A 57,671-nucleotide genomic window follows, 5' to 3' on the forward strand; every position below is an offset into this window, starting at 1 on the left:
CTGCGTCAAGGGTGATAGGATCTCCCGAGCAGATCGTGGTAGCTGCCCCCAGGTTTATTACCGGCTTGGGAGTTACTGTAATGGCTCTGGAACCGGAGTTACTGCAACCGTCTTTGGTTACGGTAACCGTATAGGTAGTGTTAACTGTTGGGTTAACTGTAATGGATTGGGTAGTTGCTCCACCGGGGCTCCAGCTATAGGTTGCACCGGCATTGCCAGCGTCAAGGGTGATAGGATCTCCCGAGCAGATCGAAATATCCGGCCCAAGGTTTACCACAGGTCCACCGCCCCCGGTAACAACAATATCCTGTTCATATGTTTGCGAAATGCCGCCGCTGGTAGTTACGGTTAAGCTAACATGTTTTGTACCAGCAGTAGAATAGGTATGCGATAATACCGGGTTATAGCCGCTAACAACAGGAGTTCCATCGCCAAAATCCCAGGCATAATTAGTTATGCTGCCGCTGCAGGGTATAGAGGCATCGGTAAAATCTACCGAAAGCGTACTGCAGAAGCCGGTTTGTGCATAAGTAAACATAGGGTCAACTGCCGGCTTGGCGGTAATAACAATATTATCACTTGCCGTGCAGCCGTTTTTGGTAACGGTTACCCAATAGCTGCCTGCACCTAAGGCAATTACCGTTTTGCCTGTCATGGTTGCATATGCGGGGCTATAGGTACTACCCCATTGATAAGTAGCGCCGGCTACTCCTGCATCCAGTGTTAAAGTTCCGCCAGGGCACATGCTTTGATCGGGCCCCAGGTCTACAACGAAAGGCGGATTTACATTTACCGTTACACTGGCCGGTGCGGCATCAACACCACATTTGGTTTTGGTAACGGTATAGGTGGTGTTTACGACCGGACTGGCAACAGGGTTATATACGGAAGTGCTGCTTAAGCCTGTAGCCGGCGTCCATACATAAGTGGCGCCTGGTTCGTAGCCGGCATCGAGCTCTATGCTGCCGCCGAGGCAAATGTTTTTATCCGGACCCAGATCTACAGGAGCGGGGCCGGGTGTTGGATTAGGTAAAGTAATAACTGAATCTTTTATAGCCATATCTCCATTATCATTCATGGCGAGATATGATACAACATGTGGGCCTCCGATAGCAAAACTATGTATAGGATTTTGAGTATCATAAAAGCCATCAACCCAATCATCATCGATTACCCACTCAAAGTAATTTGTCGGATTGAGAGGATCACATGAAAAAGAGCTATCAAAAAACTGTACTTGCACCGTGCCACAGGTATTAAGTATTTCATATCCGAATTGCCCATATACTTTTGTAAGTCCGGTTACTATTATTGTATCTCTTACAATACATGTGCCACTAGTAACTTCCGCCCAGAACGTATTAATACCTGTAGCGGGCGTTAGCCATGCGTATGATGTAGTAGCTGGAGTTTGGCTCCAACTATAAGAATCATAGCCTGATGGCAATGAAAAAAATAATTGCCCCCCTACACAAACAGTCGTATCATTTCCCAGATTAAATACGGGCTTTTCATAAATGGTTATGTAAGAAGGCTTGGTAATTGAATGAGTGCCCCCGCTTTGTGAAGTAACGGTAAGGGAAACTGTAAATGATTTAAAAGGATCTGTTGTTGTATAAGTATGTGTTGGGTTTGCATTAGGCGTGGTAATGATCGTACCATCTCCAAAACTCCAGGTATAGCTTACAATTGGATCGCCGGTATTGAATGTAGAGGTACTCGTAAATTCTACTACCAAAGGCGCGCATCCAGAAGTTACAGAAGCCGAAAAATCCGCTGTTAAAGCGGATGGCTCCCCTGCCGGGGTATTTCCTGCATTTGAATTGACATATATCAATAACAGCAGAGATACAAACAGTATAACTCTCTTCATAGGAATTATTCTTAGTTAATCGAGGATATAGACAACAGGGGTAATAACGTATAATATATTTTTAAATTGTTGCAAACCATGACCTTAAAAAAAAATTCATAGATAGCTTTGCAGGTGTTAACTTGTAGCAATAATTTTTAATTGATTATGAATTGATTTCACAACTTACCATACAGCAAATCCTTTCCAGGATTGATATTATAGATATTGTAGGCAGCTTTGTAAAGCTTAAAAAAAGAGGAACGAACTACCTGGGCCTGTGCCCTTTTCATAATGAAAAAACACCCTCCTTTACTGTTTCGCCTGCCAAGGAAATTTATAAATGTTTCGGCTGCGGCAAAAGTGGCAATACCATCAGCTTTTTGATGGAACATGAGAAATACAGCTATGCAGAAGCATTGCGATGGCTGGCCAACAGGTATAATGTGGAAGTGGAAGAAACAGAGGTAAGTCCGGCTACCCGCGCGTTGCACCAAACAGCGGATAGCCTTTATATCATCAACAATTTTGCACAGCAATTTTTCAGCACCGTTTTGCTTCAGAGCGAAGAAGGACAGGACATCGGACTGAGCTACCTGAAAGAAAGAGGATTCAGCACATCCATTATTGAAAAGTTTCAGCTTGGTTATTGCAGTCAGCAAAGAGATGCATTTGCAAAAGCGGCTTTGGCAGCGCAATATAATGCGGAGTATTTGCAGAAAACAGGACTGGTTGTATTGAGAGACGAGCAACTGGTGGATAATTACCGCGGCCGTATCATTTTTCCGATACATAATCAAACCGGGAAAATTATGGGATTCGGCGCCCGTATTATCGGCAAAAGCGACAGAGCACCCAAATATATCAATACACCTGAGAATGAAATATACATTAAGAGTAAGATACTCTATGGTTCTTATTTCGCAAGGCAGGCAATAGATAAGGCAGATGAGTGCCTGCTGGTTGAAGGTTACACCGATGTAATTTCATTACACCAGGCGGGTATTGAACATGTAGTAGCCAGCGGCGGCACATCGCTGACACCGGATCAGTTGCGGCTGATTAAAAAATATACGGCTAACCTTACCATTATTTATGACGGCGATGCTGCCGGCATAAAAGCCGCGTTAAGAGGACTTGATCTGGCCTTAGAAGAAGGACTGCACGTGCAGTTGGTTTTGCTACCCGGTAATGAGGATCCGGACAGCTATGTAAATAAAACAGGCGGTGAGGCCTTTAAGCAATTTGTTGCAGACAATAAAAAAGATATCGTTCTTTTTCAGTTGGAAGTATCGCTGAAAGATGCGGGGAGCGATTCCAATAAAAAAGCGGCTGTGGTAAACCGTATTGCGGAAACCATATCGCGGCTGAACAAAGCGGAAGATTTTACCAAGCAGCAGGACTATATCAGGCAATGCGCCGGCCTGCTGAAAATTGATGAAACCGGGCTAAATACATTAGTTAATAAATTCATCAGGGAACGGATCACGAAGCAGGAAAATAAAATGGCATCAGACGATGCAAAATTAGCCGCTGAAACCGGGGTACAGGAAACAGCAACCACAGAAGAGGAGGCTTTAACCCTGCTTAATAAAGATGAATTAATTGAGCGGAATATGGCAAGGGCGTTAATTGAGTTTGGCGGGTATGCCTGGGATGAAAAGCGCAAGGTAGCAGATTATTTTTTCGAAGAATTTGAAATCAACGGATTACACGAATTAATAGACAATAAGCAAATGCTTTGGATTATTGAAACCTACCAGTCATGGATCAAAGAAGGCATTGATCCCAGTCCCCAACGTTTCTTATATCATCCGGATATGCAGCTCAGCGCCATAGTAGTGGCCTTAATGGATACCCGCTATGAATTAAGCCCGAACTGGAAGGATCATTATGACGGCCCTTTACTTACGCGCGAAGACCGGTATAAAGAAGAAGTTTCTTCTACTTTAATTTACCTTAAACTCAGGAAAATAAAAAGACTGATAGATGAAAATCAACGCGACCTGGAGAAAACGGTTTCAGCAGAAGAGCAACTTACCTTAATGCAAACGCATCTGCATTTTAAACAGCTTGAAAAAACGCTGACAACAGCATACGAAACCGTCATTTTTAAATAGCCGGATATCCGGCGCTAAGGGTGAAGTTGCCGTTACTTTCCCCCTGCTACATTCGCGGTTCTCCCGGAAGAAGCATAGCGGCTTGTACGGGTTTTATTTTGAACCGGAGTTGATACAGCAGCCGCATTCTCTTTGATGAAGGGAGTGAACTCCTCCACATGTACAGGTTTCTTAAACAGTAAAGCCGTCCACACATGGTCGAGCGTTACCTGGTATTCACTTTCAAAGCCATTTTGATGCAGCATTTTCCAACTGCAGGCCCTGTTCAGATCACTCACAATTTTAGAAGTGGTTTTAGGATAGGCGATCCATAACTTTCCTTCTTCATCCAGTGCAGGTAATACTTCTTTTAATATACCGTTTAACTGCGTTTCGTTAATGGCAAACAGGAGTGCGAAATCTATCCGCCTTGACTTAAGCAGCGGAGTAACATTCTTGGCAAATGCAATTTTGGCAAATTGTTTTTCGATGGAAGAAGGAAGGCCCTGAATCAGTAAATTCTTTTCTTCAGTAAGTTGAAGTTTTTCAAACATAGTCTGCATCATGCTTCAACACAATTTTTAAATGTTGCAAAAAGAGTTGCAAGATAGTAAAATTATGCCGTATGACCAATTTATTATAATAAAGAAATTGCATGAAGAATGCGCTCCCCTTGAATTTTGCAGAAAATATGTCTTGCCGGGTATTATTTTACAGGCTTATAATACTTCATCGCATCCTCTGCATAGCGCTTAACTTTTTCAATACGTGTGGCATCGGAAGGATGGGTGCTTAGAAACTCCGGTGGCTTTTCTCCTCCCCCTATTTTAGACATTCTTTCCCAAAAGGGAACAGCCTCGTTTGGATTATAACCGGCCATTGCGGCAAAAATTAATCCGTATTGGTCTGCCTCTAATTCCTGCTTACGGGAATTGGGTAATAATACTCCGACTTGGGCACCGGGCGCATATACCGTATTAAAAATATTGTTTACAGTGGGGTTACCCGAGGTTAATACACTTCCTACAGTGCCTAATCCTTCAGCAAGAAGCCCCTGGCTCATGCGTTCATTGCCATGCTGTGCTATGGCATGCGCAATTTCATGTCCCATCACCACTGCCAACGCCGCTTCATTTTGTGTAACAGGCAGTATACCCGTATACACTACAACCTTTCCTCCGGGCATACACCAGGCATTTACATCCTTTGAATCTACAAGATTAAACTCCCATTGATACCCCTGCAGGATATCGCCTTTGTTTTCAGCAGTATAATAGTCGGTGATCGCTTTTGCGATGCGGTTCCCTACACGCTTGACCATTTCAGCGTCCTTGCTTACCGTAGTGTTTACAATTTTGTTCTGGGAAAGAAAGGTCTGGTATTCCGTTTTAGCCATAGATTGTAACTCGGCTTCCGGTAATAATTGTAGCTGGTTCCTTCCTGTTATGGCGTTTCGTGTACAGGATACGGTTAAAAACGCCAGTGCGATGAAAAAAAGTGATTTTGAACTCATGTATTTTTGATTGAATCAATATTGTTAGCTGCTAATTCAATTCTTGTACCAAAAATAATTGAATATGTTATTTTGTACGGCAAATGCTTCAGCGCCTCATTTTTCTGCGATCGCGGTATTTTAATATCGGCGCCTTATTTTCGCTTCCCTTTAAAAGCCGGGAAATATTTTTTTGATGCGTAAGCATTACCAGCAAGGCAACAGCCACAGCAAAAATGCGGTAGGCATGGTTATCTACATTAAAAATAACGAGAATGAATACGGGAAAGGCCAAACTGGCCAGGATAGAACTAAGCGATACAAAACGGGTAAGAAATAACACGAGCAAAAAAACGCCTATGCAGCATAAAGCCGTCCAGGGAGAAATACCAAGCACCAGTCCGAAAAGCGTGGCCACTCCTTTGCCTCCCCTGAATTGGGCCCATATGGGATAAATATGTCCCAGAACCGCGCACAGCCCCAGTCCTATCTGAAAATTGGTTCTTGCAAATTCATCAACAACATAGAAAGGCAGCAGGTAGGCCAATTTCACAGCGGCAAAACCTTTAACCATATCTACGATCATTACAACGGTGCCCCATTTATATCCAAGTACCCTGTAGGTATTGGTGGCGCCTGCATTACCGCTTCCGTAATCTCTTATATCTATATTAAAAAAGTATCGGCTTACCCATACAGCCGTAGGGACAGAACCTATCAGGTAAGCTAATATAACCAATGTAAGTTCATTCATCAGATATCAGGTTGAAGTAGGCTGCAAATATATTTATTTTTCACAACTAAAATCTGCTTTAAGCGGCAGCTTCCTTTTTAAACGTTATACAAAGCCAGTTATTTTTTTGCCGTATGCTATCTGTAAAAAATAAAAGGCCGGCGGCTAAAGATTCCACTTTGTTTTTGTCTTCCTGCAATATACCGCTAATTATCAATAAGCCGTTATTATTTAAAGTTCGGTGAAAATCCTGCATATTAGTGAGGATAACGTGAAGGTTGATATTGGCGAGTATCATATCCCATTTTTCTTCGCCGGGAAAATGATCGGCTTTCATGAGCCGGATGCTTCCACATTCGTTTTTTTCAATATTTTCCGATGCATTATTTATACTCCAGTCATCATAGTCTATAGCCAGTATTTCCGCAGCCTTCATCTTATGGGCTAAAATGGCTAATACGCCTGTTCCGGTTCCAAAATCAGCCACTTTTTTTCCCGCACAGTTATATTCACGTAAACTTTCCAGCATTAAGCCGGTAGTGGCATGGTGACCGGTACCGAAGCTCATTTTAGGCGTAATTATAATTTCATATTCAACATTCTTTACAGATGCATGAAAATCAGCTCTTACAGCTACAAAATTATCTATAATTACAGGTTCAAATTCATTTTCCCATATTGCATTCCAGTTCTTATTTTCAATAACCGATTGGGTATATTTTATGTTTCCGGGAACAGGGAACCTGTCAAAAAATGTTTCATAGTATTTTGTTGCAGGAATATATGCTTTTACCAGCCCATCACTTTCCTCAAAGCCTTCTATTTCCGTAGCATCGTGTAAGCAGGCGATCAATATTTCGCCCATTTCCCTGCTTCCTGTCTCAAATATTATTTCAATGTATTTCTCTTCCATCGTTAACAATTAAAAAGCTACCTGTGTGATGCAGGTAGCTTTTATAAATTAGTAATGTAATAAGATCAATTATGGGGAGCGTTAGACTCAGCCGATCCGCGTTCCTGGTCTGCTGCAGGACGGGGCTTGGGAGCAAAATCAGGCTTAGGCATCAGCGCTTTCCTGCTTAATTTAAACTTTCCTGTTTTGTGATCAACGCCTACTAATTTCACTTTTACCACATCGCCTTCCTTCAACACGCCTTCCATCGTCTCCAAACGTTTCCAGCTAATTTCGCTGATGTGTAAAAGGCCCTGTTTACCAGGCAAAAATTCTACAAAGGCCCCAAATTCTTTAATTCCTTTTACTGTGGCTTCGTAAACCTCGCCTACAGAAGGAACCGCAACAATGCCTTTTATCCAGGCAACGGCTTTATCCAATCCTTCCTTAGCCGGAGAGAAAACACTTACTTCCCCTACTGTGCCTACTTCTTCGATATTAATAGTAGTTCCTGTTGTTCTCTGAATTTCCTGTATTACTTTACCCTGGGGCCCGATAACGGCGCCAATAAATTCTTTATCAATGAACAGTTTTTCCATTCGCGGTGCATGCGGTTTCACTTCCTCGCGTGCGGCACTTATGCAATCATACATGGCGTCTAATATGTGCAAACGCCCTTTGCGCGCCTGTTCTAATGCCTCGCGCATCGTATTCATGCTCAGCCCGTCTATCTTAATATCCATTTGTACCCCGCAAATACCTTCCCGGGTTCCGGTAACTTTAAAGTCCATATCACCAAGGTGATCTTCATCGCCCAGGATATCGGTTAAAATAGCATATTTATTATCTGTTCCTCTTGTAATTAATCCCATAGCCACCCCGCTTACATGCTTGGGAAAAGGAACGCCGGCATCCATCAATGCCAGAGAGCCTGCACAAACGGTTGCCATGGAAGAGGAGCCGTTTGATTCCAGGATATCACTCACCACCCTAACCGTGTAGGGATAATCATTTCCTGGCATCATTTGCTTTAATGAACGCAGGGCCAGGTTTCCATGCCCGATTTCCCTTCTGCCGGGGGCACGTAAAAACTTGATTTCGCCGGTTGAGAAAGGAGGAAAATTATAATGTAAAATGAATTTCGAATAATCAGATTTAGCAGCGCTTTCTACCAGCAGTTCATCCAAAGGTGTTCCTAAAGTAACGGTAGTAAGCGATTGTGTTTCGCCCCTGGTAAATAAGGCAGAACCATGGGGTGTTGGCAGAAAGTCGGTTTCCATTGCCAGGGAACGTACCTCATCTAATTTCCTGCCATCCAAACGGGTACGGTCATCAAGGATCATGTTTCTTACCACTTCCCATTGCAGGTCTTCAAAGTATTTGCCGGCCAGTTTTACATCTTCTTCTTCAGGCTCCTCACCAAAACTGGCAACCAGTTCTTCTTTGAGCTTTGCATAAGCATCGCTTCTTTCATGCTTGGCAGAACCTGCTTTAGCAATTTCATAAATTTTATCTTTAGCAAAAGCTTTTACTTTTTCAAGAATAGATTCGTTTTGCACAGGCCTGGGGTAGTCTCTTTTTTGTGTAATCCCTTTTTTATCCCTGAGCTCCTGTTGCGCTTTAATCTGGAGCTTAATGGCTTCGTGGGCCACCTCCAGCGCCTTCACCAGGTCTTCTTCGGTGCATTCTTTGGATTCACCTTCCACCATCATCAGGTTCTTTTCTGTAGCTCCGATCATGAAGTCCATATCAGCTTTAGCCAGTTCGCTACGGGTAGGGTTAACAACATATTCATTATCAATCCTTGCTACCCGCACTTCAGAAATAATTTCTTTAATGGGAATATCAGAAACCGCTAATGCCGCAGACGCAGCCAGGCAGGCTAAAGCGTCCGGCATTACTTCAGTATCACTTGAAACAAGCGTTATAATTACCTGAACCTCACATAAATAGTCATCAGGAAAAAGCGGGCGTAAAGCACGGTCAACCAGGCGGCTGGTGAGCACTTCGTAATCATTCAGCTTGGCTTCGCGCTTAAAAAAGGAACCGGGAATGCGGCCTGCGGAAGAAAATTTTTCCATATAATCCACGCTCAGCGGAAAAAAGCTTTGTCCGGGCTTGGGTTCTTTATTGGCTACTGCAGTAGCCAATATCATACAATTACCCTGGCGTACAACAACGGAGCCATCGGCCTGGCGTGCCAGTTTACCGGTTTCAATAGTTACGGTACGTCCGCCGCCAAGGTCAAATGATACATCAATAGGTTGAGAGAGCATAAAAATGATTTGAATTTAAGACCTGCAATCAGGGGCATCAGGGGGGAGGAATACCGTGGCATTGCAAGCCGTGTAGTTAAATAAAATAATGAGCGATCGTCATAAAACTACTATTCCCAACATGGCCGTTGGGAATAGTTATACTTAACGAATACGTTACTTTCTGAGTCCTAATTTTTCGATCAGCCCGCGATAACCCTGCAAGTTATGCTTACTAAGATAGGTGAGTAAACTTTTTCTTTCTCCCACTAATTGCAACAGGCCCCTGTTGCTGGAAAAATCTTTTTTGTTTTGCTGCAGGTGCTTGGAAATGTGAGCAATGCGTTCTGTTAACAGCGCTATTTGCGCTTCAATAGATCCTGTATTGGTTTCTTTTCCACCAAATTCTGCAAAAATCTTTGTTTTTTTGTCGGCGACTAATGTTGGCATCTCAATTTTTTTTAAACATCCAATGATATCTTCTTCTTATTTGGCCGCAAAGGTAGTAAAAGATCACAAAAACAGGAATTATTCATAGAATTATTTTTCAGCGCAAATGCTTTACATTCAGCCCGTATAATATTACAAAAAGAATTCCGATAAAAGCGATAAAGGACGATGATAGTATAGTAAGGAAGTTTCCGCCACCGAAAGCGATAAAAGGACCTGCAATACCTATTGCCGTACCCAATACATAGCTATAGAATCCCGTTTTCTTTAATCCAAACATCAATATACCGCCTAACAGTGTAAACACCGAAGCAATAATGCTGAATAAAGCGCTTTTCCTGAGGTTTTCCGGCTGAAGCATTTCACTGGTACCGGATAATATCTTTTCGGCAAATTTTGATCCGGCATTATCTTCATCTTCTACCTTTTCCCTCGCGTCCTGCATAGCAGCCTGTGCAATGCCGGAAGTAGCATTAGCGGAAAGATAGCTGGTTATGCCGCTGATTATTCCCCAACTGCTTCCAATAAAGGTAAGAATGCATAAAACAGTAAGAAATACCGGCCTTGGGGGTTTAGCCGCAACAACTGGCTGATCGGGTTGCAAATTTTCCATAGCTAAATATGTTTTAGAGTTACAAGGATAATAAAATATTTTTATATCTGAAAGTGATTTTGATTGTCAAAACCGAAAATACTTTTGATAAACCGTAATTTTCCGGAAAATTTAAATGTTTGGGCAAATTATACAGTTTTGTATTGATGGGATGTGGTGAAATAAGCAGGAGGCATGCTGAACAGATAAAGAAACATGGCATTATCCGGGCGGTTTGTGACACCAACAGGCAAAAAGCAGACGAGGCGGCGGCGCTGTACCAATCAAAAGCATATTACCATATTGAGGATATGCTGCAATCGGAGGATGGAATTGATGTGTCTGTAGTTTGTACCCCAAATGGACTGCATGCCATGCACACCATTGCATCCCTGGAACACGGTATGCATGTGCTTTGCGAAAAGCCGATGGCCATTAGAGTTAAAGATGCCCGGGATATGCTGCAGACTGCCAATGCAAACAACAGAAAATTGTTTGTGGTAAAACAAAACCGGTATAATCCGCCGGTAGCTGAGCTAAAGAAGATCATCCGGGAAAACAGGTTAGGCACGATATCCAGCTTCCAGGTTAATTGCTTCTGGAACAGGCCAAAATCCTATTATCTGAATTCCTGGAGAGGCACCAAAGCATTAGACGGGGGTATCCTGTTTACCCAGTTCAGTCATTTTATTGATTTACTGTACTGGCTGCTGGGTGATGTAAAAAATATCCGTGCTATCGGCCGTAATTACCAGCACGGAGATTGCATTGAGTTTGAAGACACGGGTGTTGTGCAGATGGAAATGCAGAACGGGGCAATCGGATCACTGCATTTTACCATCAACAGCTATCAGTCTAACATGGAAGGATCCATTACCCTGTTCGGGGAAAAGGGAACGATCAAAATCGGGGGACAATACCTAAATACACTGGAATACCAGCGTATTAAGGATTATCCTGTTCAGCCAATACCGCAAAGTAAAGGCGCTAATGAATATGGATTTTATAGCGGAAGCATGAGTAACCACGATAAAGTATATGAAAACCTTTTAAAAAGCCTTGACGGAAAGGCGCATGATGCTGTTATGGCTGAAGACGGAATAAAAACCGTGGAAATAATTGAACAGATTTACGCGGGTATGCGGACTAATATAATATAATTATTCTTGAAAACCATTTATTTCACTGTCACCAATGAGCTGGTTTACGACCAGCGGATGATAAGAATATGCACTACGCTGGCCCGTGAAAATTATAGCATTGTGCTGGTTGGGCGGCGGTACAGAGGAGCCGCGCACCTTCAGCCCCACTCCTTCCGGCAGGTTCGGATCTTTTGCTGGTTTACTAAGGGCAAATTATTCTATATTGAATTTAATACCAGGCTATTGTTTTACCTCTTTTTCAAAAAAATGGATGGGCTTTGTGCCATTGACCTGGATACTATTCTTCCCTGCTGGCTGGTTTCCCGCATAAAAAGAATACCCCGTGTATATGATGCGCATGAACTGTTTTGTGAAATGAAAGAAGTGCGTACGCGGCCGCTTATTTATAGCTTCTGGAAAAGAGTAGAACAATTTGCAGTACCCGGATTCACTTCGGGATATACGGTTAATTTACCTATAGCAAAGGAATTTAAAAGAATGTATGGTGTGAACTATTCCGTTATCAGGAATATTGCGGCTTTGCATAAGCCCGAACAGCAACCGGAAAAAACAAAAACCTTTCTTTTGTACCAGGGAGCGGTTAACGAAGGCAGGAGTTTTGAAACACTTATTCCTGCCATGCAATATATTCATGTGCCCCTGGTGATATGTGGCGATGGCAATTTTATGCCGCAGGTAAAAATACTGGTGAAAAAACATGGGGTGGAAGATAAAGTCATTTTTAAAGGAAGGATTGCCCCCGATGAGTTAAAAAAAATTACACCATTGGCCACCATCGGCATTACCTTATTTGACAGGGAGGGTATGAGCAATTATTATTCTCTTGCCAATCGCTTCTTTGATTATATACATGCGGGCATACCTCAGCTTTGCGCAGATTACCCGGCATACAGGGAAATTAATGAAGAGTTTGAGGTTGGTCTGCTGATAACAGACCTGTCTGCAGAAAATATTGCCAGGCATATCAATACCTTATTAACAGATAGCGCACTGTACGAAAAACTGCGGCAAAACTGCCTGGCGGCAAAGCAGGTATACAACTGGCAAAATGAAGAAAATAAGCTGATTGATTTTTACCGGAACCTATTGCACTAAGATTGGAAAAACATATACATATCGTTTGCTTAGATGTGCCCTATCCGCCCGACTATGGCGGCGTGTTCGACCTGTATTACAAGCTGAAATACCTGCATGAAAACGGTGTGAGCATTCATTTGCATTGTTATGAATACGGAAGGGGCGAACAAAATGCTTTGCTGGAATATTGTAAAACGGTTCAGTATTATAAACGTTCCGGAGGCTGGCGGCAACTGACCGCAGGAATACCGTATATTGTTAGCTCGCGTGCCGATCCGGCATTATTACGCAATCTTTCTAAAGATCATTACCCTGTATTGCTGGAAGGTATACACAGCACTTACCTGTTGTATAAAAATAAGCTGGCAGGAAGAAAAGTGATTTTGCGTTTGCACAATATTGAATTTGAATACTACCGTCAATTATCACACAATACCACTTCATTATTTCATAAAATATATTATACAGCAGAAAGTGCTTTGCTGAAGCGGTATGAAAGAACGATTGCCCGTAAAGCCGGTTTCATTGTTACAGTAACAGAAAAAGATGCCCGAAGATATGCTTTCATATTTGATATAAACAATGCACGCTATCTGCCTGTTTTTACAGCATGGAATACGGTGGCATGCAGGGAAGGAAAAGGATCGTATTGCCTGTACCAGGGTAATTTATCGGTGGGTGAAAACGAGCAGGCGGCATTATGGCTGATTAAAAACGTGTTTTCAGATTTGAAGATACCCTTTATCATTGCCGGTAAAAACCCTTCTCATTCTTTAAAAAAAGAAGTACGGCTTCATACGCATATCAGCGTAGCTGAAAACCCTTCACAGGCAGAAATGCAGCAATTAGTTGAAGATGCGCAGATCAACCTGTTACCTTCCTTTACCACTACGGGAATAAAACTAAAATTTTTACACGCTGTTTTTTGCGGAAGGCATTGTGTTGCAAACACGGCTATGGTGGCAGGAACGGGTATGGAAAATGCCTGCGTAATGGCGGAAGATGATAAGGACTTTAAAGCTGCTATACAAGATTTATATCATCAGCCATTTACAAAAGAAGCGATAGCGTTCCGGCAGGCGTTGCTTGATCAGCATTTTAATAACCGGCGAAATGCCGCGCAGCTAATGGAATGGATATGGGGCCCGGCAGGATTGGCAGACTGATCATCTTCTTCTTATTGTCTTAGAAAAGTAGCTGTTCCATTCACTTTTTGAGTAACCTCATACTCACTATTACCCTGCCTGGTAATAGTTGACTTGTTTACGGCTGATTTTATCACGAGCGTATCACCGGTTATGGTAAACCTGGCGCCTGCCGGATCTGAAGCGCCCGGCAGTTGTTGGCCATTGGTATCCGGGATGTCAAAAATGGGACCGTTGGGGAAATAGAGTGAATCGCTCCCTACCTGCTGGTAATCGCTGCTGGCGCTGCTGGAGGGCAAATCAAAATCAAGCTGTTCTTCCTGCGGCTGCGGATCAACCGGGATGCCTCCCAGATAGGTAATGATTTTAACTTTGGCCGAAATGCTGTACCCCAAATCAGTTGTTTCCATTTTATCGGCGGTAACCGTAAGAAATCCCTTGTTGTTTTGTGTAGTGGCAGCATATGTAGCCACAATCCTTCCAGGGATGCCTCCATAATCAAAGGTGGAGCCCGATTCTACCGCTACACTAAGTTCAAGAAACTTCCAGGTTCCCAGCAATGAAGCCGGGTTGTTGCCTGAATCTTTTTCAAACGATAATTCTTTCTGGCATGAAAAAAGAGTGAATATCAGCAAAAGGACGGATAAAGTAGCAGGGATATTCCGCATAGTATTTTTAATACATTGTATTGCAAATATATATAATAGTAGTAGTTTTTCTCAACTTATGTTACCGTAAGAAGTAAAGCCTGCAGGGCTACATTTTTGAGGTAACGCTGCAGGCTGCACACAAAAAATAAAAAATTAATCTTTCAGGTTGAGGTATTTTTTAACAGCGTTATAGTCGTTCCAGTCAATGCCAGATGCTTTACGGGCGGCAGGCGTACCGCCGGGAATAAGAATATAACGGAATTGAGATATCCCCTGTTCACTTGAGACATTGTAATTAGACGTCAGGATAATTTCATCTTCAGAAAAATATGGGTCAATGAAAATATTCGGGGCTGTTTCTTCTACATCAAACAATATGCTGGCTATCACAGAACAAGGGAGGGAAACAACAAACGGATCATCTTCCGTATTTAGATTCCAATATACTTTTACTGACCCTGAATTTAATATTTCCTTTGATAAGCCCGGGGCAGAAATTATAGCTATTCCATTTTCATCAAAACTTACATCCAGCCACTGTGAATAAATAACATTTGCAGTTCCGGGATCACCTTTAGCACCCGCAGGTCCCTGTGCTCCTGAAGGACCGGCTGCTCCTGCTGGTCCGGCGGGACCTTCGGGCCCTTCTTTGGAGCAGGAGGTAAATAACATGCCTACCGCCATAAATGCAACGGCGGCTATCTGAAATGTCAATTTTTTCATAACGAATTATTTTAGTTTTTAGATGACTAAAAATAATGAATTAATGATTAGCCTTTAGTATAAAACAGCAATTTATCTTTTATACGGGATTGGCATTTAAAAAACGCTTCTATACTTTGCTTACCAGGTTTAATAATTCCACGTTATCCAGGTTTTGGCATCATCTGCACTAACCATGTCATAGGTGGTGGAACTGGTTTGTATAAAATAATACCCCTGCGGTATCAATAACTTTGCAAGTGTTTGCGCTGCAGGCCCCGAAGCAGGATAAGACCCATACAATCCCAGCAGGCTAAATACCGCTCTTCCATCGGCAGTAAACTCCGGGGTATCCGGGGCTGCTCCATACTGTAACTCAAGACCTGTTCCTGCAGCATTTACAAACGCCGGTGCAAACAAATCGTTTCCTGTATCGTATTCGGGCCAATAAATAAGTGAATAAAATCTGCCGAGGGTATTTATTCCAAAAGCGTCATCTACGCCATTTACATGAAAGCCCGCATACGACTCCCAGTATGCTTCATCATTAACTGCGGTTTGCCACCATCTTTGCGGAGCGCTTACATCTGTTTTTAGCGGCTTAATGGCGCCTGCAATAATACCGGTACTATTACCCGACCTAAGGTTAACGCTTTGACTGGCTTCATTCCAGAACACATCCGTAAATTCATTAATAATTTGAGAACCGTTAATTAACGGAGTTTCAAACACTACCCCTCCAACATTGAAATAATAAGCGGTAGAGAACTGCTTTATTGTTCCACCCGAAAGCCATTGCAAAGTGGTGGTTCTTGAAGCGGGGTCAACAAAAATTTCATATTCAACACCGCTAAGCGTAAGCCGCTTAAAATAGTTTTTAATTTTTGTTACATTGGTAAAAGATACCGCATTAGCCCATTCGCCATTTTGCCATTCGTTTAACTCCTGCTGCGATGCTTTTTCCAGCCTGAGTTTCGTGTTGTTCATTTTACCGGTAAGTATAATGCTGTCTGCATATAAAGTGTCTAAGGAAAATTCGAAATCGGAAATCAGTCCGCTTCCATAAGCACCTCCGTTTACTGTAGCGTCGGGATCAGATAAAAGATGCAGGTAGGAATAGGTATCAAAAATCAAGGTGGGCTGCTGCAATGCTTTTAAACGGTAACTGCTTTCCTTCTGGTATTTGGAGGTAATGGTATCAAAATCCGAGAACATGAATACCCGGTTTTCGTTATTAAACCTGAAATAAAAATGGTAAATACCGCCACTGCCCGGTATAACCGTTGCCTTCCAACCGGTTGGCGAGCTCACAAGCGCAGACTGGTAGTCGTTCAATGTTTTATTAATGCGCTCATCGGGCGACTGATCAAAAACCGGTTCGTCTTTACGGCATGCCGTAAGGCAAAGCGTTATTGATAAAATATATAAAGCGATCTTTTTCATCTGTGTATTTTTTTTTCTCTTTAAACCTATTTCACCAGCGCTGTTATGGATGCCCTTGTGCGGGTTTGCAAACTGTAAAAATCAATGTTCCAAACGTCTTTAAAATAATTGACCAGCATCGCTTCCTTCTGCTTCAGTTTGGTTTGTGCCTCTTCGCTGCTAAGATTATTTACCATTATATTAAACCATGCCCTGCCTTCTACCAGCATAATGGCAGCCATTTCTACAAAATCTTCGTCGGGGAAAGACATGGCGTAGGCGGAGATGAATCCCATCTCGTTAGCAGCTTCATCGCTCACATTGTTCCAGTTAGAAGTATAATTGCCCACGGATATTTGTTTGAATTCCTGCGGATACATCACGTTTTGATGCAGGATATGGGCAAATTCGTGCTGAATAGTATGAAACATTTGTTTCACGGTAAAAGAGTCTTCCGGCACATAACCATCCATGCCTTTTATACGAAAATCGTTTAACTGGTACAGCAATATTTTGCGCCCGCCTTCTGCCTGACCCAGCGTAATGGTGCCATCCATATTCCAGCTTGCACTTCCCGCCAGTACAAAAAATTTGGGACAATATTTCTTCATGAACAACGCGTTGGTTTCGGCAACATAATTATCAATCCATACCTGCTTTACCGCACTCAGCACGGGTATTATCTTTTCTTCATCGGGCGGTACGATGATTTTATTGAATTCCATTTCCGACTGGTCCCATTTGTATTTAACCGACACGTTCAATGGCACAGTAAGGTTACTGAGTATCCAGTCGTCAACAGGGCCTTTTACCCAGGTATCGCCCCCCAGCCCCGGGATATCATCTGCGTTTCCCGAAATATTATCTTTCCCGCAGGATAGCATTCCCGCAGTACACAAAAAGGCAACCAGTAGCGTTTGTAAAGATTTCATATTGTGATTTATGAATTTATTATTATTGATCTGCATCATCTATGTCTATCTTGGGTTTAAATCCACTCCTGATAATTCCGCTGATTCGGGTATCTGCAATACTCTTCTCAGGTCATTTTCCCCCAGCTCAATTACATCACCTTCCGTTGTGCTGTGCGTTATCACAATCTTATGTCTCAATATATCAAACCAGCGCATCCCTTCCTGTGCATATTCCGCCCGTTTAAAATCAAGAATGGTTTGCAGGATGCCTTCCTGCAGATCGGAAATGCCGTAAAAATTTTTAATTTTCGTTTCAGTGATGCGATGCGTTGCTGAATTATATCCAACGATACGGGTAGAAGCATAACTGTTAATATCCGTTAACGCATCGTTGGTGTTATTAAGGGCGTTGTTAGCTTCGGCTTTATTAAATAATACTTCTTCCACAGTAAAAAGCGGAACCATAATATAGCCTACTCCTATGCTGGCATTTACAGAGTTGCGTACAAAATATTCATTGATCTTGGGGATCATATAATTATTGGTACCGGCTGTATAAATATGGTTTCTGAACGCCCAGGTACCACCAGTAACATTACTTCCAAAAATCTCATCGCGGATCGCGGATGTCATACCATACCGCACACTGTAATAATACCGGCCCCACCAGGAAGGTGTTTCTCCCAGCAGTAAATTAGCCGGCTGACTGGCTTTAGCATATTCTGCCCACATTTCCCTGTAAGTATAAGTAAGGTAAGTAGTGTTCCACGGGCGTAGTAAGGTAGTTATATTGGAAGTAGTAAAAACCTGGCTGGCATATTCAACAACTTTTGTATACTCTTTTTTGTATAGATAAAAACGTGCTGCAAAGGCATTAGCCGCGGCTTTGGTAAAATGATAACGGGGAGCCGCGTATTTCTGATCAACCAGCAAAGGCAGCCCCTCCTGCAGATCTTTTTCAATCATTTCATATACATATGCTACCGTTTTTCTTTCATAATGCTTAATCACCACCTTTTCCGGCTCCGTAACATATGGAATACCCGGATCTGAAGAAGCAGTAGCCGGATCATATACTTTTGAAAACAAGGTTACCAGCATAAAATGTGCATAGGCCCTGGCTACAAGTGCTTCTCCTTTCTGGGCCTGGTAATCGGCGGGGTTTTCAGCGGTATTACAGGCTTCCAGGGCATGATTGGCGGCAGCTATAGCGGCATAGCAGGCATTCCAGTAATATTCGGGAGAATCCTGCTGGTTATCGGTTACATCTTTATACATATAAGCGTTCGCATTGCTAATATCCTGCTCCCCTACCCCTTTATCGGCAACATTGTCTGATAAAGATTCACAAAAATCCATATAATTTGCCTGGGGGTACGCGGTACCCAGCAATTGCGATACTTTTTCAGGCGAATTAAGCTCCGTTCTGTTATCCGGTAAATGTTCCAGGTACTTCTTACAACTGGTGTTAGCCGCAAGCAATACAACAGAGAAGTATATAAATTTTTTTTTCATAATCGAATGATATTAAATGCCCACTTTTACAGAAAGCGTGATTTGTTTTTGAATAGGTTGCGCCACACCACCCGAGTTAAAAAATTCAGGATCCTGTCCTTTTAATTTTTTATCGGCATATATAAGCCACAGGTTGGCTGCAGCTGCCGTTACCGACAAACTATTAAGCCCCATACTTTGTATAGTATTTACGGGTAACTGGTAAGAAAGGGATACAGTTTTTAAACGGATGAAATCGCCTTTGGCTACTCTTTGTGTTGAGTAATTATAATTATTATAAGGATAGGCGGCATTCAGTTGCGCTGCTTCAAAAGCTTCCAGAATAGAAGGAATATTCGTTAGTAATTCATCGCCGGGCAATACCCACCTGTCGTTAAACTCTTTGGGCATGGCATCCAAGTCCGAATAATAGGTTTTAAATGCCGGGTATAGTCTAATTTTATTACCCGCCTGGTAGGTGATGAAAATATTTGCTGAAAATGCTTTGTAATGAAAGGTATTCGAAAAACCACCGTTAAAGGGCGGATCAACAGGTCCCTCATACACGAGGTGCTCCGTTTTTTGATCCTGCAGATATACAGCAGCAGCGGTTTTGCCATTTTCATCTACAAATTGCGGGATACCGGTGTTGTGTTCCAGCCCTTTATAGTTGAGTGAAAACAGGCTGCGAACCGGGTATCCTTCTTTATTGCCTCCTTCTGCTACTACAAGACTGAAAATATCGGGAATATTTTTGGCATTGGTAATTTTGTTCTCATTGTATCCAAAAGTAAAGGTACTCTTCCACCCCCAGTTACTCCGGCGTATGATCTCTCCACCCAGGAGCAATTCACCACCCCAGGAGTCCATATCGGCATAGTTAGCCGCTTTATAGGCTTCCCCGCCAATACCGGAGGTTTTAATAAGGCTGATCAGGTCGAAGCTTTTCCGCTGGTAAACATCAATACTAATATTCAGCCTTCTTTCCAGCAAACTGGCATCTACTCCAATATTGCCGGTATATGATTTTTCCCAGGTGAGCTCCGAATTTTCGAGATTAGCCAGTTGAATTACGGATTCTCTTTCAGACAAATAAGGCCGGTTTGTATTAATGCTTCTCAGCACTACATTAGAATTATTGGCGGGCCCCATGCTAGCCGTTAAACCATAGCTCGCTCTTAATAATAAATTATCGAGCCAGTTTATTCCCCGCATAAAAGATTCCCGGTCTACGTTCCATGATGCGGCCACGCTCCAGGTAGGCAGCCAGCGTGCGGTGCTTGATTTGCCCAGGCGGTTTGAGCCATCGTACCTGCCCGTAGCCGTAAAGTTATATTTGGAATTGAAGGTATAATTGCCGGTAGCATAAAAAGCAACAAACCGGTCATAATCCTTACCCATTTCATAGTAAGGAAAATTACTTTCAATCGTTTGTTTAAGTATCCGGTAATCTATGGCAGGCAAGCCGCCGTTATCGTATTGATATCCATAACCGGTATTGCTAAAGTTTTGTCTGTCGGCAGATTTTACCTGCATACCACCCAGCAGGTTTACCGAGTGTTTATCATTTATAACAGTGGAATAATTAATGCTGTTCCGGAAATCATAGCTCAGTAAAAAATCTTCGGCTCTGTTGTAGAAGCCACCATAAGGTAACACAACAACAGGTTCCGCTTCGGGATCATCGGGATCGCGATAGAGGAATTTATTATTTTGAGCAATAGTAGCTGTTCCTGCCGACCTGTATGCCCGGGCCATATTGGCGTTTTCAGTGATCTGGTGCTCGCGGGTTGATTTTACATAGCGCAGTGCGCCGGTAAATTCATACGTAAAGTTTTTAGCGAATTTGTAATTGATATCGCCCTGCAGTCTTAAATCTATGATGTTGATATCAAGAAAGTTATTCCTCAGTTCGTTGATAATATTAAAAGGTGCAAAATTTCGCCTGAAGTATTCCTCGTTCCCGTTTTCATCATATGCGGTAATGGTGCGACTGGTATTTAATGCAAAGCTGAAAGGGTTGATATCAAAGTCGCGGTCGTACTGCCCTTCTACCGGGTTAGGATTACGGGCAAGGGTTCCCGGTGCTTTTTGCTGACGAACAGAGCCCAGGGTGGCAAATCCAACGGAGAACTTATCGGAAAATTTATAATTGTTCCTGAAGTTAATTGTATAACGGTTAACCTTATCCGCTATGGTCCAGCCATTGTCACCATAATAGCTCATCGAAAAATAGCTCTGCGATCTTTCTGTACCGCCGGATATGCTTAGTGAATGCTCCTGCACCAGGTTATTGCGGAATAAAATGTCAAACCAGTCGGTATTAGCGGCAGCATATCGTTTCAGGAAATCGGCTCTTGCTTCCCGGGTGTTTTGGAGCGGGAAATTTCCGTTATCATCAGCGTTCATTAATTCATACATCTTTCCATATACTCCGTTATCGGCACGGTTAAGGATATTAGGGTTTAAAGACCCTTTACGTTCCAGTTCCCCCAGCATAGACATCTGCTGCAGGGAGTTCATAATATTATAATCGGCATATGTGGGTTTAAGCTGTGTAGTAAAATTACCTGTATACGCTACCGTTGTTTTGCCCGCACGTCCTTTTTTGGTAGTGATCACCACTACCCCGTTCATGGCCCTTGCGCCATATAATGCAGTAGCGGCAGCATCTTTAAGGATATCAAAACTTTCAATATCATTGGCATTCAGTCCTGCCACAGCCGACCCCAGTAACGTAGTAGGATCGCCGCTCGACAACTGATCATTGGAAATATTGATAATATCTTCCAGCACCACGCCATCCACTACCCATAAAGGTTTATTATCGCCGTTTAAAGAAGTGGCTCCGCGAACCCGCACTTTAGGAGCAGCGCCAAAGGTTCCCGAAACGTTTTGTACAGCTACGCCTGCAGCGCGGCCTTCGAGCATACGGCTTACATCGGCCACACCGTTCATCTTAATATCATCTGCTTTTAGCGAAGTGGCAGCACCGGCAAATTTCTTTTTATCAAGATTTTGAAAACCGGTAATCACCACTTCTGCTAAGGCGCCTTCACTTTTGGCTAATACTACATTAAGAAAACTTTCTCCCCTGTAAATAACAATTTTAGGCGCTTTACTTATAAAGGTAAACTGCAGGCTGTCGCCGTTCCTGACTGCTATGGTAAATTCACCATTGCTATTGGTCATTGTTCCTTCACCGCTCCTCAGGTTTTCAACAGATACCCCGCCCAGCGCAATTTGTTCATCTCCGTCTGTTACTTTTCCGTTTATCCTTACAGAATCCTGCATGGCCGATTGAAAAAGCAGGTGGTTGTTACTGGAATACCCGGCATATGATCCGGTATAAAAGAAGCATAGTACAATCAATGTAAGGCAAGGTAGTATTGAAAATTGCCTGAAGTACGCTGTTATTGCAGGCTCCTTTTTATGAAAGACCATATCAGTTAGTTTATGTATTATTTAATAGGACAATGATTTTAAGTAAAACGTTGATTGAAAACGCTTTATTTTTTTAAAAATTTTAACCAAAGCTGCCTGCAAGATAAATAAATCCTTTGTACAGCTTTTGCCGGTTATGTATTATATACGTATATGGCAGATAAAAAGATGGCATCCGGGCAGGATTCACAGGTTTACACCTGATTTCCCGCAGGAAGAAATTTTGTATGAAAATGAAGTATACTATCTTCGCCGCGCTTTACCGCGCATTTAAACGCGTTAATTAGCAACTGTTCAATATTAAAAAATCAAATACATAGTATGAAAAAGTATAAAGCCGGAGTGCTTTTTGGCGAAGAACTGGAAGCGTTATATAAAGACGCAAAAGAGAACCAGTTTGCCTTACCCGCCGTAAATTGCATTGGAACCAACACGATTAATGCAACCTTAGAAACCGCCGCAAAGGTAAACTCACCCGTTATTGTTCAGTTCTCTAACGGCGGGGCGCAATTTATTGCCGGGAAGGGAATGCCGAATGATAAGCTCCAGGCCAATATTTCAGGCGCAGTTTCAGGTGCACTGCATATTCATAATGTAGCTAAATATTATGGTGTGCCCGTAATACTGCACACAGACCATGCTGCAAAAAAATGGCTCCCATGGATCAGCGGACTTATAGATGCCGGCGAACAATACTTTAAAGAGAAAGGACAACCGCTTTTTAGCTCGCATATGCTTGATCTGAGCGAGGAACCCATTGAAGAAAATATTGAAACCTCTGTTGATTTTTTTAAGCGTATGCAGCCACTGGGGATGGGCATTGAAATTGAACTGGGCGTTACCGGTGGTGAAGAAGACGGGGTAGACAACAGCAATGTAGATAATGATAAATTGTATACCCAGCCGCAGCATGTAGCGTATGCTTATGCTGAACTGGGTAAAGTGGGCAGCCTGTTTACCATAGCAGCCGCTTTTGGTAATGTGCATGGCGTATACAAGCCAGGGAACGTAGAACTGCGTCCGGAGATCCTGAACAACAGCCAGGTGTATATTGAAAAAGAATTGAAAACCGCAGTCAAGCCTGTTTATTTTGTGTTCCACGGCGGAAGCGGTTCACCGCAGCACCAGATCCGTGAAGCCATTGGCTATGGCGCTATTAAAATGAATATTGATACAGACCTCCAGTGGGCTTTCTGGGAAGGCGTGCTGGGTAATTATAAAAAGAGTGAAGCTTACCTGCAGGGACAATTAGGCAACCCGGAAGGTGAGGATAAGCCCAATAAAAAATTCTATGACCCACGCGTATGGCTGCGTAAAGGAGAAGAATCGTTTATTAAAAGGCTGGAAGTGGCATTTAATGATCTGAACTGCATTAACAGGAACGCATAAAGTTTTAGCTTTCCGGTTGTTTTGCCGGTTAAAATAATAAGGTTGATAATCTGATTGAAGATTGTCGACCTTTTAAATTTTTAGGGAGAGCCTGGTTATATGTTTCGATGATCAACACACAGGCAAAATAGGGTCATAGGAAAACACAGGCTATATTAAAAACTTGTGTACTTAGATTATGTGGTAAAAATTCAGAAACAGCGATAATAACAAACTGATTTCATTTCCGGACATCCCAATTCAGGTTAAGGTATAATAAACACCCCTGATTCGTAAATACCGCAACGATGCTGCAATGAATAAAATGCTCTTTTCTGTAACCTTTAGGCCTTTCTTCCATCTAACTATTATTACCAATTTCTTTTAATTCAAATAATAAACATGAAAGCGAATAGCGTATTAAAACCGTTTTTAGCAACTGCAATTGTATCTGCTGCTATATTTTTAACAACTGCCAGCGCACAGGATACCCCCAAACTTTCGGATGCGGAAGTGGCTTCGGTTGCTGTGGTGGCTAACCAGATTGACATTGATTATGCGGCCATCGCGAAAGAAAAGTCAACAAATGAGGATATTCTGAAATTTGCCGACATGATGACCGATAATCACAAAGCGGTAATTGCCCAGGCAGTGGCGCTCGTTACAAAATTAGGCGTTACACCCAAAGACAATGCCGTTAGTCAGAAGCTACTGGCTGATGCTAAAAAAACCGAAAAAACATTGCGTTCAAAAAAGGGAAATGCTTTCAATAAAGCATATATAGATAATGAAGTGACCTATCATAAAGCCGTAATTGGCGCGGTAGAAGGCCTTTTAATACCCGAAGCGGAAAATGCTGAGTTAAAGGCATTGTTACAAAATGTTGTTCCTTCATTAAAAGCACATCTCCAACATGCAGAAGCAGTGCAGAAGAAGTTTTAATAATGAACCATAGCATGAATGATAGAATATTCTTTCACTGCCATTCGGATAAGCTTATCAAAATGCCTGCATAAACATAAGGGTTGACGACCGTTCTAAAAAGGGTTGTCAACCCTTATGACTTAAAGTACTTGTTTAATTAAACCCGAAGGCCTTCATCATTTTATCGAAAATGCTATTGTTTTCATATATGCCCCCAAACGCTTCGGCACCGGGGCCATAAGCAAAAACAGGTATCATCACCCCGGTATGTCCTTTGGTGGTGAATTTGGCAGTCACTTTACCGGATATCATATCGCCTCCGTTTAAAGAAAGCCCCCCGGTTTCATGATCTCCTGTAACAATTACAAGCGTATTACCATCTTTTATTGCAAAGTCAAGCGCGGCGCCAATGGCCTTATCAAAGTCAATCATTTCAGTAGTAAGGTAATCTATATCGTTGGCATGACCACCCCAGTCAACCTGCGAACCTTCTACCATCAAAAAAAATCCATTCTTATTTTGTTGCAATAGTTTTAAAGCAGTGTGCGTTGACTGGAGCAACTGGTCGCCCCTGCCCTCTGATACTTTCGGCGGTTCGCCGTCTGCTATGAAGCCGGCCAATTTGCCTGAGGTCACTTTTACGATATCTGTTAATGTATCCAGCACCTGATACCGGCGTGCTTTAAGGCTGTCTAAAAGGTTACGTCCATCTTTACGCTGGTTAAAATATTTTCTTCCTCCACCGATAAAAACATCAATATCTGTTTTTAGAAAATCCGCCGCTATTTCTTCCTGCATGCTTCTTGAAGGCTGGTGGGCTATAAAAGAAGCCGGCGTGGCATGGGTAACCGCGCAACTCACCACCATTCCCGTTGCCAGCTTGTTTCGTTCGGCTATCTCAAGAATGGTAGGCTGTGCCAGCTTTGTAGCATCCACGCCAATAGCGCCATTATATGTTTTTTTACCAATGGAAAAAGCGGTTGCACCGGCGCCTGAATCTGTAACGTATCCTTCTGAAGGCTGGCTTTTATGAAAACCGCTAAAGGGAAACCTTTCTAAGTTAAGCGTTCCGTTATTGGCAGTTAAGCCTGCAAAGATCTGTGCCGTTCCCATGCCGTCGCCAATCATTAATATAATATTCTTCGCTTTCTTATTATTGTTTTTTTGCTGGCTAAAAACAACTGAACTCAATAATAAAAACGAAAGGATGCAAATGCAGTTTTTAATCATGAACTTTATTTTTTTAATACAAATACATTTTCCGGTTCAAAACTCCGCATTATAAACGACAATATGCACCAGTTCACAAATAGTTAATATAGCATTGAATAAATCGGTTAACCGATAATGATCTACATCCGGTTGCTTCAATAATTTGCTTTTATTCCCGTTACCCTACCCTGCAAACAGCAACAGCAAACATTTTATTGCAAATCCTACTTGCTATTCACTATTCACCACTCACTACATGCCCTTCACTTCCCAGCCTTTACGGTAACGGCGGCGCAAATATTTTTCAGCCTCAGGATAGTTGGGGAACTTCATGCTCACAGCATCCCATTCCAGCAACTGGCCTGGCACTCTTATGGCTACGGTGCCAAGAATGATAGCTTCCGTCATTGGCCCCGACTGTGCAAAATGCGATTCCGTTTTTGGCCCACCCAGGCAGGCGTCAACAAAATGATGATAATGATTGCGCTCTTCCAGTTGCGGAAGTATGTGCGCTTTAAATTTATCTTCGGGCAATAACACGGGCATTCCGCCATGCGGTATCAGCAGGGCGCCTTCTGTTCCTATGAGCATGGCGCTCTCCGCAGGGTATTCTTTACCGTTATATAAGGATCGTATTTCCTGCGGGGGGTAAAATGCGCCGTCGAACCATTCTAACGATAAAACTGTATCCTCCGTATAATCATTTCCCGGGAACACCCAGGTAATATGATCGCCCTGCGGCCAGGTATCGGCTCTTCTTTCAGGTGCATCCTTCCATGATTGCTGTACTTCCGCAACAACAGATATGGGCTGCTTTAAACCGAGGCCTTTCCATACCGCATCGAAAATATGACAGCCAATATCGCCCGACCAGCCGGTTCCAAAATCCTGCCATGCCCGCCATTTGGTAGGGTGATAAATTTCAGGGGCATAAGAACGTTCAGGTGCTGTGCCGATCCACAGGTCCCAGTTGAGATGTGCAGGTGGCTGCTGTTCCTGTGCGGGACGCGGGCCAACCAGCCGGTAAGTATCAATGGCTCCGGGACGGTTAGAGCACAGGTAAGCATGCTTGATTTTTCCTATAGCGCCTTCTTTGATCCATTGCACGGCCGTACGGTCACCCTTACCCGAAGCAATCTGTGTTCCCAGTTGGGTAATGACACCAGCCTTAACCGCTGTTTGCGTAAGCATCCGCACTTCTGCAACGTCATGGCACATGGGCTTCTGGCAGTATACATGCTTACCGTTTCGCAAAGCCTGCATAGCTATAGCAAAATGATTATGATCCGGAACGGTTATATTTACAGCATCTATTTTCTTTCCTTCTTTTTTAAAAAGTTCCCGCCAGTCGCTGTACAACCGTGCCCCGGGAATAAGCTCCGCTGCCTTTTTCAGGTTGTTGGCGTCTACATCGCACAGCGCAACGATTTGCACATTGGGATGGCTTTTAAATTGGTGCAGATCGTGAAAGCCCATTCCGCCAACGCCAATACAGGCATGGTTGAGTTTTCCATTACGTGAAGCCGCCTGTGCTGCTTGGCCAAAGATCATGGGACCTGCAATAGTGGCTGTTGCAGCCGTAGCAACAAATTGCCTGCGTGATAATAAACGGTTTTTTTCTTTCATAATATGGTGTGATTGATTGTTTGTATTTCCTTTTCAAGCCTGCAGCACGCAATAATGCCGTTATCCTTTAACTCCAATAAAAATATCAACTTCCGCATTGTGGCTATGCTTTTTTTTGCAATAACCTTTATTATTGTTATCGGTTACCTGCTTCTGGTTGTACCCGCTTCATTCGCTCAGGTTATCTGTCTTAACTGTTCGCCACTCTTCACCAATTCCCAAAAAACAATAGCATCTTTTGGGTAAGGTATTTGTGGCAAAACGGTTTCGGGTAATCCTTCCCATTGTATTCTGTATGCAGGACTGTGTAATGCCCCGAAAATGTAATCGGCTACATCAACCGGTGCAAAACTGAGCTTGAACTCGGGGCGCACTTCTTCACTATTGATATAACATACTTCACTTTCTTTTTCTTTTTCGGGTACAAAGGATAACCCAAGGTCTGTGGCTATTCTTTGAATAACTGTCGGATCAATAGCAGATACAGCCTTCGCTGCAAAATCAATATATCGTCCTGCATTCCGCATTGCATCTGCAGGAATATTTAAAAACAATTGCGGTACAGGAAAATCCTGTTGGTATTGCGCTTCCATATTGAAATCATTTGCTGTAGTAATATCTCCAGCCAGTCGCCCGGTGTCTGTATATGCTGAGCTTGTTGCCTGTAGTAAAATTAACGGTTTAAAATATCTTTGAGCGCTGCATCAAGCGTGGGATATTTAAAAGCATATTCTGCTTCTAAAAGTAATTTCGGCGAAGGTATGCCAAACGATATATTCATCAGCTTTCTGAAGGTTCTCATCAGTGTTTTATTACTAACAGGATGAGGCGAAGAAGAATTGTAAACTCTTTTTAGATGCTTATGGGTTTATATGAAAGGAGGAGTGCATTCCTGACTGCCTTTCTAAGTTTTTAGAAGAATCAGTTTCCAGCTCCATGAAATGCTATAGAGTGCACAGATTTCAATAAAACCTCTTTTTGCTCATCAGTTGTAAATGAAATGATGATGTTTAAGCTGAATCTCTTTATAACAGTAGAGAAATAAATTTGTTTAATATCCAACCCTGCATATTTTATCCCCGTGTTCATTTTATAGAAATCAGTTCTACTTACCACCTCCTTTTCAAATTCCGTATCAAGATAATCATATTGGAACTGAGATTGGTCCAGCAGCTTTCTTGCCTGGAATAAATAATCACTTCCTTTTTTTACTCCCGGGGAATGTTGTACGTTTTCAGCTACCAGCATAATGCTGGGGTTATAATCAACAGGTGATCCCAATTCGTACTGGTAAACGCCTAAAAGATTGGCAACATTGATTTCCGCGGCTTTGTAAACCGCTTTCATCTTTTCATCATCCCCGGTTACTAAAGCAGCACCTTTTTTCGCAAGGTAATCTATTTGTTCCCTGCTTTGAACAACCCAGCCAGCGGGAAGGGTTATTTCAAAATGTAAAAATGAATTGAGATATTTCCCATTTTCAACTCTCCCATAATCAAAATCCTGAGAGTTGTTCTGGGCATTTCCTGTGGCAACAAGTATTATCAGTATAAAAAGATGCAACCATTTTATTTTCATCGTGCTGTATAATTGTTTCTATTCACCTAACGACAGGATGATCTTCATTATTTTGTGAATCATTTACTTAGCCGGCAGATTCAATCCTCCATCGTTTGTTTTCTCTAACCTCCGCGCGAACTCACCATTGGCAGCACACGCAATCCATTATACCTTTCGCTGCTTCAAATTTGGAAGAAACCCTGTAAGCAACCCGATCAGCGGTAAAAAGGAACATACTTTGTACACATACTCAATACTGGTAATATCAGCCAGCTTGCCCAGCAGCGCCGATCCGATGCCGCCCATACCAAAAGCAAATCCGAAAAACAGTCCCGACACCATACCCACTTTGCCCGGCAGCAGCTCCTGCGCATATACGAGGATAGCAGAAAATGCGGAAGCCAGTATAACACCAATAATAAAGATCAGAATACCCGTCCAGAAAAGATTGGCATAAGGCAGTACTAATGAAAAAGGTGCTACGCCCAGTATGGAGCCCCATATCACGTATTTGCGGCCGATCCTGTCGCCAATAGGTCCCCCGGCCAGGGTGCCCGCGGCAACCGCAACTAAAAACACAAACAGGTAGAGCTGTGATTGCTGAATACCCACGCCAAATTTATGTATTACATAAAAAGTAAAATAAGAGCTGATGCCTGCCATATAAAAATACTTGGAAAAGATCAGCAGCAGGAGTATGACAATGGAAGCGACTACTTTATTTTTTGAGAGATGGTGGGGGATGACGGCGCCTCTTGCTTTTTTGCTGATATGCAGGTAACTGGCGCTATACCATAAGCCCACCCTCCATAAAACAAAAATGGCCAGGAGCGCGATAACGGAAAACCATGAAATGCTATGCCTGCCGTAGGGAAGGATGATGAAAGCCGCAAGCAATGGACCGATAGCGGAGCCGGCATTACCGCCCACCTGGAAAATAGACTGCGCCAGGCCGCGCCGCGGGCCGGCGGCCATATAGGCTACCTTGGACGCTTCGGGATGAAACACGGATGAGCCTACCCCAATCAGCCCAACAGATAGCAACACGCCGGGAAAACTGCCCACGTTTGCCAGTAATACCAGCCCCGTAAGAGTAAAGGCCATGCCTGTGGCCAGTGAAAAGGGCTGCGGCTTTTTATCGGTATATAATCCTACCAGCGGTTGCAGCAGTGATGCAGCCAACTGAAAAGTGAGGGTTATCAATCCAATTTGTACAAAGCTTAAAGAAAAAGCATCTTTGAGCTGCGGATATATAGCAGGGATAATGGATTGTATGGTATCGTTTAACAGGTGGGAAAAACTGATGGCGAAAAGTATGGGAAAAACAGTTTGCTGCGCTGCCTGTTCCATGCTGATCGTCATCTCCTTTGCTTCATTACGCTTCATATTAACTAACTCCTTTGAGGATGCAAAATTAGCGCTTCTGGCTTTACTTATCAGCAAACGGGTGAAATATAGTCCCGCGTGGTAATGTGAAGCTAAGCGTAAAACGGCAGACGGGAAACGTGAGAATGTGAAATCTGTCGTTTCTCATCTCACATATAAATAAGACAAAATATTGTTTACGCAACAATAGGTTACTATCTGATGCAGGCGCTGTTACACCGCCAGTAAAATGGCAACATAATGACAAATGGCTGCCGCCAGCACAAAAAAGTGCCACACAGCATGATTATAGGTATACTTATGCCAGAGGTAAAAAATAACACCCAGGCTATACAGGGCGCCGCCAATAAGAAGCATGATCAGCACCGGTTGCGGCAGGGCTACAAAAAAAGTACGTCCGCCTGCTACCATTATCCATCCCATTGCTAAATAGATGATGGTAGACAATTTATTCCATCGCCCGGTATAGAATATTTTAAATACGGTACCCAATGCCGTTAATGCCCACAATACCGACAGCAGGGTAATGCCAAACGCATTGTTCATATAGATAAGCAAAAAAGGAGTATAGGTGCCGGCAATAAGAAAATAGATGCTGATATGATCAAGTATCTGCAGCACTTCTTTGGTTTGGGCATGCTGGAAGCCATGATACAAAGTGGAAAAAGTAAATACCATCAAAAAACAAAACCCGTAAATGGCAGCGCCTATAATGCCGGGCGTGTTTTCGCTTTTGGTTGCCAGGGCAATGAGGATGGGAATACAAACAATACCAAAGAGGATACCGAATCCATGTATGATGCTGTTAACCAGTTCCTGTTTTATTTGCACCTGCGGATCTGTGGTTTGCATATGTATATTTTGAGATGCCTGGTAAGACGGCAGTAACTGTTGCGAAGTTAGGTTATTTGTGTGGTGCGGGGTTTTGCATAGCGCAGAGTTGTCTGCTTGCTGTAAACTTTGCATAAAGAGCCAATAAAATTTGAGGATTTTTTTTCTCTTTTGATGGAGTAAAATATCCATTGCTCAGCCTCCGATTTAACAATAAGTACCAAAGCGTTCAAAACGTTTTTCCCGGATTTTAAAAAAAAATTAAAATTAATTTGCGATTTATCAATCTTTATTTTAGCTTAGCAATGAAACTTATTTGCTAACACCACACCTGTAAAACACCTTGGCTAACACCAAAGTTATATTGTTTTTACTATGCCTGCTTCCCATGTCCGCCATTGCGCAGCAGTTGAACCACAGGCTAAAATCTTCCGTTTCATTATTCCCCGTAATATATAATACACAGCGTGATAGCTTAGCGCTTCCCGTAAAGGCATTTTACAATGCAGGCGACAGTATCTGGTATTACTTTCTTTTTATTGCCGGCGTTTGCAAAGGGAACTATTTTGCTAAACGGGTTTCCCGGGTTTCCTCTTTACCCGTTCAGGCTCAGCCGGTTGTTTCAAAAGAACCGGCCGTTTTACCTGCCGGACTCACTTTGCATGGTAATATGAACTACGACTTTTTTTATCGCTCTGCTGCTGATACGCCTTATTTGGGCACCAATATCATGCAACACAGCGTACGCGTTAATATGTATGCAACGCTTAAAAAAGTACTGCCTGTAGCGGTTCATATCCAAATGCGCTATAGCAATTCCCCTCTTTTTAAGAACTATACAGATGCCACTGTTGCATTCAACGGAGAAGCTTTTCAATCTGCCTTAAAAGAAAAGCTAAAAGCTAAAATAACAGAAAGGATCGGCCGTAACGCACCCGACAGGTTGCTATATGACGAACTGCAAAAAAAATATGCTTTACAGCAGCAACTCGCTCAGTGGCTGCAACATGGCCGTCAGGTGCAGCAACTGGCCGATAACAGGCAGGCTATTGCAGCCATTACCGGTAACACGGATATTTCGGAGTACAATAAAGCAATGCTGGAAGAAAAAATAAACGACTACTTGCAAAATACACCTGTCTATAAAGAAGAATATGCCGGTAATACCCAATGGATGCACAAAGGAGCGGCGCTTGCGGGCAAGACGAAGCAAATTGCAGCTTTTAAAAAACTGGGCATATCTTCTGTTACCCGGAACGTAATGAGCATCAGGCAACAAAACGCTATTGATTATGTAAAAGCATATATAGCAAAAAGAGAACAATACAAACAAGTTTCCGAAGAAGTAAAACAGTGGGAAGAAAAATACAGTAAGGCAAAAGCATTAACCCGGCTGGCTATAGATTCTGCCAGGCAACTAACAGATGCAACAAATGATCCTTCTGTGTTGCAGGATCAGGCAAAAAAATATGGATTAGACAGTAACAAAATCTATAAACGGATAAAACAGCTAATGGCTGTAAAAAAATTTGCTGTTGGCCGCAGCAGCGTTGACTACACTGAGCTTACAGCAAAAAACATAAGCGTTACAGGAATAAATGTGGAATACAGTTCCCGCTTTTACTATGCAGTTGCCGCAGGTACAGTGGATTATCGCTACCGCGATTTTATTGCCAGCCGAAATGGCAATATAAAACAATACCTTATACTCATAAGGACCGGTATAGGGAAAAAAGAAGGTAATAACTTAATACTTAGCTTATACAGGGGCAGGAAACAGGGACAGGGGTTTACCAGTACCCATCAACCGTTAACCAATAGTATATTAGGCTTTTCGGTTGAGGGAAGATATTATTTTAATAAGAACAGTTATGTTCTTGCGGAAATTGCCAAATCTTCCTATCCCCGATATGCTTCTTTACAAAACAGCCGGGACGGCGCTGCATCAAAGATATCCGCTTTATCCGATCGCAGTAACGAAGCGTACGCCGTACAGTTCTTTTCCGGTATTCCGGCTACCGGCACCCGCATTTACGGGCAATACAAGCGCACAGGTATTAATTTTCAATCCTTTACTGTTTTTAATTACAACGCGCAATATGCTGCATGGCAGGTAAGAGCAGATCAGTTTTTGTTTAAAAGAAAATTGTTTGTTACAGCAGCTATAAAGAACAATGCGTACAATTCACCTTATAGTATTTATAATTATAGAAGCAATACCATTTTTAAAAGTATACAGGCAACATTCCGGTTAAAAAAGTGGCCTGTGATTACCGCAGGGTATATGCCTTCTTCACAACTGAACATAGTGGGGAACGAAATTATGGAAACCCGTTTTAATATGGCAATGGCAACTATTAATTATGCATACCGGCTTAAACAGCATTACCTGTTTACAACGGTCATGTATACCCGGTTCTTTAATCATCAGGAACAACAGCATTTCCTGTATTATAATGCAGGCACGTGGCTGCTAAGTCATAGTGTTAGCGGCAACGGGTTTGTATTCAACAGCTCGGTTGCAGTAAGCTATAGTCCTGGTTATCATTTAACCACCACAGATGAGGGATTAAGTTACCGGCTAACCAAATGGCTGAACATGGGCGGAGGGCTCAAATGGAACAGGATGAACCATAGCAGCAACAGGCTGGGCTATTACGGCAATGCGCAGGTAGAACTGGCAAAATTGGGCGAAATAAGCATTGCATTGGAGCGTGGATTCTTACCGGGGCAGTCACAAACTCTGCTACCCAATGATATGGGCCGGGTCATTTATTCAAAAACATTTTAAACAGGGCATATGACCAACCTGAAAAACAGTATGGTATTTTTTATAGCGGTGTTTGTAAACCTTGTGGCAGCAGCGCAAATAATAATAACACCCCGGTTGCCTGCGGCAGGGCTGTTGCAGCAACAGCAGTTGTGGAACCTGCTTTTAGTGAACACCAGTAATTACAGCGGGGCAATGCAGTTGCAAATGATAATGACAGATATGGTTACCGGTCAAAAAATAATAGCCGCTACCTCCCGTTCATTTACACCCGGTAAAGGAGCTACCTTAATAAAAGAAACAGATGTCGCGCCTGTTCAGTATAATTATTTTAGCACAACTCCAATATCAGGCAACGGAAGCGCAAACCTGCTGGCTGCAGGAAGGTATATGATCTGCTATACCGTTATCAGCTACGATGATAAACCGCTCCAGTCCTTTGCCGAAGCGTGTGAACCAGTGGAGATAGCGCCGCTTTCTCCTCCGCAACTGATCTCCCCGCCGGATACCACATGGATAGAAACCGCTTATCCCGGCTTTGCATGGCTGCCCCCCGCACCCGCAGCAATGGTACCGCAATTGCGATACGAACTGTTTTTGACAGAGATGAAGAAAGGCCAGAATGCATATGAGGCCATTCAGAAAAATACACCGGTATATATGCAGCAGTATATTACCGCACCTTACCTGCTATACCCGTCTGCTGCACCATCATTGGAGCCGGGAAAGCAATATGCATGGCAGGTCATCGCTAAAAACGGTGAAGTATATGCGCAGCAAACGGAAGCATGGAGCTTTGGCATCAAAAATGATTCCCCTGTTGCTATAAAAGATACCAGTGCCTATCCTAAACTGGCAAAGGGTTACGATGCCCATTCCTATATATGCCGGGGCGATATAAAATTCGAATATAACAATGAAGCAGGCGATTCAATAGTAAGCATAGCCATATATGAATGGCAGAACGGGCAACAAAAAAAAGTGGAGAACAGTCACCTGCATATGAAGCCCGGGCAGAATTTTATTGAAATGGAATTAACTGTAACAGGAAAGTTAAGGCATGCACAGGTATACCTGCTGGAAATAATAAACAACAGGAAGGAAACCTGGAATTTTAAGTTTCTATACCTGAAGGAAGAATAGGCAGAACAGATACACAACTAACTTAGAAAAACACCATTTTAATGATCTACCTGTTTTTAAGCAGGCGCCGTAAGGGAGGCGCTACCATTTTATTATCGGTATTTTTTTTACAGTTCTGCTGTACGCTTTACGGTGGTGCATGGGGCAACGCTTTCATTCAAAGCAGCTATTCTCACGTGTTAGGTTCCTGTACTTTACCATCACCTGTTCTTCCGGGAAATATTCCGGGTAATACTGCTGTACACTATCCGGTGGTAATACCCGCTGATATTACCCAAACCGTTCCTTCAAAAAAGGAAAGCTACACAATGAAAAAAGGGAGAGAAGAAAATAAATTTTCAGGACCGGGCCCGGGGCAGCCTGAAATGCAATCCTTTCAAAGCGTGAACAGCAATAACCTGGTAGATTTATTCAGTGGTGATTTTTCCTATTCCATTCCTTTGGCAGATGCAGGCGGCTATGCTGTAAACATCCATTACCGCAGCGGTATAACAATGGACCAGGAAGCCAGTTGGGTAGGACTGGGATGGAACATCAATCCGGGTACTATAGGAAGGAATATGCGGGGGCTCCCGGATGATTTTAACGGGGAAGATGTGGTTACGAAAACAAGTTCCCTCCGCCCTAACTGGACAGCAGGCGGGAATGTAGCACTCGGGCTTGAACTTTTTGGTTTGGAGCTGAATAATTTTAATATCGGTTTAAACGGCTCCCTGTTTTACAATAATTATAAAGGAATAGGTATTTCTGCAGATGCATCAGCAGGTTATCAGTCGTCTGTTGGAAGCAAGGGTTCACTTACAGCAGGGATAGGACTTCAATCCAATTCCCAGAGTGGCGTAAGCATTGCGCCTTCTTTTGCAATGGAATTCAGGAACAGGAACGCGGAAGTGAGTGGCATACAATCTAATGGATTTTCGGCAGGCACTTCTTTCAGCACACGTAGCGGACTGCAATCTTTAAGCATTGCCTCAACAGGACGTTTGAAATATAAAAATGACACGCGCAATAATGAACAATCCGGATCCGGTTCTTTTTATACCGCTTCGCGCGACCTGGTAAATATTTCATTTGCCCGCCAGGCATATACGCCATCTGCTAATATATCTTTTACCAGCTACCAGTTCAGCTTCAACCTCAAACCGGGAGGTGAGGTCTTTGGCACGCATCCCAATATTTCCTTCGGCGGCTTTTTTTCACGGCAATACATAGCCGAAGATGATAAAAAACAGGAGTTTCCGGCTTTCGGCTACATGTATTATCAAAAAGCCCGGGATATTCCAAACGCCCTGCTCGATTATAATCGCGAAAAGGAACTCACCTACCGCGCTACTCCTCCTGTTCCGCATATCGCCATCCCTAATTATACCTACGATGTGTATAGTATTACGGGAGAAGGCACAGGAGGCATGTTCCGTCCTTACCGGGGAGACATTGGTTTTGTAAGGGATGCTGATACGCGTTCCAAAAGTCTTGATGGGAGTATTTCGCTGGATCTGGGCGCCGGGAACCTTGTACATGCGGGTTATGATGTGCGGGTAAATTCGGCGGTAACCGCTAACAACGCATGGACTGAAGGCAACCTGATGGCCACACAACTGCCTTTTAAAGAAGCCGATAGTACCTTTGAAGCTGTTTACTTTAAAAATCCTGCTGAAAAAACCATTAACCTCCAAAGTTACTATGATAAATTAGGTGATACAGACCCGGTATTACCTGTTATGAGCGCCAATGACGATCCCACACTGTCGCCATTTATTCAACGGTATAAAAACCTGTTGCCGTACGGCAATAAAATAAAAGTAGATTCACTGCACACCCTAAAACGTTTCAGGGATAAGCGCAGCCAGGTGATCAGCTACTTAACTGCTGCCGATGCGGCGTTATTCGGGTTAGACAAAAGCATATGCATCTATCCCGTAAACAGTTTTTTCGCGGGCAAATGTGATGTTGATATTTACAACGGCCCCAATCCGGTGAATAGCGAAGCCATTATAGCTGAAAGCCGCGTTACTTCTTTTCGCAAAAAACATCATCTTTCCGAAATAACCGTGCTGAATGCGGATGGCAGAAGGTATGTGTATGGATTGCCCGTTTATAATACCATACAGAAAGAGGTAAGCTTTAGTGCAGATAAAGCAGTTGCTGATATACAAACAGGATTGGTGGAATACACTCCCGGAACAGATAATACAATACGTAACACCAAAGGCAAAGACAATTTTTACGGGGCGGAAGAAATCCCGGCTTATGCACATTCATTTCTGCTTACAGGAATTGTTTCGGCAGACTATACCGATAAAACGGGGGATGGTATAACCGATGACGATATGGGCGACGCGGTAAAATTTAATTATTGCAGACCGTATGGAAATAATTATATGTTTCGCTGGCGTACTCCCCTTGCTGAAAATAAAGCCACTTATAGCGAGGGGTTGAAAACAGATTACAGCGACGATAAAGGAAGCTATATCTACGGCCAAAAAGAAATATGGTACCTGCATTCAATTGAATCAAAATCAATGATTGCCACTTTTACGCTGAATGACCCGCAGCGGGGAGAACTGCGGGAAGACGCCTTTGGATCGAAAGGGGAAAATGGCGGAACAGATATGCAGCAGCCACTCCGCTATCTTAAACAAATTGATGTATACAGTAAAGCAGATTATGTTAAAAACAAAGAAGCGGCCAAACCGGTAAAAACGGTTCATTTTGAATACAATTATGAGCTTTGCCTGGGCGTTCCTTCCTCTGCTCCGGGCAAAGGAAAACTCACTTTAAAAAAGATATGGTTCACTTATAACAAAAACAACAAAGGCCAAAAAAAACCTTATGTCTTCCTGTATCATCCGAAGGATATAAATGATCCTGGCAGTGACCCAAAAGCGGCATACAATCCCGGCTATGATCCAAAAGGTTTCGATCGCTGGGGAAATTATAAAGATGCCCGGAACAACCCGGCGCAAATGAGCAATGCCGATTATCCCTATACGCTTCAAAACGGTAATGAAACGAACAATGGGAAATGGGATAGCACAAAAGCCGCTATGCATGCGGCGGCATGGACGCTCAGCGACATCGTGCTCCCCTCCGGCGGAAGGCTAAATGTACAGTATGAATCAGACGATTACGCTTATGTGCAAAACAGGAGAGCCATGCAAATGTTCACCATTGCCGGCTTTGGCAGCGCTGCCAGCCTGGGTAATATGACCGGTAATTTATATAGTACGACGGAAGAAGGGTTTAAGGATTGCCGGTATGTATTTGTCAGGCTCCCATCCGCCATCAGCGCTACCCTGCCCGCTGCGGTCAGAAAAGAAATTTTTGAAAAGTATTTATCCGGCACTTCAAAACTTTATTTCCGGCTAAGGGTGCAGATGCCTGGCGACCTGTATGGAAGCGGTAATGAACAGGTTACTACTTATGCGCAATACGAGGATTACGGATTAACAACCGACAATAGTATTATCTGGATTAAAATAAAAGGAACCGGTATAATAAATCACGGCGATGGTGACGCGAGTCCGCTGGTTAAAACTGCATTGCAGGTATTAAAGCTTAACCTGCCATCCAAAGCTTATCCCGGCTCCGACCTTAACGGCAACTTTGACGCGCTGGCAGTAGTAAAAGCCACTTTTGCGGTAATGGGCAATATCAGCGAGCTGTTCCTGAAGTTTCCTGTACAGGCAAGGATCAGAGGATGGGCAAAAAAAGTAAACACCGCCCAATCTTTTGTACGATTGAATAACCCGGAGTATAAAAAATATGGCGATGGCTTAAGAGTGAAGCGGATAACCATTTACGACGGCTGGAATAAAATGACAGGAGGTGCGGAACAGGAGGCAACGTACGGACTGGAATACGATTACACTACCGTTAAAGACATTAATGGCGTTAGAACGGTAATGAGCAGCGGGGTGGCGAGTTATGAGCCCATTATAGGCAATGAAGAAAACCCTTTCAGGGAGCCTGTAGAATATAATGAACAGATAGCACCTTTAGCTCCCGTTAATAATATGTATTCGGAGCATCCGCTGGGAGAAGCATTTTTTCCTTCCGCTTCCGTTGGATACAGTAAAGTAAGAACGCGGGGCATTCATTACAAAGATATTAAATCCGCAAGCGGTTACGAAGAATCGGAGTTCTATACCACGTATGATTTTCCCGCAATAGTGGAGCATACGCCGCTTGAAAAAAGAAAATATCATTCAGAAAATCTCCTGCAGATCCTGAACCTGTATTCCAAAAAAACGCTGACCTTTTCGCAGGGTTTTAAAATAGAGATTAATGATATGAACGGAAAGCTGAAAGGTACCGCTTCTTATCCTGAAAATGATCCGGCTAACCCTTTAGCCTATACAAAGTATTATTATAAAGTACAGGATGAGAACACGGAAGTTAAACGATTATCCGGTACGGTGGCAGTTGCAGACTCCGCCAACGGGCATATTAATATGCAGGCGGAAATTGGAAAAGATATTGAACTGATGGTTGACATGCGGGAACAGGAATTCAAATCACAGGGTGCAGGCATGGAATTCAATATAGACGGATTTCTGATTGGTATTTTGCCTGTAACCATTCCTTTTCCCTGGTTTATACCCCACTTTGAAATGAACCGCTTCCGCTCGGTAGCTATAACTAAAGTAGTACAGCGCTATGGTATTGTTGATAAGATGATGGTATATGAAAAAGGCAGTTTGGTTACAACTGAAAATATTTTATATGATGGCGAAACGGGAGATGTGCTGCTGACCAAAACACAAAACGAATTTAACGACCCCATCTACCAGTTCAACTATCCCGCACACTGGGCTTACAGCGGTATGGGAAGCGCGTATAGCAATATTGGTGCGGTATTTCATAATGTTAGCTTCAGTAATGGTAAGCTTATTAATGCTCCCGGGTATCCGGGCATTGAAAAATATTTTGAAAGCGGCGATGAAATCAAAGTGTTTAACGGGCTGGAAAAACAGTTGGAGAATAACGGCATAAATATATGTACCGGTTTGGGTATCTGTAACCAGCCTGTTATGATGCCTGCGGTCACTAAAAAAATATGGGCCGTGGATGCCGGTAAAATTCACTACAATAAAGGACTAAGCGGCATGTATTTCATTGATGAAAACGGTAAATTTTTTACCGGAACGGGAAACGACCTGCAAATACTGCGCTCGGGCATGCGCAATATGGCAGCTACCGGCATTGGCAATATCCGGAGCTTGCGAAACCCGGTGCAGCAGGTAGCCGGGAAATGGAGATTAGTGCTGGATAGCACCATTGGGGTAATTAACAGCACAGCGCAATCGTATAAAGATCTCTGGAAAGTCGAAGATGCCAGGTATCTGCCCCAAACGATTACTACAAAAATAAACGCGGTGAAGAAAATAGTGCTTAGCCCGGTAAGTTCATTTTCCATCTATTATAATCAAAAGCTCAGCGGAAGGGGGTGTACATTTAATGGTACAGAATACAGGGCTTATACCAATGCTCCCTATTTTGAATCATTGCATCGAAAAAGAAATCCCGGGGGAGCCTGTGCGTATCTGAGCAGGGAAAAGAGCTGGTTGAAATTTGATCTTACAGCCATCCCTTCCGGGGCTACTATTGTTAGCTCAAGCCTTGCATTGTATCCGCATTACGGGCTGCATGAAGAAAGTGACAGCAGAGGGTTTGACTGGGATTATACTACCCGCGACCATAATGCCGCAACGCCGCATAAATTACTCGATCCTAATGCCGGCCGGCTTCAAAGCAATGCCATTCTGCACAGGGTTACCAATAAGAACTTATTCAATGATCTTGATCTGAATACCCTTTCTGATAACAATGCGAAAACGCAAAACATATTTAATAACAGAAGTCTTGATGAATTAACCAAAGCCGTTATTCCCGCCACAAAAAAGCAAAACAGCTTTATTGTGGATGTTAAAAATATGGTAGCAGGGATGGTAAGGGATCCCGGTCAGGACGCCTATATCCAGATAAGTCCGGAAGCGCCGGAGGGACTTACCACTGAACCTGTACGTGTTTGCTTCTGGGCAACCAACAGTTATACACAGGACTATGTAAACGGATGTAATGCATATGCTCCCGGCAACAGTAATATTATTACCAGCCTCCAGGCGCAGGCGCAACAAAACAGGCTTGCTGCAATAGCGCCCGCCCTGGCTATTCCCGGATGCACCAGTTGCAGCAATGTAACGAATGGTTATGATGCCGGCGCCAAATTAAATATTCCCTGCTCTACGGCTCCGCAGTTAACCATTGAATATACAGCCTGTGGCAATGGTGAAAGACTTATACAGGAATGTGATTCCTTTTACTGTGAGCAAACAGTTGCCACAGATGCCTGTATTTCACAAATAGCCGATACTGCCACTAACCCTTACCGTTGGGGTATATTGGGTAACTGGCGTATGGATAAGGCATACCGTTATTACGGGAACAGAACGGAATCCGGTATTCCGGAAAACAACAGCGCCACCAATATCCGTACCTATGGTACCATAACCGGGTTCAATCCTTACTGGATATTTACTACAAACGGAATAACAGCCGGTTCAGATACTGTTCGCTGGGTTTGGAATACACAAAGCACGCAATTTAACCGGAGAGGATATGAAACAGAAAACAAAGATCCTCTTGGCAGATACAATACGGTGCAGTATGGGTACTATGAAACTATGCCGGTTGCTATTACTCAAAATTCAAAATATACGGAGCAGGCATTTGAAGGGTTTGAGGATTATGAATACAATAATAACAAATGCGATATTCCGTGCACTATTCAAAAGCATATTCCTGCCACAGCTTTACAGCGCTATATTGTTAATGAAGAAGCCCATAGCGGAAAATTCAGCCTGGGGATACCTGCCGGAAGCGATGTAAAAATAATGATCAAATTGGGAGACACTTTGCGCACAGAGATATCTCCCGGTATGCGGTTTAATTCGGATACAGCCTTTCGCAGCACCGTTAACCGGGTGAATAACGGAGCCGGGTTAAAAGCTACTGTTTACAGCAACTACAATTACTGGAACGATAATTACGGATTAGACGCATACAATTACAGTGCCGGCACTGCGACGCCTGTTATAAAAGACCGGGTAGATATTAATTACGACAGGAGAAGTACAACCCGGAACAAGCTCGGATTAACCAGGAACCAGCATTTTTATAAAGTGGTATGGGAAGGCTATATGACCCTTCGAAAAGGCAACAGTACGGCAAATACAGATCCCGAGGGTCTTTACCAGTTTAGCGTGGCAGCCGATAATGCTTTTAAATTATGGATAGATGATAACCTGGTATTGAATGCTTTCCCTAATGACCCGGTATATTTTAGCAATGCACGGAATACCTCTCTGTACAGTGATCCTGTAAAATTGTACCATGGCAAATACTATAAAATAAGAGTAGAGCATACCGATGGCGAAGGGGAAGGGCTTGCCGTTCTTAACTGGAAAAAACCCAATGCTATAAATCCTGAAATCATACCTGTAAGCAATTTTCATAACAGTGTGCGTACAGCGGAAGCAGCTATTGTTAAAAACACAACTCGTTGTATAAGTTGGGAGGGTACAAGAACTTCAGACAATATCATTTATGATGAGTTTTCGCCCGCCGCAGGTAATACCTACCTGGTAAGTGCATGGGCAAAGGAGGATACAAACTGTAAATGCGGTAATTATGAAAACGCGTTAATTGAGATCTATTACACAGACCAATATGGTAACTACTTTTCACAGCACGACCTGCTGAAACCATCAGGAAATATTATTGAAGGCTGGCAGAGGATTGAAGAAGCGATAATAATACCCGCAGGTGCTAAAAAAATGGAGATCTATCTGAAAGCGGCAGGCAACAGGGGCAATTCGGGAAAAATATTTTTTGACGACTGGCGCTTTCTTCCATACAATGCCAGTATGAGATCATTTGTGTACGATGCCGTAAGCCTCCGGCTGATGGGCGAGCTGGACGAAAATAATTACGCTACATTTTATGAATATGATGATGACGGATCATTGACACGGGTGAAGAAGGAAACGGAGCGCGGTATTAAAACAATTAAAGAAACCCGTAATAGCCTAAAATAAAACATCATGATATTAACCGGGAGAACACCAGTCGTTTTATTGCTGCTGCTGCTGATCACAGGCAATACCTATACCCAGCATTTTGACCTTGCTGCAGAAGAATTGCAAAAGATAAGGAATGCTTATTCCGGCACGGGTTATAATAGTTTTACGATCCAATATCAATACGCAATGGAAAGTGCCCCGGAAAAAATAGCAGATGCCCTTACTGTTTATTTCAAAATAAAAGGCAGCAATTACTATTGCAAAACGGATAATATGGAATTCATTCAAAACGACAGTGTGAATGCCGCCATATATCATAACGAAAAAACCATAGTGCTCACCAATGCTACCGCCCCTATTGAAAAAGGAAGACTGGTAATTGACGACTGGGATTCCGCTTTCATAGCAGCTAATATACATTTCGTATCCATCACAGACAATAAAGCTACCCGAACCCTGGTATTTCATTTCGCGCCTGAATCTGATTACAGCCGGTGCTCCATCACCTATAACAAAAACACCTTCCTGCCCCAAAGAATAGATTATATACAACGGGCAACGCAAAATCTGGAGGCCGGTAAAACAAAGCCCAATGGCATTATTATTACCGCTAAGTTTTTGGAGCATAGTAAAGCGGCTTTTAAAGAAACCATTTTTGATTATACAAAATTTATAAAAAAGCAAAACAATAAATGGGCAACCGTTGCTACCTATGAAAGTTATTCAGTAGTAAACAATGTGTATTGAAATAACAGGCCAACGACAGGAGAAGCTTTGGATGAATGCCATATTGTTACTGCATTAAAGGAATAACAACACCAGGTCATTGCCACTCTCTGCTGAAGCTGATGCACTACCCCTTCCTGCCCGAAGGAAGTAAAGATCAAAAGAAGCGGAGAGCAGGCAAGACCAAACCGCAAACCAAAAAGCACCCGGCTTATGCTAAAACACCTGTGCATGCTGATATTGGGAATATGCTTCCTGAATACCGTTGGGGCAGTTGAAGAGCCTGCTATTATTGCCCCGCTCGAAGGATACCTTGGCCAGCTAAAGCCCGGCTCCTTTGCCCAGGTGCAGGATATGGGCTTTTACGCCGACCAGGAACGTAACCCGCATAAGTTCGAAGCAACCTTTACCCGTAACATCATTACATTTTCCATTGACGAAGCATCTCCTTTTTTCCTGAGATCACCTTTTGAAGCAACCATCGTATACCGTTTATACTATAGCTTTAAAACCGCGCCGTATAATGAAGACTCACTTGCCGAAAATCAAACCCTCACTATTAATTACGATACCGCAAAAGGAAAATCGATCAAAACAAAAAACAGTTTTGTGTTTGAAAATGCTGTTTGGGTAAGGCTCAACATAGTAAGCGTTACTACCAGCGCTGAAGGGTGGAACCCCCTGCCATCTCTTAAAATAACCAATGAGCTGCAGATAGAAAGAGTATACAACTTTGATTGTGATGAAAATAAAGTTCCGCAAATTGATTTTAATCCTCCTTTGGAAAACGATGCCGGTGAACTGGATGTTTTCTGGCAACCGGCAGAAGGAGCAGACGAATACGACCTGGAATGGACTTATATTGACCAACCGGCATACGATGCCCATGTATATGGCAGTCCCGGCACTGAATACTTTGAAAAAAATGTATTTAAAAATAACGCGGCGCGGGTTACCTTAAACCATACGGTACATCATTATCCTGTTCCGCTGCTATACAATAACCACGGCTGGCTGATTTTCAGGGTGCGACCGGTGCAGGTAAAGCCCTCGGGGCAGCGTACAGAAGCCAACTGGAGCGCCTCTAACACATTTGAATGTAAGCAGGGTCACGAAGACAAATTGAACTGGCAGGCATCAACGAGCTTTGCTGAGGAAGGCAGGCGCAAAAGTGTTTTACAATATTTTGACGGCAGCTTGAGAAACCGGCAAACCGTTACCAAAGACAATACGGAAAACACAACCGTAGTTGCCGAAGCTTTTTACGATTATCAGGGAAGACCTGTTATACAGGTACTCCCCGCTCCCACCATCAGCAAACTGATAAAGCATACGCCGGGGTTCAACCATTTCCTGAATACAACTGAATATTATAAAGACAATTATGATAAGCTTTTGCCAAACCGCGACTACTGCGATGGAGCTGCACCTGCTTTAGATCCGGAGAAGGGCGGCGCTGCTCAATATTACTCGCCCCAAAATCCCCAAAAAACAGAAGGGAACAATAAGCTTATCCCCGATGCTAACGGTTTCCCCTACACGGAAACGAAATACCTGCAGGACAATACGGGCCGCATTGCCGCACAAAGCGGTGTTGGACCCTATCACCGGTTGGCTACAGAACATGAAACCAGGTATTACTACGGCAATCCCGATCAAACAGAACTGGATGCACTATTCGGAACGGAAGCAGGAGATGCCTCGCATTATTTTAAACATATGGTGAGAGATGCTAACGGGCAATATAAGGTATCTTATATAGATATGCACGGCCGCACTGTAGCCACGGCATTGGCAGGAGACCTGCCTGGCGGTATGAAATTAGAGCGTCTTCCTTCCAAACAGGATGACTATATTACCAAAACGCTCACAAATGTTTCTAATAATGTTATTAAAGGCATTACTATCGAAAGCAGCAAAGGGTTACTGGTAGCAAAGCCAGGGAACCATACATTCAGCTACTCACTTTTGCCCGACACGGTTAATATAAACAACTGTGCAGGTACGGATATATGTTATACCTGCTCCTATACCCTTGAAATTACCATTAGTGATGATTGTGGTAACAAACAATTTGGCGGCAACCCTTTTGTGTATACCGGCGTTGTTGGTAATATCAGTGATGCATGCAGCAACTTACCCGCATTGTTTACCCGTAATTTCGATAAAGTGCTGGAAGAGGGAAGCTATACCATTACCAAAAAACTAACTATCCGGGATGAGGCGCTGCAAACCTACCAGGCAGCTTTTGACACCACTGATTTGTGCAAAACCCTGCAGGATTTTGTAGAAGAGCAAAAGCAGGTATTTTTGAACAGTACCAACAGCTGCGCTACACCCTGCCTTAATTGTCAACAGCAACTGGATGCTTCACAACAGGCTTTCCTTAACCGGTTTATTGCAGATAACGGCTTAAATGCGAACCTTGAAACCGACAGGCGGCTGGCTACAGCAGCCTATGAAAAGTTATCAGCGCAATGTGAAGAACTTTGCGGCGGCGCCCAACAAAAAAATTATCTAGCTAACCTGCGCATGATGATGCTCCGGGATGTAACGCCCCCTTACGGACAATATGCTAATATTGAAGATCATACAGGCACTGCAGATAATAAGCAGTATTACATTAATGGTATTTTTGGACCCATTAGCTCCGGAAACAGCAGCTGCCGTTATACCATTTCTTCATTGCAGTATAAACATGCAAACGGTACCCCTGCAACAGTTACCATACTGCGTAACGGCAATTGGGTTACGCTTACACCGCAACAATTAACGATAGCGGAGTTTGTGTTGAATTTTGAACCTTCATGGGCGGAAACCCTGGCAGACAATCTGCATCCGGAACGCATGCAATATGCTATATTGAATACAACCCCTGTTGTAAACAATCAGCCGGCTGTTGGGAGCAGCAGCTACAACTGGGACATGGATTTTATCGGTACCGGAACATTTGAAGAAGCGCAACAAAAAGGTTATCTCAATCCAACGAATAATATAGCCTTTACCCGCAGGTATCCCACATTATTTGCCGGCAGCAGTGTAAATGCCGATCCTTTCTTCAAAATGCATCCCATACTGCGCAACCAGATGCAGGTATTTATGCAGCAGGTAACTGCAGCCGGAAGTTATACCGCCGACATCTGGAATGCCGCTTCCTTTGCCGGGTTTTGCAGCCACGAAGGTGATGAAGCATGTATGCAAAAGCAAATAACTGATCCCTTTAGCACACAGGGTTGTACGGCCGACCTTGATGTGGCATGGCAGGCCTTCAGGGCAATATACAAATCAAAGAAGGATGAGTTGATACTGGCTATGGTTAAAAGCAATACCGGCAGCGCTCCTGTAATTGATGAAACAAAATACCGTTCTTATTTTTCGGACATCTACACCAATATTAAGTATGGCACAGGAATAAACGATATTAATAATAAGAATGAAGCAGAAGCCGCTTTACAAAATTTTTACCAGGATCAAAGCTCCTGCAATAGCTACGCTGAGCTTTGGTGGAATAAGCTGAGCCCATGTGATATTCACAAATTGCTTCCTTATAAAACTGTATTGTTGGCCGACCTGGTAACTGTTTGTGCCAAAGGATCAGATGCCAGCCACCCGATGGGCGCCAGTTCTATAGCGCCGGGCGTAACCAATACCTACCAGAATTTCGGTGAAGTAATTGCACATTATGTTCAATTATACAATACCGCCAACCCCGCCACTCCTATTGGCGTACCGGATTGCAATGGAAGTTTGATCAGCTTCCCTGCTGCTTATTCTATGCCGCAGGTATGGACCGGTAAACCCGTGATCACGAAGCCCGAACCATGTGAATGCGAAAAATTAGCACAACTGCACCATGCGTATACGCAGGAAAACAATGATGCCGGTTTCGGCGCTTATATAGAGCGTGTGCTACACACTACTGTGCGCAACGGTATGCTGGATACCCTGCTGAACCTTTGTTCCGGGGCTATTGATTGTAAGTTTATTTCCACTGCTGTTTATCTTCCCCCGGCATTGCAGTGTGGCACAGAGAATGCCTGTGTACCCTGCACCGCCATTAAGGAAGGCTTTGATGCTTTCGCCAGCGCCTACCCGAATGCTGCACCCCGTTTTGAGGAAAGCACGCCTGAGCAGCAAAACATAAATCAATTGTTCGCCTATTATATGAATAACCGCTTTGGCTTTGCGAAACAGGCGCAGGAGTATTTATCGTTTATGGATAGTTGTGAGGTAAAAGTGCTGAATGGTTGCGACAGTCTCAACAATTTGACCAGGAGTTTTAACAAAGACGTAAACCCATACCGGGTGGAGGCTTTTTGTCATTCGAACGAGCTTGATCCGCCGCTTATTAAGGATTTAAATACAATTGTGAGTGATGGATACCTGCACTGGCCAAAAGCCATACGCGATACTACCGGGCGTAACTGGGTATATTTTCAGCACAGAAGGGCGGGCTCATCATTTTGCCTGGAAAACGGCTATTCTATAGAGTTCAGGTTCAAGTCGCTTAAAAAAGTGTTGCGCCCCAACGACGATGTGTTTTATTTTACTGACCGTAATACGGGCTTTGTGCTGCACAGGCGGGAAACTGACCGCCGCGGCTTTCACCTGCTTTCTATAAATGCAATTAATCCGGAAGATGAAAGACCGGTAAATATCCATAGCGGACTTATACTGATGGACGAAGATCCGGATGTAATTTATAAAGCATGGAGTGTGATTAAGCTGGAAGTTAAAGCGGCGTACATCAGTATCTATTATAATGGCAGGCTGATTAAACAGGCTGCCCGAACTACGATGCCATTACGTAACTGGCCGGCATTTACACTTGCTTTTTTAGATTACCAGGCAGCGCTCGACTGGATTCGGGTGTATGATGGCAATGATGTGCCGGTTTATTTTGACGACTTTAACAGTACGGATACGCGGTCAACGGTTAGCCCGTCTTTTGTTTGCCCACAACCTGTGCCGGATTGCCAGGCAGCCTTTATAAAATATTATAACCAGCAAAGGGGAACCAGCTATACTTACGGGCAAATTGATTCCGTTTACTTTAATACCTGTGGAAAACATTTGGATGTATGCGGTAACAATAACCTGTTGAAAGATTCATTAATACGCCTGGCTGATGCCTATAAAGCAAACTATAATTCTATTGATGATAGTGGCGTTGATACCGGGCTCCCTCCCGTTTATTGGGTTACCGGAGGGTATTCTTCTTATACCGGGCTCCCCGTTAGTTCCAGTAATTTGTCTGTGATTGCAGATACCGGCGTTTTGCACATGCCCACCGGGTCGGATCCATTGTATTATTCTTCCATAGGGTATAGAAATCTTAAAGGAATCTGTATTGAAAATGAATATGCAGTTGAAGTAAGAATAAAAAATCCCGTTGCTGCATCCCAGGGCGGCGATGTAGTAATGAGCGCCAGCACGCATAGTATCAACATTGACAGTAGCGATATTGATGAAGATTTTGCTGTTGACTTTGTACCCAACCGGCCAAACGCCTCATTTTACAGGTTACGCGGCGTATTGCATTACGACACCTCCTTTAGCTATAAGGATTTCCAGGACTGGCGTATTATCAAAATGTCGGTTAAAACGGATTCTTTCCGGGTATATTACGAAGGAAACCTGATCTTCAGGGCACCGAGGGACGGAAGGAGCTTTATTGACAGAATTGATCCATACCTGTCATTTCAACAGGGGATCAATGTGCAGTTAGACTGGATGAAACTTTATGGAACAAATGATGAACTCATACTTTTTGAAGACTTTAATGATACGGCTAACCTGGCTTCGCATGCCAAAAGCTACCAATGCCCTTCACCAGATTGTATTACCAGGTTTACGAAGTACTTTAATAATCAATGGAGTGAAACATATAGCCCGGATCAAATTGATTCGCTGTATAGCGCCAGTGGCATTGCATTAAATGTTTGTGGTGATAGTACAGCCCCGCCTGTATTCAATCCTGCTCTCCTGCTTTGCCGTAAAAATGCTGCTATCATTCCTGTTGAAGCCCGAAATGAATTACCCTGCGCCGACAGTCTCAGTTTTGCCATAAGTCGCGGATATGAACGGTACGCTGTATATAAAGACTCGGTTCGTGGCAGTTTTACCCGTGTATTCTTAGATAAGTGCCTCCGGGCAGTAATGCATGAAACCTTTGTTGTACACCAGCCGGTAAGCGAATATCATTATACATTGTATTACTACGACCAGGCGGGCAACCTGGTTAAAACCATTCCCCCGCAGGGCGTTCATCCCAATTTTGATGTAAATTGGTTGCAGCACGTAAAACAAGCCCGCACAGAAAATAATATACTGGTTCCTGAACATGGCTTTATAACCCAGTATCGTTACAATACACTTAACCAGGTGGTGCAACAGCAAACGCCCGATGCAGGCGTGAGCCGGTTTTGGTACGACCGGATAGGCAGACTGGTGCTGTCTCAAAATGCGAAACAGGCTGCGTCCTTCTCCGCCGGGGGTGAGGGGCCTGGGGTGACATATAGTTACACGCTTTATGACCACCTCTCCCGTATAACCGAAGCAGGACAATTAAACAATGCCGGTTCCGAAATGAACAACAGCATAAGCCGTACCCCTGTGCAATTGCAAAACTGGATGAACAGTAATGCTTCCTGCAAAAAACAGGTAACTGCTACATTTTACGATCAGCGGGCCGGGGAGAGTTACCTGCAAAAAGACCTGTTGCCGTATATTATGCGTCAAAGCAACCTGCGTAACCGGGTTTCATTTTCTGTATTTACTGAAGCGGGAAACCTGAACAATTATGATTATGCCGTATTTTATAATTACGATATCCACGGAAATATAGATACGATTTTGCAGGATTACGGCTCAGCGGGCGTAATGGCTCAGCAGGGTAACCGCTATAAACGTATTACATACCAGTACGATCTGGTCAGCGGAAAAATAAACCGGGTAAGTTACCAGCCCCGCTTATACGACCCCGTTACTAAGCAATCGGTCATACAGCCTGATGCGTTTTATCATCAATACAGTTACGATGCCGAAAACCGTCTTACAGATGTGTATACCGGTGCGGATGAAACACATTGGGATCATGACGCTCACTACCGGTATTATAAACATGGCCCGCTTAGCCGTGCTGTAATTGGCGAAAACCAGGTACAGGGTATTGATTACGCCTATACCCTGCAGGGGTGGCTAAAGGCTGTAAACGGAGCCTTTACTGAAGAAAACCCGGTTTCAAAAGATGCGTATGGTTTCAGCCTGCACTATTACGGCAACGACTACACGGCTATCAATGCGTCAGGTGCTTATAGCGGCTTAAGTACAAAGTTGGAAATGTTCAATGCATATAAACCGCTGTTCAATGGTAATATCAGCAGCATGGCGGTTAACATTGGCAGGCTGGGCGCCCCGCTTTTGTATAATTACCAGTATGATCAGCTTAACCGGCTTACCGGAATGGATGCATATAAAGGAAATACAACCGGCAAAAATATCTGGGATAATGGCCTTACCGTCACGCAGGAGTATAAAGAAAGCATAAGTTATGATGCCAATGGAAACATACTCGCCTATAACAGGAATGGTTTGGGCTCCGCTTTGGCTATGGATAATCTCACCTATCACTACCAGCCGGGAAATAATAAATTAGACCATGTAAAAGACAGGGTTCCTGCCTCCGCTTATCCTGAAGACATAGACGATCAGCAGCCGGGCAATTATGCTTACGATGAAACTGGTAATTTGATAAAGGACAATGCCGGAGGCATTAGCAAAATAGAATGGACGGTATATGGAAAGATAAAAAGTGTTACCAAAACCAATGGTGAAACAATCGCTTATACATACGATGCGGCGGGAAACCGCATCAGCAAAGAGGTAACCGTTCCCAACGCCACCACTACTACTTTTTATGTGCGCGATGCCAACGGCAATGTAATGGCTGTATACGGTATAAATAACAGGGATAACAAATTACTTTTAAACGAACAGCACCTTTATGGGAGCAGTCGCCTTGGGATCTTCATACCTGCTAAGGATCTTTCGGCAATGCCACTGAAGCCGGTAAATATGGGTTATGGAAATAGCGGCAGTTTAATTATATTTGAAAGAGGCAAAAAGTTCTTTGAACTGAACAATCATCTGGGCAATGTACTGGCAACGGTGAGCGATAAAAAGAAAGGTCATGACGCAGGTAACGGAACCATAGATTATTACGAAGCAGATATAGTGAGTGCGCAGGATTATTACCCGTTTGGTATGGAAATGCCTGCCCGAACTTTCAGGGGCGGGCCGGGAGGTTATCGCTATGGGTTTAATGGCAAGGAGAATGATAATGATGCAGGAGAAGGGATACAGGATTATGGAATGAGGATTTATGACAGGAGGCTGGGAAGGTTTTTGAGCGTTGACCCACTGACAAACAAGTATCCGGAATTAACACCGTACCAGTTCGCATCGAATAGACCGATTGATGGAGTTGACTTGGATGGGTTAGAGTATATTGCTTTCCACCATTATGCCAATGGAGCTGTCGCAAAAACTAAATTTTATAAGATGACCGACAAAGACATCAAGAGATTGGGTGGCACAACAGCAGGTGTTCATTATTCGGTTCCTTTTGGCCCGGGTGGAAGGGGCATTGTTCATTATGCTTATGATGCTGCTGGGAACAGAACGGATGAACGTTGGGAGCAACGCCAAGTTGGAGGAGCATCAGATTTTGAGTTTCACGGCCTGTATTCTGGGGGAGGCTCCGTAACCCACGATGGAAATCCTAAAAGCACAAATTATAATTTCAACGAGCAACCGATAGACTGGGCAGATGCCATAGCCAAGCGACACGATAAGGATTATGCTGCAGTGACAAGCGAGAATTATGCAACTTATCTCGAAGATATAAGGACTTTACAGGCTGATAAGGATATGGTAAATAGAATTGATGATTTTATCTCAAAGAATTGGTATAAAATACGGGGAATGCAACTGGATGGGCCGGAAGGTATTGATACCCCTGTCAGAACAACATCATCGACAGAACTTGAAGGGTCATTATATGGTCAAAGGATTTTGATTAATGCGCTTGGCATCTACAAGCAATGGAAAGTTGAAAACAACAAGAGCAATGATGACAAATACAAAGCTAATAGGGAAGCATTTGGGAAGGTTCATCCTAACACAGCTTTAATCCTTGACAACATACCAGCTGCTAAAAAACAGGAATGATGAGAGTTTATTTTGCAGGAATGATTATCCTTTTGGTTCTTACAACGAGTTGTTGGAATGACAGGGCTGTTACCATTACGAAAGACTATGTGATTAATCCTAATTGGGATAAAGTTGATAATTATTTTGAAGTTTATAGAATGAAGCTAAAAGACAGCAGCAGAACCATCAATTTAAACGCCCCTACCGACATGGAACTTTATCACGGTTTGGTGGAAGACACAAGTTTCTCATTTGTCGCAAATGTCAAATACAATGGAGAAAATTATTTAGATCGAAAAGTATACTTTAATAGATACAATGGTTTCGTTTGGAGAAGGCCTGCGGATATAGACCCAAGTAGAAGTATGACATTTAACGTTATTGGGGAGTTAGAGCAGAATAATTGGTACCTATTAGCCGGATTATCCCAGTTTAAAACTTTATACTACGTCTATCTTGACGAATCGGATAGTCTTCACGTATTTCAAGTAAGTGGAATGACCAATTACTAAAAGGCTTTTACTCGCTTTCTCCTGCTGGCAGAACACTTATGCTAGCCAGCATCTATAGCCAACGAGCTTTCTTTCAATTGAAGATCGCTTTAAAATCCTTTTTTAAATCATCTAAAAGTGTTGGTGTACTTGATGGAATTAATGCTACAGTGGAAGGCATAACTGCACGAAGAGTGTTGATGGGGGACCCTGCAAAAGTTGCAGTTATTGGACGAAATATGGAAAGGGTTGACGTATTTGCTAAGGGGCTTGGAGCTGAAACTTGATTATTGAGATAAGTGATGATATCGGGAACAGGTCTGGTACTGCACAAATCAAACGCTACCAAACTTATGCCGGTACCCCGTACATTTCCCCGGAGAAGGGTATAGGTTCAATTATTCAGGGTTATTGTTACGATTTCTGCAGCATTTTCCAACGCTGCTTTTGCATGACAGGATTGTTTTCATAACCATATTATTCGCAACAAAATAAAAGGCTGACTTTTATTGTCAACCTTTTTAATCCTCTGCGGTGAGGGCGGGATTCGAACCCGCGGTACAGAGTTACCCGTACGGCAGTTTAGCAAACTACTGATTTCAGCCACTCATCCACCTCACCTGTTGCTGAAAGGACGGCAAAAATAGGGTGAATCATCAGAAAACCCAAATATTAAAACCGTATTACCTTAAAATCTTTATATCCTTTTATTACACCTTCCTTAACTGCTACTTCCTGTACTTCTGCACGCGGCGGTCCGTAATGGCACCAGGCAATTAAAGCCTTTACGGCTTCCTCCTCTCCTTCCGCTATTAACACCACAGAACCATCGGGCATATTCTTTACCTCTCCGTTTACGCCTAACCGTTCGGATTGTTCCCTGGCACTTCCCCTGTAAAACACCCCCTGCACTTTTCCTGTTATGGTTATCATCCTGTTTATGGTCATAGCCCGGGTTTTATTCCTACGCTAAAATAAAAAACCCCGGAATAATCACGGGGTTTTTTATGAATCAGTACAAATATTTTTACATGGCAGCCAGTTGTACTTTCTGTTGCAGTTCCACTACACTTTCCCTGAACAATCCGTCGGTATCCATCAGGTCCTTCACGGTTTGACAGGAGTGAATAACAGTGGTATGGTCTCTTCCCCCAAAATGCTCTCCAATTGTTTTTAAAGAGTTTTTGGTGAATTGCTTGGCAAGATACATTGTGATCTGCCGGGCCTGCACAATTTCCCTCTTACGGGTTTTTTGAAGCAACCGTTCATAAGGGAGATTAAAGTAATCACAAACCATTTTCTGGATGGTTTCGATAGTGATCTCCCTTGATGATGTTTTTACAAAATTACGGAGTACTTTTTTTGCCAATTCGAGATCTATTTCCCTCTTGTTAAGCGAAGACTGTGCCAAAAGAGAAATTAAAGCGCCTTCCAGCTCTCTTACATTACTTTGAATATTGTATGCAATGTACTTCACCACCTCTTTAGGCATCTCCAGCCCGTCATTCTTCATCTTCTTTTCCAGGATGTCCATCCGGGTTTCATAATCGGGCAACTGCATATCGGCGCTCAGTCCCCAGCGAAAACGGCTCAGCAATCTTTCCTGCACACCTTCCAGGTCTTTGGGCGATTTATCGGAGGTAAGGATAAGCTGCTTACCGCTCTGGTGCAAATGATTAAAAATAGCGAAAAGCGCATCCTGCGATTTTTCGGCACGGTTAAAAAACTGCACGTCATCCACGATCAGTACATCAATCATCTGGTAAAAATGAATGAAATCATTGATGGCGTTATTACGGCTATGATCCTGGAACTGGTTAATGAATTTTTCCGAGCTTACATATAACACTACCTTGTGCGCATGAAGCCGTTTTACATCGTTGCCTATGGCCTGTGCCAGGTGTGTTTTGCCTAATCCAACACCACCATACACTACCAGCGGGTTAAAGGAGGTAGACCCCGGCTTTTCGGCAACGGTTTTACCTGCCCTGCGGGCTACGCGATTACAATCGCCCTCAATAAAAGATTCAAATGTATATATGGGATTGAGCTGCGAATCAATCTGCATCTTTTTCAATCCCGGAATTACAAATGGATTTTTTACCGGATTATTTATAACCAAAGGAAAGTCCATTTCATTATTCGAATATGTTTTAAAACCATGCCCGGGAACATCCATGGTAAGTGGTTTATTCTTGTCGTTGCCGCTATCTACCATGATACGATATTCCAGTCTTGCTTCTTTTCCTAATTCTCTCTTCAATGTTTTTGCCAGTAAATTTACATAATGCTCTTCCAGGTATTCATAAAAGAATTGGCTGGGCACCTGTATGGTTAAAATTTTATCTTTTAATCCAACAGGCTTAATGGGTTCAAACCAGGTTTTAAAATGCTGCCACTCTACAATATCTTTTATTATGCCAAGACAATTGAGCCATACTTTATCATGTGTTTTATCCATTATCCGTAAAGCAGTTTATATATTGAATTAAGTATATTATAGTTTGTAAGGTTTTTCATTTTTTTAATGTGCATAACGCATCAAAAAAAAGTAGGGCAGGGCGGCGAATATCAACATTTCCTGTTGAAAAAAAAATTTTTTATTCACTTGATTTTTTCCCAATAAGAACAGTGTGCGTGTTTGCCAAACTTTTACTTTTATTCTTCTCAAAAATAAAATCAAGCCTGCCTAATACCATACCACCCCAACCTGCCTGATTAACAATTACATCGCCGCCCAGCTTATTTTTATAAATCACCGGCTTATCCATAAAAGTATGGGTATGTCCGCCAATGATCAGGTCTATATATTCTGTTTCTTTCGCCAAAACCTCATCGCTCATCCTGTTACCTTCCCGGTACCTGTACCCCAAATGCGATAAACAAATAACCATATCACACCCTTCTTTCTTTTTTAAACTGGCAGCAATGCGATTCACGTGCTCAACAGGATCAAGATACTGCGTATTGCCATACAATGCATCTGGTACCAATCCTTTCAGTGCAATGCCAACACCTGTAACGCCAATTTTGAGTTTTCCCTTTTTAAATAGCTTATAGGGAACACACCGGTGCTCCATTGGCGTGTTGGTGAAGTCATAGTTACAGAGCACTACAGGGAAGCTGGCGTACTGCAATTGCGTGGCAAAATTTTCCATTCCCGCGTCAAAATCATGATTACCCATTGTAGCGGCATCATAACGCATTTTACTCATGGCCTTTATTTCGGGCTCCCCTTTATAAAAATTAAAATAGGGCGTGCCCTGGAATATATCTCCCGCATCTAATAACAACACATCTTCTTCTTCACTTCTTATGGTATTAATTAATGCAGCGCGGGCAGCTACTCCTCCCAGTCCTGCATTCCTGCTTCCATCCAAAGGAAAAGGCTCTAACCTGCTATGCACATCATTGGTATGTAAAACAATAAGCTTTTGCACAGATCCTGCATCGCTGCCCAATGCATAATTTGATGTTGCCAGCACACCCCCGCTAATGCAAACAGATTGCTGTATGAATTTTCTTCTACTGAGCATAGCTTACGCGACCTTCTATTTGAGCTGCAATTTTTTTCCCCTGTGCATCCTGCTTACTAAAATAATCAATAAATGCATCTCTTATCAGGTAATCTGTTGTTTTTGCAGGAATGGCTTTCAGCATATCACAATTATCGCCGCCATTAACAATATAGTCGGAATTAACGATGTTGTAATGCGCATTCACATTTAAAGATTTCCCTCCTATTATGATATCCGTGGCTTTCTTATCTTTAATTTTCATGGTTAGTCCTGCTACCGGCCATCCGCCCTTTGCGGCGGTAAGATCAAGAAACGCCTGCAACACTTTTCCGTTCACTTCCTGCAATGCCATAAGGTTGTCAAAAGGCATCACTTCATATATATTGCCAATGGTTACCGGTCCCGATCCGATATACGCCATTCTGATACCTCCCGGGTTCAAA

37 protein-coding genes and 1 tRNA gene (1 of these 38 running past the window's edge) are annotated in these 57,671 nt (G+C 43.1%); 12 read left to right on the plus strand and 26 right to left on the minus strand.

Features of this window, described 5'->3' with window-relative positions; translation table 11 throughout:
- Positions 1–1,873, minus strand: a 1,873-nt coding sequence (locus tag PLE34_RS13055) for a PKD domain-containing protein (protein ID WP_324557667.1), incomplete at its 3' end; no start/stop codon positions are given.
- Positions 1,874–2,025: 152 nt separating this feature from the next.
- On the opposite strand from PLE34_RS13055, the gene dnaG reads away from it, so the two are divergent.
- On the plus strand, positions 2,026–3,972 hold the full coding sequence (dnaG, locus tag PLE34_RS13060; RefSeq protein WP_324557668.1) for a DNA primase: 1,947 nt from the start codon (positions 2,026–2,028) through the stop codon (positions 3,970–3,972).
- A gap of 32 nt (positions 3,973–4,004) precedes the next feature.
- Here the strand turns inward: dnaG and PLE34_RS13065 are convergent, their stop codons facing one another.
- The 7 genes from PLE34_RS13065 to PLE34_RS13095 all read right to left on the minus strand — a co-directional run bounded on the left by PLE34_RS13065 (position 4,005) and on the right by PLE34_RS13095 (position 10,386).
- Complete coding sequence (locus PLE34_RS13065; protein WP_324557670.1) at positions 4,005–4,517, minus strand: hypothetical protein; 513 nt, start codon at positions 4,515–4,517, stop codon at positions 4,005–4,007.
- Positions 4,518–4,657: 140 nt separating this feature from the next.
- On the minus strand, positions 4,658–5,464 hold the full coding sequence (locus PLE34_RS13070; RefSeq protein WP_324557672.1) for a M48 family metallopeptidase: 807 nt from the start codon (positions 5,462–5,464) through the stop codon (positions 4,658–4,660).
- Between the two features lie 88 nt (positions 5,465–5,552).
- Positions 5,553–6,197: a glycerol-3-phosphate 1-O-acyltransferase PlsY gene (gene plsY / locus PLE34_RS13075; RefSeq protein WP_324557674.1), complete on the minus strand. Its 645-nt coding sequence runs from the start codon at positions 6,195–6,197 to the stop codon at positions 5,553–5,555.
- Positions 6,198–6,255: 58 nt separating this feature from the next.
- Complete coding sequence (gene prmA, locus PLE34_RS13080) at positions 6,256–7,089, minus strand: 50S ribosomal protein L11 methyltransferase (RefSeq protein ID WP_324557676.1); 834 nt, start codon at positions 7,087–7,089, stop codon at positions 6,256–6,258.
- A 65-nt stretch (positions 7,090–7,154) separates the two neighbouring features.
- The gene (pnp, locus tag PLE34_RS13085; protein ID WP_324557677.1) at positions 7,155–9,344 is read right to left on the minus strand and encodes a polyribonucleotide nucleotidyltransferase; all 2,190 of its coding nucleotides are present in this window, start codon (positions 9,342–9,344) and stop codon (positions 7,155–7,157) included.
- Positions 9,345–9,500: 156 nt separating this feature from the next.
- Complete coding sequence (gene rpsO / locus PLE34_RS13090; protein ID WP_324557678.1) at positions 9,501–9,773, minus strand: 30S ribosomal protein S15; 273 nt, start codon at positions 9,771–9,773, stop codon at positions 9,501–9,503.
- Positions 9,774–9,870: 97 nt separating this feature from the next.
- Positions 9,871–10,386: a hypothetical protein gene (locus PLE34_RS13095; protein WP_324557679.1), complete on the minus strand. Its 516-nt coding sequence runs from the start codon at positions 10,384–10,386 to the stop codon at positions 9,871–9,873.
- A gap of 119 nt (positions 10,387–10,505) precedes the next feature.
- Here PLE34_RS13095 and PLE34_RS13100 point away from each other — a divergent pair, with 119 nt between their 5' ends.
- The 3 genes from PLE34_RS13100 to PLE34_RS13110 are packed head-to-tail and all read left to right on the plus strand — an operon-like array spanning position 10,506 to position 13,771.
- Positions 10,506–11,525 carry a Gfo/Idh/MocA family protein gene (locus tag PLE34_RS13100; RefSeq protein WP_324557681.1) on the plus strand — a complete coding sequence of 340 codons (1,020 nt, stop codon included), beginning with the start codon at positions 10,506–10,508 and terminating at the stop codon, positions 11,523–11,525.
- A 6-nt stretch (positions 11,526–11,531) separates the two neighbouring features.
- Positions 11,532–12,623 (plus strand): glycosyltransferase, encoded by a 1,092-nt coding sequence (locus PLE34_RS13105; protein WP_324557682.1) that lies wholly within the window; start codon positions 11,532–11,534, stop codon positions 12,621–12,623.
- Positions 12,624–12,625: 2 nt separating this feature from the next.
- The gene (locus PLE34_RS13110; protein WP_324557683.1) at positions 12,626–13,771 is read left to right on the plus strand and encodes a glycosyltransferase; all 1,146 of its coding nucleotides are present in this window, start codon (positions 12,626–12,628) and stop codon (positions 13,769–13,771) included.
- An 11-nt stretch (positions 13,772–13,782) separates the two neighbouring features.
- Here PLE34_RS13110 and PLE34_RS13115 read toward each other — a convergent pair whose 3' ends face one another.
- The 6 genes from PLE34_RS13115 to PLE34_RS13140 all read right to left on the minus strand — a co-directional run bounded on the left by PLE34_RS13115 (position 13,783) and on the right by PLE34_RS13140 (position 22,376).
- Positions 13,783–14,418, minus strand: a complete 636-nt coding sequence (locus PLE34_RS13115) for a hypothetical protein (RefSeq protein WP_324557685.1) — start codon at positions 14,416–14,418, stop codon at positions 13,783–13,785.
- A 135-nt stretch (positions 14,419–14,553) separates the two neighbouring features.
- Positions 14,554–15,123: a hypothetical protein gene (locus tag PLE34_RS13120; protein WP_324557686.1), complete on the minus strand. Its 570-nt coding sequence runs from the start codon at positions 15,121–15,123 to the stop codon at positions 14,554–14,556.
- A gap of 129 nt (positions 15,124–15,252) precedes the next feature.
- Entirely contained in the window at positions 15,253–16,545 is a 1,293-nt protein-coding gene (locus PLE34_RS13125; protein ID WP_324557687.1) for a DUF4302 domain-containing protein, read from the minus strand.
- 26 nt (positions 16,546–16,571) lie between these two features.
- On the minus strand, positions 16,572–17,456 hold the full coding sequence (locus PLE34_RS13130) for a zinc-binding metallopeptidase (protein ID WP_324557688.1): 885 nt from the start codon (positions 17,454–17,456) through the stop codon (positions 16,572–16,574).
- Between the two features lie 45 nt (positions 17,457–17,501).
- Positions 17,502–18,953, minus strand: coding sequence for a RagB/SusD family nutrient uptake outer membrane protein (locus tag PLE34_RS13135; RefSeq protein ID WP_324557690.1), 1,452 nt, complete (start codon positions 18,951–18,953; stop codon positions 17,502–17,504).
- 12 nt (positions 18,954–18,965) lie between these two features.
- Entirely contained in the window at positions 18,966–22,376 is a 3,411-nt protein-coding gene (locus PLE34_RS13140; RefSeq protein ID WP_324557692.1) for a SusC/RagA family TonB-linked outer membrane protein, read from the minus strand.
- A 321-nt stretch (positions 22,377–22,697) separates the two neighbouring features.
- On the opposite strand from PLE34_RS13140, the gene fbaA reads away from it, so the two are divergent.
- Positions 22,698–23,765 carry a class II fructose-bisphosphate aldolase gene (fbaA, locus tag PLE34_RS13145; RefSeq protein WP_324557694.1) on the plus strand — a complete coding sequence of 356 codons (1,068 nt, stop codon included), beginning with the start codon at positions 22,698–22,700 and terminating at the stop codon, positions 23,763–23,765.
- Positions 23,766–24,146: 381 nt separating this feature from the next.
- Positions 24,147–24,686 carry a DUF4142 domain-containing protein gene (locus PLE34_RS13150; protein ID WP_324557695.1) on the plus strand — a complete coding sequence of 180 codons (540 nt, stop codon included), beginning with the start codon at positions 24,147–24,149 and terminating at the stop codon, positions 24,684–24,686.
- Between the two features lie 135 nt (positions 24,687–24,821).
- Here the strand turns inward: PLE34_RS13150 and PLE34_RS13155 are convergent, their stop codons facing one another.
- From PLE34_RS13155 to trhA, 7 genes are all read right to left on the minus strand, one after another.
- On the minus strand, positions 24,822–25,898 hold the full coding sequence (locus PLE34_RS13155) for an alkaline phosphatase (RefSeq protein ID WP_324557696.1): 1,077 nt from the start codon (positions 25,896–25,898) through the stop codon (positions 24,822–24,824).
- Positions 25,899–26,132: 234 nt separating this feature from the next.
- Positions 26,133–27,506 carry a Gfo/Idh/MocA family protein gene (locus PLE34_RS13160; protein ID WP_324557697.1) on the minus strand — a complete coding sequence of 458 codons (1,374 nt, stop codon included), beginning with the start codon at positions 27,504–27,506 and terminating at the stop codon, positions 26,133–26,135.
- 176 nt (positions 27,507–27,682) lie between these two features.
- Complete coding sequence (locus PLE34_RS13165) at positions 27,683–28,099, minus strand: type ISP restriction/modification enzyme (RefSeq protein ID WP_324557698.1); 417 nt, start codon at positions 28,097–28,099, stop codon at positions 27,683–27,685.
- A gap of 80 nt (positions 28,100–28,179) precedes the next feature.
- Positions 28,180–28,308 carry a DUF1731 domain-containing protein gene (locus PLE34_RS13170; RefSeq protein ID WP_324557700.1) on the minus strand — a complete coding sequence of 43 codons (129 nt, stop codon included), beginning with the start codon at positions 28,306–28,308 and terminating at the stop codon, positions 28,180–28,182.
- A 119-nt stretch (positions 28,309–28,427) separates the two neighbouring features.
- Positions 28,428–29,084: a hypothetical protein gene (locus tag PLE34_RS13175; protein ID WP_324557702.1), complete on the minus strand. Its 657-nt coding sequence runs from the start codon at positions 29,082–29,084 to the stop codon at positions 28,428–28,430.
- 147 nt (positions 29,085–29,231) lie between these two features.
- Positions 29,232–30,452 (minus strand): MFS transporter, encoded by a 1,221-nt coding sequence (locus tag PLE34_RS13180; RefSeq protein WP_324557703.1) that lies wholly within the window; start codon positions 30,450–30,452, stop codon positions 29,232–29,234.
- A gap of 213 nt (positions 30,453–30,665) precedes the next feature.
- The gene (gene trhA / locus PLE34_RS13185) at positions 30,666–31,304 is read right to left on the minus strand and encodes a PAQR family membrane homeostasis protein TrhA (RefSeq protein WP_324557704.1); all 639 of its coding nucleotides are present in this window, start codon (positions 31,302–31,304) and stop codon (positions 30,666–30,668) included.
- Between the two features lie 322 nt (positions 31,305–31,626).
- On the opposite strand from trhA, the gene PLE34_RS13190 reads away from it, so the two are divergent.
- From PLE34_RS13190 to PLE34_RS13215, 6 genes are all read left to right on the plus strand, one after another.
- Positions 31,627–34,074, plus strand: coding sequence for a hypothetical protein (locus PLE34_RS13190; protein WP_324557706.1), 2,448 nt, complete (start codon positions 31,627–31,629; stop codon positions 34,072–34,074).
- Between the two features lie 9 nt (positions 34,075–34,083).
- Positions 34,084–35,196: a hypothetical protein gene (locus PLE34_RS13195; RefSeq protein WP_324557707.1), complete on the plus strand. Its 1,113-nt coding sequence runs from the start codon at positions 34,084–34,086 to the stop codon at positions 35,194–35,196.
- 41 nt (positions 35,197–35,237) lie between these two features.
- Positions 35,238–43,295, plus strand: a complete 8,058-nt coding sequence (locus tag PLE34_RS13200; RefSeq protein WP_324557709.1) for a PA14 domain-containing protein — start codon at positions 35,238–35,240, stop codon at positions 43,293–43,295.
- Between the two features lie 6 nt (positions 43,296–43,301).
- On the plus strand, positions 43,302–44,027 hold the full coding sequence (locus tag PLE34_RS13205) for a LolA3 family protein (RefSeq protein ID WP_324557710.1): 726 nt from the start codon (positions 43,302–43,304) through the stop codon (positions 44,025–44,027).
- 210 nt (positions 44,028–44,237) lie between these two features.
- On the plus strand, positions 44,238–53,237 hold the full coding sequence (locus PLE34_RS13210; protein ID WP_324557712.1) for an RHS repeat domain-containing protein: 9,000 nt from the start codon (positions 44,238–44,240) through the stop codon (positions 53,235–53,237).
- On the plus strand, positions 53,234–53,731 hold the full coding sequence (locus PLE34_RS13215) for a hypothetical protein (protein ID WP_324557714.1): 498 nt from the start codon (positions 53,234–53,236) through the stop codon (positions 53,729–53,731). Before PLE34_RS13210 ends, PLE34_RS13215 begins: the two co-directional genes overlap by 4 nt.
- 511 nt (positions 53,732–54,242) lie before the next feature.
- On the opposite strand, the gene PLE34_RS13220 is transcribed toward PLE34_RS13215, so the two are convergent.
- The 5 genes from PLE34_RS13220 to PLE34_RS13240 all read right to left on the minus strand — a co-directional run.
- Positions 54,243–54,331, minus strand: a tRNA-Ser gene (locus PLE34_RS13220).
- A gap of 51 nt (positions 54,332–54,382) precedes the next feature.
- Entirely contained in the window at positions 54,383–54,658 is a 276-nt protein-coding gene (locus PLE34_RS13225; protein WP_324557716.1) for an acylphosphatase, read from the minus strand.
- A 79-nt stretch (positions 54,659–54,737) separates the two neighbouring features.
- Positions 54,738–56,171: a chromosomal replication initiator protein DnaA gene (dnaA, locus tag PLE34_RS13230; protein WP_324557717.1), complete on the minus strand. Its 1,434-nt coding sequence runs from the start codon at positions 56,169–56,171 to the stop codon at positions 54,738–54,740.
- Between the two features lie 139 nt (positions 56,172–56,310).
- A complete protein-coding gene (locus PLE34_RS13235; RefSeq protein ID WP_324557719.1) occupies positions 56,311–57,246 on the minus strand; it encodes a bifunctional metallophosphatase/5'-nucleotidase in 936 nt (311 codons plus the stop codon).
- Positions 57,236–57,671, minus strand: the 3' portion of a protein-coding gene (locus PLE34_RS13240; RefSeq protein ID WP_324557720.1) for a 5'-nucleotidase C-terminal domain-containing protein. The gene runs 308 nt beyond the window's last position; the window shows 436 of its 744 coding nt (coding positions 309–744); its start codon lies off the right edge, out of view — the gene reads right to left on this strand; it ends in the stop codon at positions 57,236–57,238. The genes PLE34_RS13235 and PLE34_RS13240 overlap by 11 nt, the downstream gene beginning before the upstream one ends.

The sequence above is a fragment of the Agriterribacter sp. genome, from assembly GCF_035445465.1.
Classification (GTDB): Bacteria; Bacteroidota; Bacteroidia; order Chitinophagales; family Chitinophagaceae; genus Agriterribacter.

Excerpts from the sequence above, each read along its gene's own strand:
- PLE34_RS13115 (WP_324557685.1), bottom strand. The coding sequence starts at position 14,418 with ATGCGGAATATCCCTGCTACTTTATCCGTCCTTTTGCTGATATTCACT.
- PLE34_RS13095 (WP_324557679.1), bottom strand. The coding sequence starts at position 10,386 with ATGGAAAATTTGCAACCCGATCAGCCAGTTGTTGCGGCTAAACCCCCA.
- PLE34_RS13140 (WP_324557692.1), bottom strand. The coding sequence starts at position 22,376 with ATGGTCTTTCATAAAAAGGAGCCTGCAATAACAGCGTACTTCAGGCAA.
- PLE34_RS13125 (WP_324557687.1), bottom strand. The coding sequence starts at position 16,545 with ATGAAAAAGATCGCTTTATATATTTTATCAATAACGCTTTGCCTTACG.
- trhA (WP_324557704.1), bottom strand. The coding sequence starts at position 31,304 with ATGCAAACCACAGATCCGCAGGTGCAAATAAAACAGGAACTGGTTAAC.
- PLE34_RS13195 (WP_324557707.1), top strand. The coding sequence starts at position 34,084 with ATGACCAACCTGAAAAACAGTATGGTATTTTTTATAGCGGTGTTTGTA.
- plsY (WP_324557674.1), bottom strand. The coding sequence starts at position 6,197 with ATGAATGAACTTACATTGGTTATATTAGCTTACCTGATAGGTTCTGTC.
- PLE34_RS13155 (WP_324557696.1), bottom strand. The coding sequence starts at position 25,898 with ATGATTAAAAACTGCATTTGCATCCTTTCGTTTTTATTATTGAGTTCA.
- PLE34_RS13205 (WP_324557710.1), top strand. The coding sequence starts at position 43,302 with ATGATATTAACCGGGAGAACACCAGTCGTTTTATTGCTGCTGCTGCTG.
- PLE34_RS13070 (WP_324557672.1), bottom strand. The coding sequence starts at position 5,464 with ATGAGTTCAAAATCACTTTTTTTCATCGCACTGGCGTTTTTAACCGTA.
- PLE34_RS13120 (WP_324557686.1), bottom strand. The coding sequence starts at position 15,123 with ATGAAAAAATTGACATTTCAGATAGCCGCCGTTGCATTTATGGCGGTA.
- PLE34_RS13215 (WP_324557714.1), top strand. The coding sequence starts at position 53,234 with ATGATGAGAGTTTATTTTGCAGGAATGATTATCCTTTTGGTTCTTACA.
- PLE34_RS13135 (WP_324557690.1), bottom strand. The coding sequence starts at position 18,953 with ATGAAAAAAAAATTTATATACTTCTCTGTTGTATTGCTTGCGGCTAAC.
- PLE34_RS13150 (WP_324557695.1), top strand. The coding sequence starts at position 24,147 with ATGAAAGCGAATAGCGTATTAAAACCGTTTTTAGCAACTGCAATTGTA.
- PLE34_RS13065 (WP_324557670.1), bottom strand. The coding sequence starts at position 4,517 with ATGATGCAGACTATGTTTGAAAAACTTCAACTTACTGAAGAAAAGAAT.
- PLE34_RS13165 (WP_324557698.1), bottom strand. The coding sequence starts at position 28,099 with ATGGAAGCGCAATACCAACAGGATTTTCCTGTACCGCAATTGTTTTTA.
- pnp (WP_324557677.1), bottom strand. The coding sequence starts at position 9,344 with ATGCTCTCTCAACCTATTGATGTATCATTTGACCTTGGCGGCGGACGT.
- PLE34_RS13175 (WP_324557702.1), bottom strand. The coding sequence starts at position 29,084 with ATGAAAATAAAATGGTTGCATCTTTTTATACTGATAATACTTGTTGCC.
- PLE34_RS13210 (WP_324557712.1), top strand. The coding sequence starts at position 44,238 with ATGCTGATATTGGGAATATGCTTCCTGAATACCGTTGGGGCAGTTGAA.
- fbaA (WP_324557694.1), top strand. The coding sequence starts at position 22,698 with ATGAAAAAGTATAAAGCCGGAGTGCTTTTTGGCGAAGAACTGGAAGCG.
- PLE34_RS13160 (WP_324557697.1), bottom strand. The coding sequence starts at position 27,506 with ATGAAAGAAAAAAACCGTTTATTATCACGCAGGCAATTTGTTGCTACG.
- rpsO (WP_324557678.1), bottom strand. The coding sequence starts at position 9,773 with ATGCCAACATTAGTCGCCGACAAAAAAACAAAGATTTTTGCAGAATTT.
- PLE34_RS13130 (WP_324557688.1), bottom strand. The coding sequence starts at position 17,456 with ATGAAATCTTTACAAACGCTACTGGTTGCCTTTTTGTGTACTGCGGGA.
- prmA (WP_324557676.1), bottom strand. The coding sequence starts at position 7,089 with ATGGAAGAGAAATACATTGAAATAATATTTGAGACAGGAAGCAGGGAA.
- dnaA (WP_324557717.1), bottom strand. The coding sequence starts at position 56,171 with ATGGATAAAACACATGATAAAGTATGGCTCAATTGTCTTGGCATAATA.
- PLE34_RS13235 (WP_324557719.1), bottom strand. The coding sequence starts at position 57,246 with ATGCTCAGTAGAAGAAAATTCATACAGCAATCTGTTTGCATTAGCGGG.
- PLE34_RS13180 (WP_324557703.1), bottom strand. The coding sequence starts at position 30,452 with ATGAAGCGTAATGAAGCAAAGGAGATGACGATCAGCATGGAACAGGCA.
- PLE34_RS13200 (WP_324557709.1), top strand. The coding sequence starts at position 35,238 with ATGATCTACCTGTTTTTAAGCAGGCGCCGTAAGGGAGGCGCTACCATT.
- PLE34_RS13170 (WP_324557700.1), bottom strand. The coding sequence starts at position 28,308 with ATGAGAACCTTCAGAAAGCTGATGAATATATCGTTTGGCATACCTTCG.
- PLE34_RS13225 (WP_324557716.1), bottom strand. The coding sequence starts at position 54,658 with ATGACCATAAACAGGATGATAACCATAACAGGAAAAGTGCAGGGGGTG.